This is a genomic window from Pseudoduganella sp. (assembly GCF_041914865.1).
GTDB lineage: Bacteria > Pseudomonadota > Gammaproteobacteria > Burkholderiales > Burkholderiaceae_D > Rugamonas.
The window spans coordinates 23,959-79,173 of sequence record NZ_JAYSCO010000021.1; the positions used below are offsets into that span (position 1 = coordinate 23,959).

The following is a 55,215-nucleotide window of genomic DNA, read 5'->3' on the forward strand; positions in this document are numbered from 1 at the left end:
GCGTTATTTTTTTATATTTTGCCCCAAATTTTTTCCCCACCGGGGGAAGTTAAAAAAATTTTAAAAACCCAACCTCTAGCCCCACTTTTATCCCTGACCCCGACGTGGACAAAAATTACTCGATGTCAAACACGGCCATCGATTCGACGTGGGAGGTGTGCGGGAACATGTTCATCACGCCGGCTTGCGACATGCGGTAGCCGGCGCGGTGCACCAGGACGCCGGCGTCGCGCGCCAGGGTCGATGGGGAGCAGGAAACGTAGACAATCCGCTTCGGCAGCATCTCTGGATGCGATTCCTTCAGCTCGGCCAGCGCTAGCGACAGGGCCATGGCGCCGTCGCGCGGCGGGTCGATCAGCATGCGGTCGAACTTGCCGAGGGCGATCAGGTCGTCCTTGGTGATCTCGAACAGGTTGCGGCACTGGAAGGTGGTGTGGCCGTCCACGCCATTCACCTTGGCATTGCTCAGGGCGCGCTCGGTCAGCGCGGTCGAGCCTTCGATACCGACCACCTCGCGCGCCTGGGTCGCCAGCGGCAGGGTGAAGTTGCCGAGGCCGCAGAACAGGTCGGCCACGCGGTCTTCCTTCTGCACTTCCAGCAGGCGCAGGGCCTTGTGCACCAGCACGCGGTTGATGTGGTGGTTCACCTGGGTGAAGTCGGTCGGCTTGAACGGCATCTTGATGCCGAATTCCGGCAGCGTGTAGTACAGCTCTTTGTCGGCCGGGTAGAACGGGTACGCGGTGTCCGGGCCCTTGGGCTGCAGCCACCACTGGATCTTGTACTGGTCGGCGAAGGCTTTCAGCTTGTCTTCGTCGCCCTCGCCCAGCGGCACCATATTGCGCATCACCAGCACGGTATTGTCTTCACCCACCGCCAGCTCGATCTGCGGCACTTTGTCGAAGATGGTCAGCGAGTGGATCAGGGCGCGCAGCGGCATCATCATGGCCGACACGTGAGGCGGCAGGATCTGGCAGCTCTGGATGTCGGCCACGAATACCGACTTCTTCTCGTGGAAGCCGACCAGCACCGTGCCCTTCTTGGCTACGAAGCGCGACGACAGGCGCGCGCGGTAGCGGTAGCCCCAGGTCGGACCGTACATCGGGCGCATCATGGTGTCGGATTTGACCTTGGACAGGTGCCACAGGTTATCTTCCAGCACGCGCTGCTTGATCGCGACCTGGGCCGACGCTTCCAGGTGCTGCATGGAGCAGCCGCCGCAAATCTCGAAGTGCTCGCACTTCGGCTTGACGCGCATGGCCGATTCCTTGTGCAGCGCCGTCATGCGGCCCTGCTCCCAGTTCTTCTTCTTGCGCAGCAGCTCGAAGCTGACTTTTTCGCCCGGCAGCGCGCCTTCGATGAAGACTACCTTGCCCGGCGAGCCGTCTTCGTTCTCGATGTGGCCAACGCCACGGGCATCCATGTCCAGGGATTTGATTTCGACGATAGTGTCTTGCATAGCGATAAAGATTGCAGCCGGCGCGTTGCGCGCCCAAAGCCCGCTATGATAGCAGAGAAGCTGCTTCTTAAAGCAGCGAATCGCGGACCACGCCGCGCGCCGCCATGGCGCGCTTCAGCTTCACCAGCGCTTCCTGCTGGATCTGGCGCACCCGCTCGCGCGTCACGCCCATTTCCTCGGCCAGGGTTTCCAGCGTGGCCGGGTCGTCGTTGTCCAGGCCGAAGCGGCGCATGATGACGATGCGCTGCTTGTCCGGCAGCTTGGTCAGCCAGTCGCGCACCAGCACCGTCATTTCATGGTGCTCGGCGCGGGCGTCGGGCGAATCCTCGGCGTCGCCCGGCAGCATGTCCATCAGCGAGGACTGCGGGTCGTTGTCCAGCGGCGCGTCGAGCGAGGTGGCGTGCTCGGACAGCGCCAGGATGTCCTGCACCTCCTCCACCGGGCGCCCGACCAGGTCGGCGATATCCTCCGCCGTGGCGTCCTTGCCGTTGTGGTGCTGGGCCTCCAGGTGGTACTTGCCGCGCAGGATCTGGTTCAGTTCGCGCACCATGTGCACCGGCAGGCGCACGGTGCGCGCCTGGTTCATGATGGCGCGCTCGATGCTCTGGCGGATCCACCAGGTGGCATAGGTGGAAAAGCGGAAGCCGCGCTCCGGCTCGAATTTGTCGATGGCGCGCATCAGGCCGATATTGCCCTCCTCGATCATGTCGAGCAGGACCACGCCGCGGTTGATGTAGTGCTTGGCGATCGAGACCACGAGGCGCAGGTTATGCTCGATCATGGTCTGGCGCGCCGAGAAGTCGCCCTGCTTGGCCAGGGTGGCGTAATGCACCTCCTGCTGCGCCGTCAGCAGCGGGCGCGTGCCTATCTGGTTCAGGTAGTGCTGGGTGGTGTCGGTGGAGAGCTCCGCCGCCAGCACTTTTTTCAGCTCGTCGACCGTTTCCAGCACGGCGCTGCTGCCTTCGACCGCAACCTCGCCGTCCGACTCCATGGAATCGATCACACCTTCGTCGATCGGCTCGTCCGGGAAGTCCTCCGGAATCGAATCGTCTTCCAGTTGGTCATTCGGCGAGCGTGTCATGGGTGGTATCTAGCGGTTAGGCAGGAATTTTGATGGATCCACCGGCTTGCCCTGCTGCCTGATTTCAAAGTGCAGCTTGACGGCGTCGGTATCGGAATCCCCCATTTCAGCAATTGCCTGGCCCCGGCGCACATCCTGCCCCTCCTTGACCAGGATGGCGCGGTTGTGGGCATAGGCCGACAACAGGCTGTTACTGTGCTTCACAATGACGAGATTACCATATCCGCGGATGCCGCTACCGGCATACATCACTTTTCCTGCACTGGCAGCCAACACTTGTTGTCCGGCGCGCCCGGCGATATCAATGCCCTTGTTCTTGCCCTCGTCGAACTGCGCCACCACGCGGCCGTCGGACGGCCAGATCCAGGTCACTTCGCGGTCCTCGGCGCTCATGGCCGGGGCCGGGGCCGGCGCCGGGGCGGCACTGGCCACCACGGCCGGCTTCTCGGCCTTTTCACCCTCCGGTTTCTGCATTTCCGCCACGGCGCTCTCGGAATACGGGCGCTTTTCGCCCTTCGGCGTGGATTTGCGCGGCGGCGGCGGCAGCTTTTCGATCGCCGGCGGGGTCGGCACGGCGACGGTCTGCACGCCTTCCGGCGGCGACAGGCGCAGCACCTGGTCGACTTTGATGTCGTCCGGGTTGGCCAGGTTGTTCCAGGCCGCCAGTTCGCGGTAATTCAGGCCGCGGTCGAAGGCGATGCGGATCAGGGTGTCGCCCTTGCGGACGGTGTAATAGCCTTCCTTGTCTTTGGGCTCCTCCACCGGGGCCGCTTTCGGCGGCGCCACCGGCAGCGGCACCGAGCGGTCCTCCACCGGAACGTTGTTCGGTGGTGTGGAGCAGGCGGTCAGCACGGCCAGCGCGGCGGCCGTCAGGAAAAGGGAGTAATTCTTCGTCATTCTGTATGTCTGTGTGTTAAACGGTACCAGGGCGCAGCGGCACAAAGTGGCAGTCTTCCAGCGTCTGGCGCACCCATTCGCTCTTGCTCACGCGGGTTACCAGTTCGAGATGCTGGGTGCGGGCCCCGACCGGGGCGACCAGGCGGCCGCCGATATTCAGTTGTTCCAGCAGTGCCTGCGGCACTTCCAGGCCGGCCGCCGCAAGGATGATGCCATCGAACGGCGCCGCCTGCGGCAAGCCTAGCATACCATCTCCGTAGTGCAAACGCAGGTTCGGCACCCGCATCGGGCGCAGGTTGGCCTTGGCCAGTTCGTGCAGCGGCTTGATACGCTCGATCGAGTACACCTCTTTCGCCACGCAGGACAGCACCGCCGCCTGGTAGCCGCAGCCGGTGCCGATTTCCAGCACGCGCTGCAAATCCTGGCCGGCGCGCATCACCTCGATCATGCGCGCCACGATATAGGGCTGGGAGATGGTCTGGTGGTGGCCGATCGGCAGCGAGGCGTCGATGTAGGCCTGCGGCGCCAGTCCTTCGTCCATGAACATATGGCGCGGCACGGTGTCCAGCGCGCCCAGCACCACCGGGTCGCTCACGCCCTGCCTGGCCACGCGCTGCACCATGGCGCGCCGCACGCCGTCCGACACCAGGGCATGCTGGCGCGGCGCGGCGGCCGGCGCCAGCTGCACCTGCGCGCGTTCCTGGGCATAGGAATGGGCGCGCGAAGGCGATGCCACCGGCTGCGGCGGCCGCCAGCCGCCCGGGCTGGCGGCTGCGGTGCGGGCCGCGTTCTGGGTCGCGGTTTGTGGCGTAGCCACCGTGTTGTAGACCGGCTTCTTCGTCGGGCTCTTGTCGGTGATGGATGACAGGGGCAGCGGGAAAGTGCGGGTCTTGTCGCTCATGCGAGGGCCTTTGCCAGGGTGTCGAGTTGTTGGCGGTGGGTCAGGTCGATCTGCAAAGGCGTCAGCGACACGCGCCCGTTGGCCAGCGCGTGGAAGTCGGTACCCTCCCCGGCATCCTTGCAGGCGCCGGGCGGGCCGATCCAGTAGATTTCGCGCCCGCGCGGGTCGAGCGCCTTGACCACCGGTTCGGCCTGGTGGCGGCGGCCCAGGCGGGTCGGCGTCAGGGGCCCCAGCTGCTCATACGGCAGGTTGGGGATGTTCACATTCAGCAGGTAGGGCCGGTCCAGCAGGTCCATATAGCGCTGCACCAGGTCGCGCGCCACGCGCGCCGCGTCGTCGATGTGCGACCAGCCATACGAACCTTGCGAGAAGGCAATGGCGGGGATACCAAACAGATAACCTTCGGTCGCGGCCGCCACCGTGCCGGAATACAGGGTGTCGTCACCCATATTCGGCCCGTTGTTAATGCCGGACACCACCAGGTCCGGCAGCTGGTCCAGCAGCCCGGTCAGGGCCACGTGCACGCAGTCGGTCGGGGTTCCATTGACAAAAAAGAAACCATTCGCCGCCTTATGCACCGAGAGCGGGCGGTCCAGCGTCAAGGAATTGGAGGCGCCGGACCGGTTGCTGTCGGGCGCCACAACCACGATATCGGCGATTGGCTGCAGGGCTTCCGCCAGCGCATTGATGCCAGGCGCCAGGTAGCCGTCGTCGTTACTGATAAGGATTCTCATACAGGGAATTTTACCTGAAGCAACGACGAAAAAATGGGGACGTACCCCATTTTCCGCGCAGCGGAAAAATGGGGTACGTCCCCATTTTTCTTCCTACATCACCACCGGCACCGGCCAGTAGCCGGCGCGCTCCTGCTCCAGCGGCAGGGCGTGGTGGTTGTGGACGGCCGTGGCCGGCGTGCCCGCCGGGCGCTGCCAGGGGCACAGGCCGTCGCGGAACCATTGCAGGAATGCTTCGTAGCGTTCCTGCAACGCCATGGCCGGCAGCGGTTCGCCAAACGCCAGGCTGGCGCAGTGCGGCAGCTGGACCGCGTCGAAATAATGCGCCAGGTCGAGCTGCGGCAGGCCGTAGGCGTCCGCCAGCGCCCCTTCGAACAGCACCTGGTAGCCGTCGGCGCCGTGCCGCCATACGCCACTGTGCGCCGGGTCGGCCGCGTCGATGCGCGAAGGCAGCGGATAGAGCAGCAATGGTCGCTGCTCGTCCTCATGGCAGCTGCGGTAGCCCGTGGCGCGCCCGACCAGGTCCAGCAGGCCGTCCAGGTTTTGCCGGTTGGGGGCAAACACCAGCACCAGCCGTGTCGGCAGCAGCGTGGTGCAGATGGCAGCGCTGTCGGCGCGCCCGCTGCGCGCGTCGACCAGCACATGGCCGAAGTGGCGCGCCAGGCGCGCGGCAAAGGTGCGGAACAGCGCGGGACAGGCATCGAACAGGCCTTGCCAGTCCAGCAGCGCCGCGCGTTCCGCATGGCTGCCATCGCACCGCCCAGCACGCAGCAGCCAGAGAGGCCGGTCATCGCTCGCCCGCACCAGGAACTGCTCCCAGCGCACCGCGTCCAGCACCGCTTCCGCCAGCGCCGTGTCGCTGGCATAGCGGCCAGCGCGCTCCTGCAGCTCGTCGCGGCAAGCTTCAAAAAGATCCAGTACGCCAGGGGCCTCCGGCGCGGCGGGAAAGTAATAGTGCAGGCCCGGCGCTTCCAGGTCCCAGTCCACCAGCAGCACCGGCGATGCCGGGCGCCGGGCCAGCAGGTGCCCCAGGTTGGCCAGCGCCAGCGTGCGGCCAACGCCGCCCTTATAGGAGTAGAAAGTCGTGACTTCGCCGGCTGATGGCAGCAACGGCAGGTGCAGGCGTAAGTGTTCCATGGCGGTCCTTCGGGCGTTGGTTTAGCGTGGAAAATGTGGCGGCGCCGGCGGGCGCCACTCTGCCGGCACCGGCGGCAGCACGAACTGCCGGCAGTCGTGGTCGGGCGGCATGCTCGCCTTCAGGCAGTGGTAGTGCATCGTGATGCGGTCCACAATGCGCCGGATATCGGGCAGGAATTCGGGGTTGGTTTTCAGGTCCCCGCTCGCCAGCGTGTAACGCGAAAAGTCGACATACATGCCAGGCTCGCTGATCTGGCGCGGCAGGCTCAGCGGGTGGCGGGTCATGATGACCGGGATGATCAGGTGCGAGGGCAGCTCGTACCACTGGCTGCGCTCGGCTTCGATCATCTGCATGGCGGCGAATTCGCGCCGGGTATATGGGTGGGCTTCGTACTTGGGCGTGTAGATCACGACCATGGTCGCGCTCTGGCACATGGCCAGGGCGATGCGGCGGTCGATGTCGTCGCCGCCACCCAGTTGCTCGCTATCGACAAACAGCTCGGTCTCATTGTCGAAATGGGGCTCGAGATAGCATTTCAGGGCATCGACAAAGTCGTCCTTGAAATGGCTCATAAATGCGTGCTGGCCATGCGCGTAACTGAAAAAACAGCCGTAACGGATACTCATGGCAATCGCCTCCCCTGCCAGCCCAATGTAGCGCCGACCGGCGCGCTAAACTTTGTCCCAGCGCAAAGTGATCTCGGGCATAATCGCACGACCGTTCCAATAATATGGAGACCGCATGAAAGCTATCGTTTGCAAGGACTGGGGCTTGCCCGACACGCTGGCCCTGGAAGAAGTGCCCGACCCGCAACCGGGTCCGGGCCAGGTGGTGCTGCAGGTGAAGGCGGCCGCCGTCAATTTCCCCGATGTGCTGATCATCCAGGGCAAGTACCAGTACAAGCCGCCCCTGCCCTTCACCCCGGGCAATGAGGTGTCCGGCGTCGTGCTGGCGGTGGGCGACGGCGTACAGGGCTTCAAGCCGGGCGATAAAGTGATTGCTTTCTCCGCCCACGGCGGCTTTGCCGAACAGCTCCTGGCGCCCGCCGCCGCGCTGATGCCGATGCCGCCGGGGATGGATTTCGATACCGCCGCCGCCATCACCCTCACCTACGGCACGTCATACCATGCGGTGGTCGACCGCGCCCAGCTCAAGGCCGGCGAAACCATGCTGGTGCTGGGCGCGGCCGGCGGCGTCGGCCTGGCGGCGATCGAGATCGGCAAAGCGCTCGGCGCGCGCGTGATTGCCGCCGCGTCCAGCGACGCCAAGCTGGCCATCTGCCAGGAGCACGGCGCCGACGTCCTGATCAATTACAGCACCAGCGACTTGCGCGAGGCGATCAAGGCGGCAACCGATGGCAAGGGGCCGGACGTGGTGTACGACCCGGTTGGCGGTGAATATGCGGAACCGGCTTTCCGCTCGATTGGCTGGCGCGGGCGCTACCTGGTGGTTGGTTTTGCCAACGGCGAGATCCCCAAGCTGCCGCTTAACCTCACGCTGCTGAAAGGCGCCTCGCTGGTGGGGGTGTTCTGGGGCGAGTTCGTCAAGCGCGAACCGAAGGCCAACCTGGTCGGCATGATGCAGCTGCTGGGCTGGCTGGGCGAAGGCAAGATCCGCCCGCATATCTCGGCGCGCTATGCGCTGGCCGATACGCCGCGCGCGCTGGAAGCCATGGCCGCGCGCCAGGTGACGGGCAAAGTCATCATCCAGCCCTGAGCACGCGCGCCGCGGCGGCGCGCAGCAGGATGCTCGAGTACAGCTTGTGAAAGCCCAGCAGCGCATGGAAGGCGCCGCCCTGCCGCCTGCGCACCACGGCGGAACCGAAGTACAGGCGCGTGCCTGGCCCGGCCTCCTCCGCCATGAGCCAGGAGCGCGTGCTGCCGGCGAAGTCGCACATCAGCAGCTGGCCCGGCGCGCGCGCCTCGACCGACCAGGCCGAAAACTGCTCGCGCCGGCCGTCGGCCAGTTCGCGCACTTCGGCATCGCGCGACGGCCGCGAAACCAGCAGCGACAGCAGCGCGCGCTCGAGTTTGAACACGGCTGTCGTATAAAAAGCTTCCACAAAGTCCGCATGGCTCACGCGGCGCGGCACCTCGATCGCGAAGCAATCGGTATAGTCGCCCTGGGCGCGGTAGTGCTGCAGCAGCGAGTGCGCGGGCAATTGCTCCACCATCCGGATCTCTCCTGTGTGCATGCTCATTCGGCGAGCATAACACCCCGGCTGTCTATGCGCAGGCGCTCGGGGCTGGTGCCGAGCACGATCTTCAGGTTTTCACGCGCGCTGTTGCGCAGGTTGGCGGCAACGTTCTCCGGCTGCGCCTTCTGCTGCTGCGACTTGAACGCCAGCGCCATGAAGGCGCCCACCATGGCGCTCTTCTCGTACAGGTTGCGGATGGTTTCCGGACTTTCCTTCTCCTTCAGCCGCAGCGTGCCGCCCGCCTGGCGCAATTGCCCGATCACGGCCTTGAAGTCGTCGTCCGGCACGTCGCGGTTGGCATACACCATGTAATTGCCGACGATGAAGGCGGCCATTGCCACGTCCAGGTCGTTGCGCGGCGAACCCATTTTGGCTTCGATGGCTTGATAGATATCCATGCTTTGCACGAACATCTGCACCATCGATGCCTGGCTCGCCGGCGGGAACACCCTGGCCAGCTCCTGCGCGTTGCGCTTGACGGCCGGGGGCGCGCTGGCGTGCTCGCGCTTGCGCGCGCCGCCGGCGGCGTTGATCATCGCATTGTTGTTCATTGCCGATATATGCGAGAAGTTGATCAGCGGCGCCGCAGTGTAAGGGTAGTCCAGCCCCAGGCCGACCAGGCCTTGCGCCTGCGCCGCCGGCGCGGCCAGCAGGCAGGCCGCCGCGCCGGCGGCAATCAGCGCTCGCATCCTCATGCCGACATCACGTGGCTGGGCAGCAGGTCGGACATGTTCTCCGCCACCCCGCGCGCGTTGAAGCAGCGGAAGCGGAATTCGCCACCATCCACCAGTTCCACCACCACGATGCCGGTCAGGATGCCGAACACGCGCCGCACCGCGCGCACCTCCGCCAGCGGGATATGCACCGGCTGCAGGTTGTCGTGCACCGCCTTGTTCATCAGGTTCGGCACCCAGTCCAGCGCGTGCGCCGACACGGTGACGGTGCCGCCCACCCACAGCCCGCCCATCAGGCTCCCGATCGCCCCCACCTGTTGCACCGCCGCGCCGCCGAGGCGGCGGCTGACGATGGCGTCGGTGATGAAGGCGTTGCACAGCTTCTTGATATAGATCGTCATTGGAACCTCATGCCGTTCTTGTCGATGTTCAGCCTGGCCGGGTCGGTTTTCAGCACCAGCTGCAGGTTTTCCCTGGCCGCATTGCGCAGGTTGTCGTAGACCGCCGAGGGCTGCGGCTTCTGCTCGTGCGCCATGTACGCCACCGCCATGAATACGCCCACCATGGCGCTCTGTTCGAACACGTCGCGCAGCTTTTCCTGGTCGGCGTTGTCGCCCATCTTCTGCATGCCTTGCTGCGCGCGCAGCTGGCTGGCCACGGCGGCGTACTCTTCGTCGCTCACATTGCGCTCTTTCAGGACCATATAGTTCCCGACCAGGAAGGCGGCCAGGCCGCCGGCCATGTCGCGCGGCGCCCATCCCATCTTCTTCTCCAGCTTGAGGTAAGTCGCCATGCTCTCGACGTAGTACTGCTCCACCTGGGCGCGCTGCGCCGGCGGGAAATGCATGGAAAGCTTGCGGGCATTCTCTTTCACTGCAGGCTTGGCCTTCGCCAGCACTGGCTTGGCTTTCTTCGCCTCGGTCACGCTCGGCACCGGCACGCGCAAGTCGGGCTGTGGCCAGACCACGACGTTGTCGTAGCTCATGCCGTAACCGCAGCATTGCGCGCTTGCCGGGCGCGCCGCCCCCAGCGCCAGCAGCAGCGCCGGCAGGATCACTCGGTATTTCATCGCCACCTCCTGCAAGTATCAAAAGGTTGGCGCAGAATATACAAAAAATGGCAACACTCCAAGCGAATCCAATCGTGTGCAAGTCACTCGGGCTTGCGGCCGGTCAGGAATGCGGCCAGCCTGGCGCGGTATTGCACCGGATCGAAGGCGTACAGGTCCTCATGCGCCGCGCCTTCCACCAGCCACAGCTCCTTCGGGCCGGGGGCAGCTTCGAACAGGCGCACCGTCTCGTGCGGCGGGGTATGCTGGTCGCGGGTGCCGCCGGCCACCAGCACCGGCACGCGCAGCTTGCGCACCGCATCCAGCGGACGCAACTGGTTGCGCCCGATGCCGGTCCGCAGCGGGATCTGCAGGTAAAGCAAAGGCGCGGCCAGGCGCCCGGCGGCGCCAAAGCGCATGCCGAGCCGGTTCGCCACCGCGTCCTCGATGGTTGGATAGACCGATTCCAGCACCACGGCATCGGCAGCCACCGGCCCGTCGCCCAGCAGCGCCGCCGCCCCGCCCAGCGACTGGCCGATCGCCAGCACCATGCGGCAACCCTGGCTGCGCAGGTAGGCCACGCCATTGCTGGCGTCGCGCGCTTCGCGGTGGCCGAAGGTGATCATTTCGCCCGGCGTTTCACCGTGGCCTTGCAGGTCGATGGCGAGCGCGGTGAAACCGGCTTCGCGCAGGAAACCGGCGCGCGCCGCCATGGCGCGGCGGTCGGCGCGGATGCCGTGCATGAGCAGTGCGCACTGGGTTGCGCCGGGGGTGCGCAGCAGCGAACCATGGGTGCCATTGGCTATGACGGGCTCGAAGCCTGGCGGCATCGCGACCGGAGCGTTAACCGGCCTTGCCAGCGACCAGCCCAGCGCCGCCACGCCGGCCAGCCCCACCAACAGCGCGGCGGCCGCTGCGCCGCCCAGCCGCAGGCCGGGCCGCATCAGGCAGCGCGGCGCTCGACCAGCGTGCGCACCGGGTCCGGCAGCCACTGGCGCAGCGCGGCGCCGATCGCCGCTTCGCGGCGCTGCCAGAACACGCCGGCGGCAATGATGGCCATGCCGATGGCTGTCAGCGCCACCGGGAACAGCAGGCTGTCGCGGAACACGGAATACGACAAGTGGCCCATGTAGCCGGCCAGGCCAAAACCGCCAAACACCGCGAACACGCGGCGCGACAGCGCGGCCCCGACGCCGATCATCAGCACATTGACCAGGCAGTACACCAGCTTGCCGAACTCACTGCCGGAACCCATGGACGACAAGGCGCCCCAGAATGTGACCACGCCCCAGATGTACAGCCAGAACGCGTAATCCTTGCTGCTGCGGTTGCGCAGGTCGATCCACAGCGCCAGCAGCGTCATGGCCGCGCCGAACACTGCCGAGATGATCTTGCCTTCGCGCGAGAAGAAGCCCGAACCGCCGAGCAGCATATCGGTCAGGTCCATGCTCATGTACCACAGCGTGACGGCCACCGGCATCACCGTAAACGGCATGCGGTAGCGCCACAGCACCACGGCCCCCGCCGCCAGCGTGGCCAGCTCCATCAGGATCCAGCGCCAGTCGATGTAGTAGTGGTAATCGCGATAGCCGCCCGGCCCGTCCTGCGCCCACAGCCCCAGCACATGCTGCAGGCCGTACACCGCCAGCGGCACCAGCACCACGGCGAAAGCTGCCAGCACGCCGGCCGGCAGCAGCAGGCCGCGCGCGCGCAGCCATTCGACGCCGCCGATGGCGGCCACAATGTAGCAAATGGAAATGAACAGCAGGCCGGCGCCGCCGAAGGTCTCCCACCCCAGCGTCATGAACAGCGACATGGCGCCGATAGCGATCAGCCCGCCCAGGTAATACAGGATATGGGCCGGCTTGAAGCCCGGCGTGTGCTGCTCGCGCTCCTGCAGGAACTGCCACAGGCGCCCTGCCTGGCCTTCATCCAGCAAGCCCTGGCTTGCCGCCTCGTCCAGCATTGCGCGTGTCAGCTTCATGCTTATAGTCCTTTGAAGAATTCGATGACATCCGCCGCCTCGCGCGTGCGCTTGAAGGGCGGCAGGCTTTGCCAGATGCGGCGGCCGTAGGGTTTGGAGATCACGCGCGGGTCGCACAGCATCAGCACCCCGCGGTCGCTCTCGTCGCGGATCAGGCGCCCGGCGCCCTGCTTCAGGTTGATGATCGCTTCCGGCAAAGTATGGCCCATGAAACCGTTCAGGCCTTTGCGCTCCATCACCTCGATGCGCGCCGCCAGCACCGGGTCGTCCGGCGGCGCGAACGGCAGCTTGTCGATGATCACCAGCGACAGCGCGTCGCCGCGCACGTCCACGCCCTCCCAGAAGCTCTGCGAGCCAATCAGCACGCCGTTGCCGGCCTTGCGGAACTGGTCCAGCAGTTCGGTGCGGCCACGGTCGCCCTGCACGAACAGCGGGAACTTCAGGCCGCGCTTGTCGAATTCGTCGCGCAGGCGGTCGGCGGCGCGCTTGACGGCGCGCAGTGTGGTGCACAGCAGGAAGGTGCGGCCGCCGGCCGCTTCGATGATCGGCAGCGCCGCGTCCAGCACGGCATCGGTATAGCCCATCGAATTCGGGTCCGGCAAGCCTTGCGGCACATACAGGATGCCCTGCTGCTCGTAGTTGAAGGGGCTGGGCCAGTTGCGCGCGACCTCGTTCTCCAGCCCCATCTGCTCGGCAAAGTGGCTGAAGTCGTTCTTCACCGCCAGCGTGGCGGAGGTGAAAATCCAGCTGCGCGGCACGCCTTCGCGCTGGCCGTTGAAGATCGGCGCAATCGACAGCGGCGTCTTATGCAGCTGCAGCGAACTCTGGAAAGCCTCCACCCAGTACACCGCTTCCTCGCCCGGCGCGATCTTGGCTTTCGGGTCGAACTTCCACGCTTCCAGCTTGGCCGACAGCTCGTTGCCGCGCACGCGGCATTGTTCGATGGTCTCGGCGCGCTCGGCGTTCTTCTCCAGCACGGCGATCATGTCGACCAGCTCGTCCTTCAGCGTCTGCAGCGCGGGGAAGAAATCGCTGGACGGGGCGATCTGCGGCAGCGACATGCGCACGATGTCCTGCGCGAAGGTCAGGCGCAGGTCGCGCGCCGCCTTCTCCACCGGCGTCACGACCTTGGCCCACTCGGCGCCGTCGCGCGCATGGGCCAGGCCTTCGGCCAGCACGTCGCGGCACAGCTCCAGGATATGCGAGGTGGAGACCGTGTCGCCGAAGAACAGTGTGGCGGTATCGGGCAGCTGGTGCGCCTCGTCGAAGATCACGGTATTGGCGGACGGCAGCAGCTCGGCCACGCCGGTGTCCTTCAGCGCCACGTCGGCGAAGAACAGGTGGTGGTTGACCACCACCACGTCGGCCTGCTGCGCTTCGCGCCGCGCTTTCATCACGAAGCAGTCCTGGTAGTACTGGCACTCCTGCCCCATGCAGTTCTCGCGGGTCGAGGTCACCAGGTTCCAGATCAGCGCATTTTCCGGCACGCGCGCCAGCTCCGCCTTGTCGCCGGTGCTGGTCATCTTCAGGAAGCGCTGGATTTCGCGCAGGTTGCCGACGTCCTCGCGCGAGGTCATGCGGCCGTTCTGCAGCGTACGTTCCAGGTGGTAGTGGCACAGGTAGTTGGAGCGGCCCTTGAGCAGCGCCACCGAGACCGGCGCCTGCAGCGCGGCGCGGATGGTCGGGATATCGCGCAGGAACAGCTGGTCCTGCAGGTTCTTGGTGCCGGTGGAGACGATGGTCTTGCCGCCCCACAGCAAGGCCGGCACCAGGTAGGCAAAGGTCTTGCCGGTGCCGGTGCCCGCTTCCGCGATCAGGGTTTGCTGCCTGGCGATGGCGTCGGCAATCGCCTTCGCCATTTCGGTCTGCGATTTGCGCGGGCGAAAACCGCCCACCGCCGGGCCCAGCGGGCCGCCGGGACCGAACAAGCGCTCAATATCGGCGTCGTGCACGCCCGCAGGGAAAACGGGCTCACTCGGCGCGCCGGGAGCGGGCGACGGCTGTTGGGGATCAGTCAAGTTCGTAGTGGAATCAATGGCCCTGCTCAGGCCGGTACATCGGGCACCAATTGCATTTTCAGCAGGGTGATATAGTCTTTCAGCTGCAGCTTGCGCTTCTTGAGGCGGCGCAACTGGAGTTGATCGTGGTGACCATCCAGGGTCAACATTTCGATCACAGCGTCCAGGTCGCGGTGCTCGACGTCGAGCTCGATGATGCGGCGCTGGATTTCTTCTTTGTTGATCATAAGGCGAAAGTCGTCTGCACGATTGCGTTGAGCGTTTACTTACAGTTTCGTTTGGACAACAATCTATACTTGCAACAAAACTGCATACAGGTGCATAGTTTAACTCAGGTGGACATTGGAAAGAAGCTGTCAAGACCCTATGAGCACGTATAAGATCGAGGCCGGAACCGCGCAGCACATCGGCAGCCGGCCCCAACAAAATGACCGTGTCGCGCTGTTTACGGCGCCGAAAGCGCCCGGCTATGTGCTGGCGGTGCTGGCGGACGGCATGAGCGGCGGGGCGGCAGGTGCCGAGCAGGTGCTGCACACCGCCAAACAACTGTTTGACGAATACCGCGCTTCGGAGACGGTCAGCATGGCGCGGGTGGAAGAACTGCTGCGCGAAATCGCCCACGATGTGCACCAGATCCTGGTGATGGACCCGCGCACCGGCAGCAGCGAACCGCAGTCGTCGATGGTGCTGATGCTGCTGACGCCGCAGCGCCAGGCCGCGTGGGCCGTGGTGGGCGACTCGCGATTGTATCGTTTTGACAACAAGGAATGCATCGGCCGCAGCAGCGATGCCGAATACGTGGCGCACCTGATGGAGCAGGATAAACTGCCCGAGGATGCGGCGCGCAAGCACCGCCAGGCCAAGCTGCTGAACAATGTGCTCGGCAACAAGCAGAAGGAGCCGTTCATCAGCTTTGGCACGCAGGAGAACCTGAAAGCGGGCGACGCTTTCCTGCTCTGCTCGGACGGGCTGTGGTCGTATTTCGCGGACGTGGAACTGGCCACCGTGATCGCCAAGAAGTCGCCGCGCGAAGCGGCTGAACTGCTGATCAACAAGGCGCGCGAACGGGCCCAGGGCAAGGGCGACAACTGCTCCATGGCCATCCTGAAACTGGTGGCCCCGCCCAAGGAAGAAGTGAACTACACGGTGCAGAAGCTGCGCAAGGCAGTTTAATTCTTTTGCTGCGCCTCGGCGGCGCGGCGCTTCTTCTCTTCCTTCTCGGCCTGCTTGGCCTTGATTTCCGCCTGCCGCTTCTCGGAAGCGGCCTTCTTGCGTTCATAGGCTTCCGCCTTGGCAGCGCGCTGCGGCGCTTCCGCCGCCACCCTGGCGGCGCGCGCGCGTTCGCGCGCCTCGTGCGCGGCCTGGCGCTGCTCCAGCGACTCGGCTGCCGGCTGCGGGCGCGGCTTGCTGTCCGGGTCGGGCTTGGCCGGCTTCGGGTTGGCCGCGTTGTAGGCCGCTTCCGCCGCATCCTTCTGCGCCCGGTCTTCCAGGTCGCGGTCGCGCATTTCCACCGCCTGGCGGCGCTTGAACTGGTTGGCCTCCACCTCCACCGAACGCAGCTCGGCCAGGCGCAGGCGGCGCTGCTCCTTGGCCTTGTCCACGCAGGCGTTGACGAAGAACTTTTCGTTGCAGCGCTGCTCGCTGGCGGCGAATTCCGCTTCGACCGCCGCGCGGTCCTGCTTCACCTGCGCCAGGCGCGCGTCGGCCTGTTCCACCGAGTGGGTCTGCGGGATGCGCGGGGCGCCGATCGTCGCCGGGCGGCCGATATCCTGCGCCAGCGTCACACTGGGCAGCATGAGCGCCAGCCAGATCCAGTTCTTCAAATTTCTCTCCTTGTCAGGACAGCTTGTCGGCGGCGCCGCGCTGTTCCTTTTCCATATACTCGCGCGATTGCATCTCGACGATGCGCGACACGGTACGGTGGAATTCATTGGCCAGCATACCGGTCGTATACAGCTCCTCCGGCTCCACCTCGGCCGACATGATCAGCTTGACCTTCTGGTCGTAGAACACGTCGATCAGCCAGGTGAAGCGGCGCGCTTCGGACGACTGGCCGGCCGACATCATCGGAATACCGGACAATATCACGGTATGGAAGCGGCTGGCGATTTCCAGGTAGTCGTTCTGCGAGCGCGGGCCGCCGCACAAGGTGGCGAAGTCGAACCAGACGATGGTGCCGGCGCGGCGCAGCGCTTTCAGCTCGCGCCCTTCGACGTGGATGCGCGGGTCCTCATCGGCCGTTTCGGCGATGCGGGCGAAGGCTTCGCGCAGCTGGTGGTCGGTCTGCGCGTTGAGCGGCGTGTAGTAGGCGTCCACCTGCTCCAGCGCGCGGCCGCGGTAGTCGATGCCGGCGTCCACATTCAGCACGTCCATCTTTTCCTTCAACAGGGCGATGGTGGGCAGGATGCGGTCGCGGTGCAGGCCGTCCGGATACAGGGTGGACGGCTCGTAATTCGAGGTCATGATGAAGGACACGCCGTTGTCGTACAGCGCCTTCATCAGGTTGTACAGGATCATGGCGTCGGCCACGTCGGAGACGTGGAATTCATCGAAGCAGATCAGGCGGTACTTCTTGGCGATGCGTTTGGCGACTTCCTCCAGCGGGTCTTCGACGCCGCGCAGCTCGTCGAGCTGCATGTGGACGTCGCGCATGAATTCGTGGAAGTGCAGGCGCGTTTTGCGCACCAGGGGCACCACCGAGTAGAACGAATCCATCAGGAAGGATTTGCCGCGCCCTACCCCGCCCCACATGTACACGCCGCGCGGCGGTGCTGGACGGTTGATCAGGCGTTTGAAGCTGTTCGAGCGCTGGGATTTGTACTCGACCCATTCGTCGTAGCACTGCTGCAGGCGGTCGACGGCGCGCTGTTGGGCGGCGTCGGCTTTGAAGTCGCGCTGCGAAAGCGCGTGCTGGTAAAACTCTTGGACGTTCATTTATTTTGGAACCCGGTAAACCAGGGGTCAGACCCAAGGGTCCGACCCTGTCGACGCGGCTTGCAGTGGAGGGGTCTGGCCCTTGGGCCAGACCCGCCCTACCGGGGTTAGAAGTTCAGCGTACGCTTATCGACAGCCAGCGCTGCTTCCTTGGTCGCTTCCGACAGCGATGGGTGGGCGTGGCAGATGCGCGCGATGTCTTCGGCCGAAGCCTTGAACTCCATCGCCACCACCGCTTCGGAGATCAGCTCGGAAGCCATCGGGCCGACGATATGCACGCCCAGGATCTCGTCGGTGGTCGCATCGGCCAGGAACTTGACCATGCCGCTGGTGTCGCCCAGCGCACGCGCGCGGCCGTTGGCCAGGAACGGGAAGGTGCCGGCCTTGTAAGCCACGCCTTCGGCCTTCAGCTGCTGCTCGTTCTTGCCGACGAAGGCGATTTCCGGATGGGTGTAGATGACCCAAGGGATGGTGTTGAAGTTGGTGTGGCCATGCTGGCCGGCGATACGCTCGGCCACGGCAACGCCCTCTTCTTCCGCCTTGTGCGCCAGCATCGGGCCGCGCACCACGTCGCCGATCGCCCATACGTTTGGCAGGTTGGTCTTGCAGTCGCCGTCCACGGTGATCATGCCGCGCTCGTCGACCGCCAGGCCCACTTTGTCGGCGCCCAGGCCGATGGTGTTGGCCACGCGGCCGATCGACACGATCAGCTTGTCGAACACGGTCTTGTGCGCTTCGCCCTTGGCGTCGGTGTATTCAACGGTGACGTTGTCCTTGCCCGCTTCGACCTTGGAGATCTTGCAGCCCAGGTTGATCGACAGGCCTTGCTTGGTCAGCAGCTTGTGCGCTTCCTTGGCGATCTGCTCGTCGACAGCGCCCAGGAAGGTCGGCAGGCCTTCCAGCACGGTCACTTCCGAACCCAGGCGGCGCCATACCGAGCCCAGTTCCAGGCCGATCACGCCGGCGCCGATCACGCCCAGCTTGGCCGGTACGGTTTCGATGTTCAGGGCGCCGGTGTTCGACAGGATCAGTTTCTCGTCGAATGGCGCGCCTGGCAGTGCGCGTGGGTTGGAGCCGGTGGCAACGATGATCTGCTTGCCGGTGATGGTGTCGGTGGTCGGGCCCGAAATGGCGATCGGGTAGCCTTCAGCACCAGCGGCGCCGGCGAATGCGCCGCGGCCGTGGAAGAAGGTGACCTTGTTCTTCTTGAACAGGAAAAGGATGCCGTCGTTGTTCTGCTTGACGACGGTGTTCTTGCGCTTCAGCATCTGCGCCACGTCGAAGGACAGGCCTTCCACGTTGATGCCGTGCTCTTTGAAGCCGTGCGATGCATGTTCGAAGTGCTCGGACGATTGCAGCAGCGCTTTCGAAGGGATGCAGCCGACGTTGGTGCAGGTGCCGCCCGGGGCAGGCTTGCCGGCGTCGTTGCTCCATTCGTCGATACAGGCCACGGAGAAGCCCAGTTGTGCTGCGCGGATGGCGGCGATGTAACCGCCAGGGCCGGCGCCGATAACTACTACGTCAAATTGTTTGTTGCTCATGTCTTAGATCCCAGTCATTTCGTCCTCGGGGACGAATATCCACAAGAGAATGTAAATCAGCAGGCCGAAGCCGAAGGTGGCCGAAAAGAGTGCGAAGACCAGGCGCCAGATCCAGGATTCGACGCCGGTGCGGGCGCCGATGCCGCCGCACACGCCGCCCAGCCAGCGGTCGTTGCGGGCGCGGCGCAGGCTGCCGAAATCGGAGGCGAAGTCGCCGCCCGCCTGCGGACTGCCCTGCAGCAGCTTTTCCTTGGCGCGGGCGAATTCTTCATCGCTCAGGGCACCTGCCTGGTGCAGTTCGTGCAGACGCTTCAGTTCTTCGGAGACGCTCATTTAACCTCTCTTCAACTTTTCAACCCGGTAAACCGGGGTCCGACCCAAGGGTCAGACCCTGCTCACGCGGCGTTCGCGGTCCCTGGGTCAGACCCTCGGGTCTGACCCAGCCTTACCGGGGTGATTACAGGTCCAGCAGCAGGCGCGCTGGGTCTTCCAGCGCTTCCTTCATCGCTACCAGGCCCAGGACAGCTTCGCGGCCGTCGATGATGCGGTGGTCGTAGGACATCGCCAGGTAGTTCATTGGGCGAATCACGATCTGACCGTCAACGACAACAGCGCGGTCCTTGGTGGCGTGCACGCCCAGGATTGCCGATTGTGGTGGGTTGATGATCGGGGTCGACAGCATGGAGCCGAAGGTGCCGCCGTTCGAGATGGAGAAGGTGCCGCCGGTCAGGTCTTCCAGGGTCAGCTTGCCTTCCTTGGCTTTGGCGCCGAACTCGCCGATCTTCTTCTCGATCTCGGCGATGGTCATCTGGTCGGCGTTGCGCAGGATCGGCACCACCAGGCCGCGTGGCGAGCCCACAGCGATACCGATGTCGAAGTAGCCGTGGTAGACGATGTCGTTGCCGTCCACCGATGCGTTCAGGATCGGGTACTTCTTCAGCGCGTGCACAGCGGCTTTGACGAAGAAGGACATGAAGCCCAGCTTCACGCCGTGCTCTTTCTCGAACTTGTCCTTGTACTTGTTGCGCAGGTCCATGACCGGCTTCATGTCCACTTCGTTGAAGGTGGTCAGGATGGCATTGGTGGACTGGGACTCAACCAGGCGCTCGGCGATACGTGCGCGCAGGCGGCTCATTGGCACGCGCTCTTCCGGACGGTCGCCCAGGTTGGCGGCGGCAGGCGCGGCCACCTTCGGCAGCGATGCCTTAGGCGCGGCGGCAGCCAGCGGCGCTGGTGCAGCTGGCTTCGGTGCGGCAACAGCGGCCAGGGCGTCGCCCTTGGTCACGCGGCCGTCCTTGCCGGTGCCGGCCACGTCGGAAGCGGCGATGCCGGCTTCGGACAGGATCTTGGCGGCGGCAGGCATGGCCACGCCGGACTTGTCGGCGGCAGCGGCAGCGGCAGGAGCGGCGGCAGCTGGTGCAGCGGCAGCAGCAGGAGCCGAAGGAGCGGCACCGGCGGCAGCGTCGGTGTCGATGATGGCGATGACTTCGCCGGCGACAACGGTGGCGCCGTTGTCTTTGATGATTTGCACAACCACGCCAGCGCCTGGAGCCGGCAGTTCCAGCACGACCTTGTCGGTCTCGATGTCGATCATGTTTTCGTCGCGCGCGACAGCTTCGCCGACTTTCTTGTGCCAGGTCAGCAGGGTCGCTTCAGCGACGGATTCCGACAGTTGAGGAACTTTAACTTCGATTTGTGCCATTTGTTATTTACTCCGTATCTTGTGTTTTGTATGCCGCCCGCTTGTGGCGGACGGCTCACCCGCTAAAAGCGATTACTTGGTCAGGATGAAGCCCTTCAGCTTCGAGAACGCGGTTTCCAGCAGTTCTTTCTGCTGCGCGTAATGCTTGTCGTAGTAACCCACGGCAGGCGATGCGGAAGCAGGACGGCCGGCGTATGCCAGCTTCTGGCCCGATTCCATGGCCTCGAAGATGTTGTGCTGGATCTGGAACCAAGGGCCCTGGTTCTGTGGTTCGTCCTGGGTCCACACCACTTCGGCCAGGTTCGGGAACTTCTTCAGTTCAGCAGCGAAGGCCTTGTGCGGGAATGGATACAGCTGCTCGATACGGATGATCGCGGTATCGGTCACGCCGCGGGTCTTGCGGGTGTTGGCGATGTCGTAGTACACCTTGCCCGAGCAGACGATCGCGCGCTTGACCTTCTTGGCGTCGATGGACTCGTCCACTTCGCCGATCACGGTCTGGAACGCACCCTTGGCCAGTTGCTCCAGCGGGGAACCTGCATCCTTGTTACGCAGCAGCGACTTCGGCGTCAGGATCACCAGCGGCTTGCGGAACTGGCGCACCATCTGGCGGCGCAGCACGTGGAAGATCTGCGATGCGGTGGTCGGCTGCACCACTTGCATATTGTTGTCAGCGCACAGCTGCAGGAAACGCTCTGGGCGGCACGACGAGTGCTCAGGGCCCTGGCCTTCGTAGCCGTGCGGCAGCATCATGACCAGGCCGGAAGCGCGGCCCCACTTCACTTCGCCGGAGCTGATGAACTGGTCGATCACCACCTGGGCGCCGTTGACGAAGTCGCCGAACTGCGCTTCCCAGATGGTCAGGGTGTTCGGTTCGGCGGTCGAGTAGCCGTATTCGAAGCCCAGTACCGCCTCTTCGGACAGCACGGAGTCGATCACGGTAAACGGCGCCTGGCCTTCGGAGATGTTCTGCAGCGGGATGTAGGTGCCTGCGTCCCAACGCTCACGGTTCTGGTCGTGCAGCACAGCGTGACGGTGCACGAAGGTGCCACGGCCGGCATCCTGGCCGGTCAGGCGCACAGCGTAGCCGGAGGAAACCAGGGACGCGAAGGCCAGGTGTTCGCCCATGCCCCAGTCCAGGTTCATTTCGCCCTTGCCCATGGCAGCGCGGTCGCCCAGCACTTTTTCCACCAGCGAGTGCACTTTGAAGTCGGCTGGCACGGTGGTGATGGCGGCGGCCAGGCGCTTCAGTTCGGTCATCGGCACGGCGGTATCGGCCGCGTCGGTCCACTTGCGGTTCAGGAACGGCAGCCAGTCGACGGCGTACTTGTTCTTGAAGTTGGAGATCACCGGGTCGATGGTGTGCTTGCCCTGGTCCATCGCCGCGCGGTACTCGGCCACCATGGCGTCGCCGCCGTCGGCCGGGATCACGCCCTGCGCCACCAACTTGTCCGCGTACATCTTGCGGGTGCCTGGGTGCTTGGCGATCTTCTTGTACATCAGCGGCTGGGTCAGCGCAGGGGTGTCCTGCTCGTTGTGGCCCAGTTTGCGGTAGCAGATGATGTCGACAACGATGTCTTTCTTGAACTGCTGGCGGTAATCCATCGCGATCTGGGAAGCCAGTACCACGGCTTCCGGATCGTCGGCGTTCACGTGCAGTACCGGCGCTTCGATCATCTTCACGACGTCGGAGCAGTAGGTGGTGGAGCGTGCATCGCGCGGATCGGACGTGGTGAAGCCGATCTGGTTGTTGATCACGATGTGCACGGTGCCGCCGGTGCCGTAGCCGCGGGTCTGCGCCAGGTTCAGGGTTTCCATCACAACGCCCTGGCCGGCGAATGCCGCATCGCCGTGCACCAGGATCGGCAGCACTTGCTGGCCTTCCTTGTCGCCGCGGCGGTCCATACGGGCCTTCACGGAACCTTCAACCACCGGGTTGACGATTTCCAGGTGGGACGGGTTGAACGCCAGCGACAGGTGGACCGGGCCGCCTGCGGTGGAGATGTCGGACGAAAAGCCCTGGTGGTATTTCACGTCGCCGGCCGGCAGGTCGTCGGCGTGCTTGCCTTCGAATTCTTCGAACAGGTCCTTAGGCGCCTTGCCCAGGGTGTTCACCAGCACGTTCAGGCGGCCGCGGTGGGCCATGCCGATCACGATTTCCTGCACGCCTTTTTCACCGGCGCGCTGGATGATTTCATCGATCGAAGCGATGAAGGTCTCGCCGCCTTCCAGCGAGAAGCGCTTCTGGCCGACGTATTTGGTGTGGAGGTAGCGCTCCAGGCCTTCAGCAGCGGTCAGGCGCTCCAGGATGTGCTTTTTCTTCTCAGCGGTGAAGTTCGGGGTCGAACGGATCGACTCCAGGCGCTCCTGCAGCCAGCGCTTTTCGGCCGGGTCGGAGATGTACATGTACTCCGCGCCGATGGAGCGGGTGTAGGTGTCCTTCAGCAGGTTGGTCAGGTCGCGCAGGGTCGCGGTCTCTGGGCCGAAGTAGGTGTTGCTGATGTTGAAGACGGTGTCCTGGTCGGCATCGGTGAAGCCGTAGAACGACGGTTCCAGTTCAGGAATGCTTGGACGCTCCTGGCGCTGCAGCGGGTCCAGGTTGGCCCAGCGAGCGCCCAGGTAACGGTAGGCAGCGATCAGCTGGGTAGCGGCCACGCGCTTGCGGCCCATTTCGGCGTCGGACGAAGCGACGATGGTGCGGATGGGGCCAGCTTTCGCGCGTTCGGCGAAGGAGGCGATGACGGACGAGTGGATGACGTCTGGTTTAGCGCTGCCGTCGACTGCCGGTACGTTCTGCATGGCGTCGAAGTACTGGCGCCAGTTGTCTGGCACGGAGCCAGGATTTTCAAGGTACGCTTCGTACAGTTCTTCTACGTACGGCGCATTCCCACCAAACAGGTAGGACGTGGACGTCTTTTGTTGCATCATTTCTTTGCTCACCTTTCTTCGCGCTTCGCGAGGAATTAGCGGGTTTAATCAACCTTCCGCGACACGGCCTGACCGGTTAGCGGATTGCACATCAAGTTGTGGGGGAAGGGCTCTGTTGTTTCCAGCATTTCCAAAAACGGTCGCTTAGCATAGCACGTGTCATTGAACTGCAACAACTAAAACTCGGCTCCGCGCCTGGTAAACCAGTCCGCCAGATGGTCCAGCAAAGCCCGCAACGCCGGCGGCATGTGCTGGCGCGATGTATAAATGGCATGGATTCCCAGCGCCTGCGGTTGCCAATCCGGCAAGACCTCCAGCAACCTGCCCGCCGCCACTTCCGGCAGCACCACGAAGCGCGGCTGCATCGCAATTCCCACGCCCCGCCCGGCCGCCGCCAGCAAGGCCATCGACTCATTCGACGCCAGGCTGCCGCCCACCGGCACCGCCACCACGCCATCGGCCGCATGCGCCAGTTCCCATACGCTCTTGCCGAAGTAGCTATACGCCAGGCAGTTGTGCCGCGCCAGGTCCTGCGGCGCAGCGGGCGCGCCGTGCTGCGCCAGGTAGTCCGGCGCCGCGCACAGCATCGAGCGGCACTCCCCCAGCTTGCGCGCAATCTGGTTCGGCTCCAACGCATTGGTGATGCGGATGGCCAGGTCAATCCGCTGCTCGACCAGGTTGACCGTCCGGTTATCCACCTGCAGGTCAACGGTCACCTGCGGATAACGGCGCAGGAAGCCCGCCAACGCCTCCGCCAGCGCCGTCTGCGCCAGGAACTGCGCGCATGCCACCCGCAGCAGGCCGCGCGGCTCGCCCGCTCCCGCATCCCCCGCCGCCGGGATCGCGCCGGCAAGTGCCAGCAACTCCCGGCAACGTGCCAGCGTCACCTCCCCCGCCGCCGTCAGCCCCAGGCGGCGCGTGGTACGGTGCAGCAGGCGCGCCCCGGCCCACTCCTCCATCTCCGCCAGGTAGCGCGTCACCATGGCGCGCGACATATCCAACGCCTCCGCCGCAGCGGCCAGGCTGCCGCGCTCCGAGATGGTGACAAAGACGCTGGCCGACGTAATCCGATCCATATGAACGATTTAAGCAATAAACCGTTTCAATATACCCTATTTTTCGATCAAGTCAGGCGCCCTACACTGGCAGGCATCAACCAACACAAAGGACCCGCAACATGATCAAGCAGACTCTGGCCTCCGCCGCCCTCGCCACCCTGGCCGCCACCGCCACCGCCAACGCCGCCCCGCTCACCCTGGAAGTCTTCAACCCCGGCGAAGCCGCCATCTTCCCGGTCGCCTCGGTGCTGGTGAAAGGCGAGAAAGACGCCGTGCTGGTCGACGCCCAGTTCTCCCGCGCCGAAGCCGAAAAGCTGGTGGCGCAGATCAAAGCGAGCGGCAAACGCCTGACCACCATTTACGTCAGCCACGGCGACCCCGACTTCTATTTCGGCCTGGACGTACTGAAAGCCACCTTCCCGCAAGCCCGCATCGTGGCCCGCAGCACCACCATCGCCGCCATGGAAAAGAAAGGGAAAGCCAAGGTCGCCTACTGGGGCCCCATCCTCGGCGCCAACGCCCCGAGCGGCGTCGTGATGCCAGAACTGCTGCAGGGCGACATCGAACTGGAAGGCCAGAAGCTGCAGATCCAGGGCCAGGGCGACCGCACCTACGTCTGGATTCCCTCGATCAAAGCTGTGGTGGGCGGCGTGGTGCTGTTCAAAGGCCTGCACGTCTGGATGGCCGACACCCAGACGCCCGAATCGCGCGCCCAATGGCTGTCCGTGCTGGACGACATGGCCAAGCTGAAGCCGACCACCGTCGTCCCCGGCCACTTCGCACCCGGCATCAGCTACACCCCGGACGCCATCAGCTACACCGCCGACTACGTGCGCCGCTTCGAAGCCGCCACCCCGGCCGCCGCCGACAGCGCCGCCCTGGTCGCCGCCATGAAGTCCGCCTACCCGACCGCCGGCCTGGAAAGCGCCCTGCAACTGAGCGCCAAAGTCGCCAAAGGCGAGATGAAGTGGTAACACCCGAACCCGTGTCAACCGTGGACTCAGACCCTTTGGTTGACACGGGCTCGGCGCTAGTAATACTGCCGATCCGCCGCCCTCGCCGAGATATCCAGCATTTCCTTCGAATGGCCGTAGAGCATGAGCTGCCCGGTCTTGTTGCGCGTGAAGAGCAAGACCGGCCATGTGCCGCGAGTGCCTGCATTCAGTTTCGGCAGTTCCAGTTTTTCGAAAGCCGAATAGGCAGCAGCCGATTTGAATTCGGCCATACTCAATGCGCGGATGTCATGCAGTGCCATGTACCAGATCTCCACCGTGTAACCGTCCTGCTCATACTTTCCGCCCAACCCGACCGGCTTTGCAGATTCATTCAGCATCATGCGTTTTGCGATGACGCCCGGGCTGGCGATACGAGCATCCCCCGCGAATATCGATTTCACCAAGTAAGACTTTAAAGAGAGGCCCTTCTTGCTCGATTCAATCGAATTAGCGAACAAGCCAGGTGCCTGCTCGATCAACTGATCGCTTCGACCCGTCTGTTCCTTGCTGAACATCGCATCCCAGTCTGCCTGGAAGCGCCTCTGCCAGTCGGCGAACTCCTTCACCGAAGGCTCCGCATTAAATCCAGCCTGCGTATAGATAGAAGGGTCTACGCCAGGCTGCCCATCACCGGCATGGGCCAATCCCATAACCAGAAGGCCTGCCAGCGCGACGGACATGACTCTCCGAAAGCTCATTGCATTTCCTTTTTAACAAAAAGGCAAGAGCCTAACATTCTAATTGCGCCTCATCGCACACGATTGGAAACGCGGAAGCCTGATCCGAACGTTAAAAGGAATAGCCTTGTTTATAGCTATCCCAGTTCACGTCCTTACGCATGCCCCACCATGAAAAGGCCTCCACTAAAAATTTGCTCGAGTAGCCTCGGGCTAAGCTGCAACCATGCAGCTCCAACCACAACAAGTGCGGACAAAGCGACCATTGGCCATACGCGCGAATACCCGTTTACTGCTATCGCCCATAGCCTGTCGAGCATGTAAGCCAAGTAAAAGGCCATGAAACGTAAGGCCTTCCTCAATTCGATCCCGACTTCGAAACCGTTGAGATCAGCGAAGCACCGCAACTGGTCTTATGCCCCTCAAAGGCCACGGCAATGCCATCCACCTTGATGTTCGGGTGCCCTTCCACGATTATGCAGACGCTATGGCCGGGAATCGGACAAACGCAGGCATCGCCAACGCGCGCAACGGCAATGCCCAGCACCTTGCTGCGCGCGTTTGCACTAATGACCTTCCCGCCATGGCTGGTCGGATCACCCAGCCGGATCACGCCCTTCATCAGAAGGAATAACCCTGCATGTAGTCATCCCACTTCACGTCCTTGCGCATGCCCCACCACGGCAAGTACGTGCTGCCCTCGCCGCGCGCTCGGAACCAGTTCTTGTCCGGGTTGCACAACCGCGGTTTGGCGGGCGGCGTGACCACCACCACCGTGGCACGCTCTGGCTCCGTAGTGCCAGCCACCAATACCGGCAGACCCTTCTGGTGCGTCCACGCGATCGCCAGGGCAAGGTTGGTCACCGCGCTGCCGGCTCGCATATCGCCCAAAAGCTTCGGCGTGTTGAAGGTCTGCTTCATGAAATCCAGCTCGGGCGCCGTGATGGTCAGCGCCTGGCCCAGCGTGCCCAGGCGCGCACCGCTCGCTTCACTGCCGTGACCCGCGTCGTGAATGACGTAGCCCAGCTTCGCTGGCTCGGTGTTTGCCTGCTCGGCAGCCATTCGGATCGCGGTTTGCCATGCTTGCGCGGAGCGGTTCTGGCCATCGCGTGGTTCAAACGCTTTGGTCTCTTGCACTGCGGGACGGCCAATCCAGGCCAGCGGTTCGCGCTCCGTGTTAAATGTCGGGCCGGCAAGAACCAACAGCGTGCTGTTCTCGGACATCTGCTTATACTTCGGGAAGTCCGGGCTGTCCCAGCTATATACCCATACGCTCTTATTTGGATGCTTCTCCAGATAGTCCATGGCTTTGTCCAGCGACGTGAAACCCGCGCTAGCACCGCCGACAGTGGTATTTACCTCGGCGGGGATGTTAGCGGTCGAGAGCTTCTTAGAGAAGAACTCGAATTCTTCACCTATCATTTCAACCACCTTCGCAGTTCCTTGCTCCTTCGAGAGCTGGGGAACATCCGGCATGGCGAACTCCACATGGATGCCGTGCAGTTCGCGCCAATGCTTGGTCTTTTCCGGCTGGACGGTGTAAAAGTAGGCACTACTCTTGACGTAGCTGTTGCCGATCGGTTTTAAAGTGAAAATCAAGTAATTCTCCAAGAATCCTTTAAGAGAATTTTTTCCATTCATATTGAATGCCACACCGGCGATAGGCTGAATAGTAGTGAACATCTTCGGATCCTCTTTCACCAATTCATCATCCTTGTTCGGCTTCGCCAAGCCAAGCGTCCACAGAAGCTGCCACTCGGTCGGATAGTCCCGACGTGCAAGCGGGTTCAGCCACTGCACCCCAACTACCTGCGCCTTAAAAGGTCCGGACTGTACTTGATTGATTCCCGCCATAGCGGAGGTGGTTTGAGTCCGCTCGAGCAGCTGGCTGCAACCTGTCGTCAAGGCAAGCACAGTCATGCCTACGATTGCGGGAATGCCCAGTAAGCGTGTCATAAGTTCTCCATTTGACATTTGATTCGTAACGACAGGATCCAGTTGGCGAAGCCATAGAACGGTGAGCATAGTAGCCATCAAACCAAAGAAAATGGTTACACCGAACCTGCGTTGCCAACTCACCGTCAAGAAGTTAAGGATAGTAGTCATTTTTCGTGATGCGGCTTGTGCCTTTTCCAAGTGCGTTTATCGACGATTGTTGAGGGCATGGATGCGTCTGAATCTTCATTGGCCCAGTCGGCAAGGTTCTGCGCGCCCATGCGTCCGAGAGTGAAGTACTTACTGAGATAGCGATGCGGGTGATCCTCTTGCAATCCAACTGCATATCTCCAATCCGCCTCAATACGGAAATCCTTCCATTCCGCATCCGTAAATCGACAAACTCCTACCGCAACATCATAAGCAATCGCCCGCTCCGCATGCATCGGGTTGGTGACAATCGTGGAATGGTCCGTCGCCGGGATATCGATTCCCTCTTTCAGAAAATTACTTATCCGCTCATTGCGCCACTTCGTATACTCCTCAGTCGGCACGCCATCCATCGACTCGCCAACAACCTCACCAGTTTTCTTGTCATCCCTGTTGCTACGTCGCGCTTGCATACGCAACCGCCCACGATCCTCGTAGCGTTGCTGCTTCTCGCTGTTCTCATCACCCATCGCGCAATCCTTCTGGCCGTCCTTCCCAACCTGGTCCTGATGCCGGTCATAGGGGTCATCAGCAGATTTCGTTGGCTTCGTGCTGTTCCGGGTATTGCCCATCGGGTCATAACTTTCATCGAATTTTTCCGTCGATTGGCCAAATCGCATAGATGCCGGCAAGAACGGCACCGGGAGCTTGGGCGCGTCGATCGGTACCTCCCAGCCCATGCCATCGCTGGGCGGGTCGGCGTTGATGGGCGATTTAACCAATGCGAGCGCGGGCGTCATCACAATGGCGCTGACAACAGCGAGCACTTTGGTCAGCGGGTTCCCTGCCGATTCCCAGCCTTGCTTGACCGAGTATCTGACTGCCGGCGATGGAGGATACCAGAAGCCCTGCTTGTGTTCTTTACCCAGCTTGCCGTCCTTGATCTCGGACTTGGCGGCGTTCCAGCGATCAGTCCAGAAGTTGTAGGTGGAGGCCTTTCCTTTCCCTGGTTCCTGCCCTACGGCATACTGGGATGCGAATACGCGCTGGCTGAAAACATCGCCAGCCGCATCAATCTTCTTGACTTCATCTGCGCTCACTCCGCGCCATCCAATACCCTGGATCGGCGCAGCGGAGATCACCTGATCGTGGGGATTGCAATAAAGGGTTACACGGCCATGGGTACGCTGGCCTTTATAGCCATGCAGCGCCCTGTCTTCCGCCGCCTTAAAACTATCAGCAGTTGGCTGGCCGCCCGACATTGCGCGGTCTACCTCGGCATCGGGCTGTGCTTTCGCCGCGCGAGCTCGCAGCATATCGAGGTAGTTCTTCATTGTCTCAATACGCGCCGCCCCCGTTTGGCGACCAACGCTACCGTCGGAACTCTCCGCGCCACGCTGCGCCCAGTTCTCCATGAAGTTGTCCTCCATTAGGCTCAGGGGCGGATTGCACAGGATGTAGTTGTCGGCCTGTACCCCGAGCTTATCCGCAAGGAAGGCTCCGCCAACGCCGACGACATTGCCTTGACTGTGGCAGATCACTGTGATCGGGCAATCTTCCTGCTTGTCGCGGATCGACTTGATGAGCTTTGCAAGGCGCAGCGCTGCGTGAACGTAGTAGGCACGCGGCGGGCATTCGTAAACATCACGACCAATGGCTGGATTCAGGTGCTGCGCGGTGATCCATAAGAACAGGCGGTCATCAACACCGTTATTCCAGAGGTCAGCCACCGCCGAGCATCCGTTGGCAAACGGCCCACCACCCCAATAATCGTGCTCATTCAACCATACACGCTCGCCCCATTCCTTCAGTTCCTCTTTGCTGCACTTGTACCCCCAGCGAAATCGGATGACTGGCGAGTAATTTGCTTTCGGCTCAATGAAATTTTCGGAATCGCGTCGCGGATCTACAAACCCTCCCGCTGTTAGCTCCGAAGTGTACTGCGCTTGGGTCAACAATCCTTCGTGGATTTCAATGAATTTCTTCCCACCGCTGCCATCAGCAGCACGCAAGCTGCGGCGCTTAAGGCGTGTATTCAGGCCATCGCACAGACCTGCTTCGGCACTTTCGTACCATTCGCCATCGGAATTCACTCCATGTACAAAAATGATCACGCCAGGCAAGGGCAACTTGCTGGTGAACTTCGCTTCGCTCTTATCAGGTAAGAGCATACAGTTGCCACCGCCCAGAACGCGGTCGCAATCAAGATTACTTGGACTTGTATCAGACATATTCAGCTAGTTAGAAATTAGTTCTCTGCATCGAAGAAGCGCACCTTCATGCCTTCAAAAGCATCGTGGTCGATCTTGGCCGCGCGGCCATCGGCATCGGTAATACCCTTGAGGATGCTGCCGTCGCTGCGGGTGATCTCGTAGCGCATTCCCGGGATGCCCTTCTTGGTCAGTGGATTGATCAACTGCGGCACGCGCCCCACGTCGCCCTTGTCGAACTTGGGAAGTTCGGCGCTTTCCGTGGCTGGGCTGGTCCAGTGGTGCGTGGCCGCGTGGATCGTGGCGGTGTCGTTGCAGCCCATGGTGATCTTGCCGCCGCCCAGTTTGATGAACGTGCCGTCGCTGGTCACCAGCATGATTTCTTCGCTGGCGATCACCTGCACTTTGCCGCCGCTGGCACTGAGCTTGATGTTTTTGGCGGCGTCCACCTGCACATCGTTGTGCTGTGCCTGCGCCAGCCATTTGCCCTGGTGCGCAATCAGTTTGAAGTCTTCCGATTGGGAGAACATGGAGATGCCCTTGCCTGCGTTGACCACCGTGCGTTCGCCGCTGGCCAGTTGCATGTTCTTGAGCGCGACCTGGTCGATGTTTTCGCCTGCATGAGTGACAGCCGCCTTTGGCGTGTTGAACACCAGGCCGGCCGGGGCTGTCATGGCGATCACTGGCTGGCGGCCGCCGGCGCCGCCTGGCTCGGTATTGCTGCCCTGCTCCCATTGCTGCAGGTCGGTGTGCAGTTTTGCTTGCGGCTCGTTGTCCGCTGCTTGCCCCTGATGTTCGGCGGCGTATTTGCCGAGTGCTTTGAACAGGCCGAGGCATTCCTCCATCATGGATAAGGTCTCGCTGCGGTCAAGCTGCTTGCCGCTGGCGTTCAGTCGTTCAAAGGCGGTGACCAGCATGCCTTTGGCGGCGCGCAGCGCGCCAGCGGCATCGGTGGCCAGCTCGAAGCCTTCGCCGCGCGGGCTGGATTTGCCTTCGCTGCGCGGCGTACCCAGCCAGCCCTGGTTCAGCTGCGTGGCGGCGTGCTCGGACAGGATCTGCGTGCTGATTTGTGCATTGGTGTCGTCAAAGCGCAGCTGGTTGTGGCGCTGGGCTTTCAGCTCCTTGCTGCGCATGCCGTACAGGGCTGCGTTGGCGGGCAGGCTGCCAAAGCCGTTGAAGCGCGGTGTGTCGTGGGTGCCGTCGTACAGGCCGCCCAACGCGATCGGCTTGTCGGGATGGCCCTGGATGAAGCCGACCAGGATTTCGCTACCGACTCGTGGCCAGAATGCGGTGCCGAAACCGGCGTCGGCCCACGGCTGCAGCACGCGGATGCGGGCCGAGTCGCGCGGCGTTCCGCTGGCTCCTGCGCCTTTCTCATGTTCTTCCGGCCGCGCGAACAGGAAACGTACGGCAATCCGGCCCATTTCGTCGACGTCAATCTCACTGCCTTCAGCGCCGACGACGATGGCGCTCAGCATGCCCACCTGCGGCACGCTGGCCGGGTCGTAATAAGGCACCACCGGAATGGAGCGCCGCACGCAGTCGAACTGGTTGTAGTACACCGGCGCTTCGGTCGACTGCTGCGCGTCGGCGCCGCGCATGGCTTGCGGCCAGCCGCGGAACAGGGAGCGGGCCAGCTTGGCATCCAGCCGCAAGCCGTTGCGCGCGTACAGTTCCAGGCGGGTCAGGATGAAGGCGCGCTCGGATTCGGGATGGCTGTCGATTTCCGCGTGCTGGCTCAGGCTGAACACCGTGCCGCTGCGGAACTGGCGCACCACGCCTTCGCCGCTGAACCCCTTGGAGAGGTACTCGTGCGCCAGCATGCGGCTGCGCGCCTGCTGCTCATAGTGGCCGGAACCAGCACCAAAGCGCGCAGCGTCATACTGGTAGTCGGTCAGCGTTTCGGACAGGCGGTTGCCGGCGTCGCCCTGCTCCAGCATATCCGGCGCCTGCGCCTCTGCGGTGTTGACGCTCTTGTAGTCGAAGCTGCTGCGCCGCGCTTCCCCTGGCGCCTGCTCGCGCCAGGCCTGCCAGGCTACGACCGTATCGCGCTGCTCGGTGGCGTCGGCACGGTGGAAGCGCACGGTGCCGGCCGGATTATCGGGATAAGCTTCCGTGCTGTCGATCAGGCACAGGCGGTGCAACGGGCGGCCGTCGTCCAGCTGGTGGTCGAAGTACCAGGCTATGCCCTCCTGACGCCATAGCCTGGTCAGGAAGGCGGCGTCGCTCTCGCCGGCCTGCAATGTAAAGGAGCGCGGCGGGTAGGACTTGCTCGCTCCCGACAGCGAGAATTGGAAGGCGGCGCCCAGCACCTGGTTTTGCTGGATATGTTCCGACAAGATCTGGCTGCTGATGTCGAGTACCGATGCGTCGCGAAAAACCCGCCATGTGCTACGCTGCGCCAGCAAGCTGAGCGCATCGCGCAGGACCAGCTCGTATACAGTCAACGCGCCATCCGACAGCACGCACTCGGCGCGGCTGACAATGCCGCAAACCGGCCGCGCTTCGCCGCTATCGTCGCCAATGGCAAATGCCAGCGGCAGGCCCTGCAGCTTTTTCAAGGGCAACTGGTCGTCATTGCTCAGGCATTGCAAGCGATATTGAAAGCCGCCGCAAACTGCTTCCTGCCCTGCCACCTGGAGTGGAACCAGCCGCTTGACCGCGTCCGGCGCGGAAGATGGGGTGTGGAGCTGGAGGATGCGTCGGTTCTGGATGAGTCCCGAAATAAGCCCGGCAAGTTGGTCGCTAGCCATTTAATTGTCACACGGCAACAGTTGCAAAATCGGCATTCTAGCGAAAATGGCTTTTCCTTGTCGTTCGATTAATTTCAATCGAATCGGGGGGCGGGCGACGTTTGCCCCACCTTGCTGACGGTGTAGACTTTTATGTCTAGATCATTTATTCTAGTTCCATCGATGTTTACCCTGGATTGACCATGAGCCTGCCAAAACCAACGCCGAGCGAACTGGAGATGCTGCGCCTGCTGTTTGCACTGGGCCCGGCGACGGCGCGCCAGGTGCATGAGGCGGCGCTCGAGTCGCGCCCGGATATGCAGTACGCAACTGTCCTGCGCTTGTTGCAGGTCATGCATACCAAGGGCTTGCTGAACCGCGATGAAAGCCAGCGCGCGCACATCTATTCCCCCGCCGAGCAGCAGGATTCGATCCAGACTTCCCTGCTGAAAGACCTGATCCATAAAGCGTTTGCCGGCTCCGGCAAGGCCCTGGTGTTGGCAGCCCTTAAAGGGGGCACAGTCAGCGCTAAAGAACGCGCCGAAATCCGCGCCCTGCTGGATGACGAGAAATAGTTCCTGATGCACACACTTGAACAATTGCGCGCCGGACAGCTTGCCGGCGTGACGCGGCTGCAATTGCGGGCCGGACTTACCGAATTCCCGCGCGAAATTTTCGACCTGGCAGATTCGCTGGAAATCCTCGACCTGTCGGGCAACGCCCTCTCAAGGCTGCCGGACGATTTGCCGCGCCTGAAGCACCTGCGCATCATCTTTTGCTCCGACAACCAGTTCACCGAGTTGCCGGAGGTGCTGGGCAAATGTGCGGCGCTCACCATGATCGGTTTCCGGGCGAACCAGATCACGTCCGTGCCCGCCGCCGCTTTGCCTGGCGGACTGCGCTGGCTTGTACTAACTGATAATCGATTGGAGCAGTTGCCTGAGGAATTAGGCCAATGCGCTGACCTGCAAAAGTTAATGCTATCCGGGAATCGATTACGGGCATTACCGGAGGAGCTGGCGAACTGCGGCAAACTCGAGCTGCTTCGAATCGCCGCGAATAATCTCCCCCAATTGCCGCAATGGCTGCTGGCAATGCCGCGCCTTTCCTGGCTGGCATTTGCCGGCAATCCTTTCAGCGCAGCGCACACTGCCGCGCCACCGCCCGTTACGAATATTTCGTGGCACGAATTAAGCCTGCAGGAAAAATTAGGGGAAGGGGCTTCCGGCATTATTCACCGCGCCTCTCTGAACGGGGCGCCAGTCGCCGTGAAAGTTTTTAAGGGTGCAATGACCAGCGATGGTTTACCCGAGCACGAAATGGCGGCATGCATTGGCGCCGGCAAGCATCCGAATTTGATTCCCGTTTTGGGTATTATTCCCGATCATCCGGAAGAACTGCCCGCACTGGTAATGCAGCTGGTTGATTCGAGCCTGCGGAATCTCGCCGGCCCGCCAAGCTTACAAAGCTGCACGCGCGATATTTATGCCGAGGATACCTGTTTCAGCGCCGATGTCGTATTCAATATCGCATTGGGCATTGCCTCCGCCGCTGAACGCTTGCATGCACAAGGCATTATGCATGGCGACCTTTATGCCCATAATATTCTTTACTGCGGCAAAGGAAATGCCGTGCTCGGGGATTTCGGCGCCGCTTCCTTATTCGAGCCCGGAACTCCCTTATCTTCGGGATTGCAGCAGCTTGAAGTCAGGGCATTTGGCTGCCTGCTCGAAGAATTGCTGGAGCGTTGCGATGCCAATCTTTCCCAGCTGGAGCAATTGAAACGGGATTGCCTGTCCCCATCGCCGCTGGCACGCCCCGCCTTTGCTGAGGTGGTGGCACGCCTCTCTTCATCCGCAACTTGACCCATTTGGCGAAGGGCTGAGTACCTGGATGCCGCTCAGCGCACAATTTATGCCAGAGATCAGCCTGATTGTGCCAATAATTGGCACATCACGGCTTTTTCCGGAATACCTGTCCCAGGCTATGTGCCTCAAGGAGGGCGACGCCCCACTCGGCAAGCTTTTCCGGCGAGGCCCGCTCCAACCGTTTGCGCGTGGTCTCGGGGAGCGGTCCAAAGCGGCCTTCCAACTGCCGCTTCAATAGTTCTGACATTGCAGCTTTGCGGCCTTGCTGAATTCCCTGCTGGATTCCCTGCTGGATTCCCCGCTCAATTCCCTTGCGAAGCCCACTTTTTTCCCCGTCTTCGTAAAATATTTTTTCAATCGGACACATCCAAGTCATTTCGCCCCCCTCCTATTTCTTAATACTCTTCGCCATAGCGCACGCTCCATATCGGCCGGCAAAGGCATCATCCAATTAATAACCCTGAATACGTCGCGTGCCATCCGCCGAGACCAGCTTTTCGCAGCGATGGCACGTGTAATCCTTAATTACTCCTTCCTGCGCGCCGCGTAATTACCGTGCGTCTTTTTTGCCAGGATATATGCCGCACAAATCAAACCGAAGGGATTCTTGTGCCGAATCAGCTCCTCAATACAGATTGGCAGCCGTTCAATTGCAGCCTGCAGAAGGTTGAATTCAAGTTCCTTTACTCGGCATTGGTTTAGCGAATGCGAGCCATTGGGTGTTATCAATAAACTGCAAATCGGCAACCCTGTCAGGGCATAAATCCTCGTGAAATACGTGAACATTCTGCGCCGTAGGGACCGCCCTACCTTTTCCTGTACTTCGACATGCAAAAGCGCCGTTTGTTCCGCGTCGCGCAGACTAATTTCCACCAAAAGGTCAGCAATTAAAAATGAGGGCTTATCGCTGAGAGCAACCTGCTCCAATTCCTGCTCCCGGAAACGCCAGCCGCGCGGCCAATCGATCCGTACATAAAGCGGAGGGAAGAAAAAGCGGATGAAATGGCGGAAATAGCGCCGGGCGGCGCTTTTCCAGGGGCTGTCGTAATTGTCGCGCTGGGCGGTGGGCATGTGGCCCAGTCTAGGCAAGCGAATGGCCCCGCGAGACCGATTAGCGCAAATGATGGACGAAAAAAAAAGCGAGCCGAAGCTCGCTTTTTAGATGGCCGGGGCCGGCAAGGATTACTTGCGGTCCTTCAGCGGAGGCACATCGCGTACTGGCGAGCCGATGAACAGCTGGCGTGGGCGGCCGATCTTCTGCTCTGGGTCGGCGATCATTTCGTTCCACTGGGCGATCCAGCCGATGGTACGGGCCATGGCGAAGATACCGGTGAACAGGGACACTGGGATGCCCAGGGCCGACTGCACGATGCCGGAGTAGAAGTCCACGTTCGGGTACAGCTTGCGGGAAACGAAGTATTCGTCGTTCAGTGCAATCTTTTCCAGTTCCATGGCCAGCTTGAACAGTGGGTCGTCCTGCAGGCCCAGTTCGTTCAGCACTTCGTGGCAGGTTTCGCGCATCAGCTTCGCACGTGGGTCGAAGTTCTTGTACACGCGGTGACCGAAGCCCATCAGTTTCACGCCGGAGTTCTTGTCCTTCACTTTCTCAATGAAAGCTGGGATGTTGTCGACCGAGCCGATTTCTTTCAGCATGGTCAGTGCAGCTTCGTTCGCGCCGCCGTGGGCAGGGCCCCACAGGCAGGCGATACCGGCCGCGATACAGGCGAACGGGTTAGCACCGGAGGAGCCAGCCAGACGCACGGTCGAGGTGGAAGCGTTCTGCTCGTGGTCCGCGTGCAGGATCAGGATGCGGTCCAGGGCGCGCACCAGCACGTCGTTGACCTTGTACTCTTCGCATGGGTTGCCGAACATCATGCGCATGAAGTTGGCGGAGTACGACAGGTCGTTGCGTGGGTACACGAACGGCTGGCCGATCGAGTACTTGTATGCCATGGCGACCAGGGTTGGCAGCTTGGCGATCAGGCGGATCGCGGAGATTTCACGCTGCTTGGCATCGTTGATGTCCAGCGAGTCGTGGTAGAACGATGCCAGCGCGCCGACGGTGCCAACCAGGACGGACATCGGGTGTGCGTCGCGGCGGAAGCCGCGGAAGAAGAATTGCATCTGCTCGTGCACCATGGTGTGCTTGGTCACGGTGTCGACGAACTTCTTCTTCTCCGCTGCGTTCGGCAGTTCGCCGTTCAGCAGCAGGTAGCAGGTTTCCAGGAAGTCGGCGTTCACGGCCAGCTGCTCGATCGGGTAGCCGCGGTACTGCAGCTCGCCCTTGTCACCGTCGATGTAGGTGATCGAGGAGTTGCACGACGCGGTCGACATGAAGCCTGGGTCGTAGGTGAACTTGCCGGTGGCGCCGTACAGCTTGCGGATGTCGATGACGTCCGGGCCCACGGTGCCCTTGTAGATCGGCATTTCAACCGATGGGCTGCCGTCCGAGAACGACAGGGTGGCTTTGGTATCAGAGATGTTCATGGACTCTTCCTTTAGGAGAGATGCAGCAATAAAAAAACCAATTACTCAGGCTTGGCGCAGGCGTGCCAGTAACGCATGTACATGCGGCAGGTCTATTTCGCCTTCCGGCTCCTTACGGGCCAAAACCAGATCCATCAGTGCATTGTCCGACAAATCGAGGAGCCGCGTGAACGCGTCCACTTCCTCGTCGGTCAATCCTGTCTCGTGCGCGTCGAGGAAACGAGTCAGGATAAGGTCGTTTTCCAGCAGGCCCCGGCGTGCGCGCCAGCGAAGGCGCGCGCGGTTCGCCGGGTCGGCCTGGTGCGCACGTTTTTCCAGTTCCGCCATGGCTGATCAGATGGCGCGGCGGACCATCAGTTCCTTGATCTTGCCAATCGCCTTGTTAGGGTTCAGGCCTTTCGGGCACACGTCGACGCAGTTCATGATCGAGTGGCAGCGGAACAGACGGTATGGGTCTTCCAGGCTATCCAGGCGCTGGCCGGTGGCTTCGTCGCGCGAGTCGGCGATGAAGCGGTAGGCTTGCAGCAGGCCGGCCGGGCCGACGAACTTGTCCGGGTTCCACCAGAACGACGGGCAGGAGGTCGAGCAGCAGGCGCACAGGATGCACTCGTACAGGCCGTCCAGCTCTTCGCGTTCCGCAGGCGACTGCAGGCGCTCTTTCTCTGGCGGGATCGAGTCGTTGATCAGGAACGGCTTGATCGAGTGGTACTGCTTGAAGAACTGGGTCATGTCGACGATCAGGTCGCGCACCACCGGCAGGCCTGGCAGCGGACGCAGCACGATCGGCTCGGTCAGCTCGTTCAGGTTGGTGGTGCAGGCCAGGCCGTTCTTGCCGTTGATGTTCATCGCGTCGGAACCGCACACGCCTTCGCGGCAGGAGCGGCGCAGCGACAGCGAGTCGTCAACGTCGGACTTGATGCGCTGCAGTGCGTCCAGCAGCATCTTGTCGGTGTCTTTCAGCTCGACCGTCAGGTCTTGCATGTATGGCTTGGCGTCCTTGTCCGGATCGTAACGGTAAATCTTGAATTTGAGAGTGCGTGCCATGTTGTGAGGCCCTTGCTTAGAAAGTGCGTGGTTTCGGTTTGAAGGTGTCAACCGTCAGCGGTTTGGTGACGACAGCCTTGTATTCCAGGCGGTTGCCTTCCGAGAACCACAGCGTGTGCTTCATCCAGTTTTCGTCGTCGCGTTGCGGGTGGTCGTCCTGGGCGTGCGCGCCGCGGGATTCCTTACGCGCGTTGGCCGAGACGATGGTGGCTTTCGCGGTTTCGATCAGGTTGTCCAGTTCCAGCGCTTCCACGCGGGCGGTGTTGAACACCTTGGACTTGTCCTTGTACGACACGTGCTTGCGGCGCTCGTCCAGCTTCAGGATCTCTTCCACGCCCTTGGCCAGCATTTCGTCGGTGCGGAACACGCCGCAGTACTTCTGCATGGTGGCGCGGATGTCGTTGGCGACGTCCTGCACGCGCTCGGAACCGGTGGAGTTTTCCAGGTGGTTCAGGCGGCCCATGGCGAAGTCGGAAGCGTCTTTCGGCAGCGGCTTGTTTTCCTTCTGCTTCAGGTTCTGCGACACGATGTGGTTGCCGGCTGCGCGGCCGAACACCACCAGGTCCAGCAGGGAGTTGGTGCCCAGGCGGTTAGCGCCGTGCACCGATACGCAGGCGCATTCGCCGATCGCGTACAGGCCGTTCACCACCTTCTGGCTGCCGTCGCCGGCAGGCACGACCACCTGGCCGTGGATGTTGGTCGGGATACCGCCCATCTGGTAGTGGATGGTCGGCACGACCGGGATTGGTTCCTTGGTGGCGTCGACGTTGGCGAACTTGTGGCCGATTTCCAGGATCGACGGCAGGCGCTTCTTGATGGTCTCGGAGCCGATGTGGCGCAGGTCCAGCAGCACGTGGTCCTTGTTCGGACCGCAGCCGCGGCCTTCCTTGATTTCCTGGTCCATCGAGCGCGATACGAAGTCGCGTGGCGCCAGGTCTTTCAGGGTCGGAGCGTAGCGCTCCATGAAGCGTTCGCCGTTCGAGTTGATCAGGATGCCGCCTTCGCCGCGCACGCCTTCGGTGATCAGCACGCCCGCGCCGGACACGCCGGTCGGGTGGAACTGCCAGAATTCCATATCCTGCAGCGGCAGGCCGGCACGCGCCGCCATACCCATGCCGTCACCGGTGTTGATGAAGGCGTTGGTGGACGCTGCGAAGATACGGCCGGCGCCGCCGGTTGCGAAGACGGTGGTCTTGGCTTCCAGGATCATGCATTCGCCGGTTTCCATTTCCAGGGCAACCACGCCTACCACGTCGCCGTCGGCGTCGCGCACCAGGTCCAGGGCCATCCACTCAACGAAGAAGTGGGTGCGGGCTTTCACGTTGCGCTGGTACAGGGTGTGCAGCAGCGCGTGGCCGGTACGGTCGGCTGCGGCGCAAGCGCGCTGCACAGCCTTTTCGCCGAAGTTGGCGGTGTGGCCGCCGAACGGACGCTGGTAGATGGTGCCGTCCGGGTTGCGGTCGAACGGCATGCCGAAGTGTTCCAGCTCGTATACGACCTTCGGTGCTTCGCGGCACATGAATTCAATCGCATCCTGGTCACCCAGGTAGTCGCCACCCTTGACGGTGTCGAACATATGCCAGTACCAGTTGTCTTCCGACATATTGCCCAGCGAGGCGCCGATGCCGCCCTGCGCCGCCACGGTGTGGGAGCGGGTTGGGAACACCTTGGACAGCACAGCCACGTTCAGGCCGGCTTCCGCCAGTTGCAGGGAGGCGCGCATGCCGGAACCGCCGGCGCCAACGATGACCGCGTCAAAGCGGCGGGTAGGGATTGCAGATTTGATAGCTGCCACGATTACACACTCCACAGAATTTGCAGCGACCAGGCGGCGCAAGCGATCAGCCAGCCAATGGTTGCGATTTGCAGGAACAGACGCAGGCCGACCGGCTTGATGTAGTCCATCCAGATGTCACGCACGCCAACCCAGGCGTGGTAGAACAGGGCCAGCAGGGTCACGGCGCTGAACAGCTTGAACCACTGCTGCGCGAACAGGCCTGCCCAGCCTTCGTACGACGGGGTCGACGAGGTGAAGACCAGGAAGAACAGGACGGCGGTGTACACCACCATCAGCACGGCGGTCACACGCTGGACCAGCCAATCCTTGACGCCGTAGTGGGCGCCGACAACGAGGCGTTTTGGGCCGATGTTATTGTTAGCCATTTAGAACACTCCAAACAATTTCAGTGCGACCAGCGCGGTCACGACAACGGTGATCACCAGCACGGTGGCGGCCGACTTGCGCGCGGAATCCTTGTCCAGGCCCACGTGGGTGTCCATGATCAGGTGGCGTACGCCGGCGCAGAAGTGCTGGGTGTAGCCCCAGCACAGGGCCAGCATGACCAGCTTGGCGATCGGGTGGGAGGCGATGACCATGAAGTTGGCGAAGGTGTACTCGGAGCGCAGCGATTCCTGCAGCAGGTACAGCACGAATGGCAGCAGCAGGAACATCAGTGCGCCGCTGATGCGGTGCAAGATGGACACGATGCCGGCCAGTGGCAGCCGGTAGTTCATCAGGTCCGTAACGTGGATGTTACGGAATTCTGGCCGCTCTTTTTTTGCGTTATCCCGCACGGCTTCAGTCATATACAACCTCCCTATGCTTTATTACTAATGATTTGCCAAAGTTGGCGAAACCGCGATTTTCGCCGATTTTTGCTGTTCAGACCAATATCTATTGTTAGATATCACCAAAAATTCTATTGAAATCTGCTGCAACGCACCTAATTAAGATCATTTTGATAATGATGACGCTCAGTCAAGTACAGCCCCCGGCGCAATTCAACGGGTTTATCGCCGTAGGTGAACGACACCCGCTCGGCGCACAGCAGCGGCGTGCCGGGCGCCACGCGCAGCAATTCGGCATCGCCCGGCTCCGCGCAGACGGCGCGGATTTTCTCCTGCGCGCGGATCATGCGGGTGCCAAATTCGGATTCAAACAGGCCGTACATCGGGCCCTTGTACTCGTTCAGGCGTTCAGCGGTCAGGCCCTTGAAGATCAGGCCCGGCAGCCACAGCTCTTCCACAATGGTAGGCACGCCGTCGAAATTCTGCACGCGCTTGATGTACACCACCGCGTCGCCCGACTTCAGGTCCAGCAGGCGCGCCACTTCGGCCGGCGCGCGCAGGCGTTTGACCTCGATGAAGGTCGACTCTGGATAATGCGGCACGCCCTCGTCCGGCATTAAGCGCAAAAAGCGGAAATGCGCGCGCGCCTCGTGGTGGGTGGAGACGAAAGTCCCCTTCCCTTGCCGGCGCATCACCAGGTTCTCCGCCGCCAGCTCGTCGATCGCCTTGCGCACGGTACCCTGGCTGACCTTGAAACGGTTGGCCAGTTCGACTTCGCTCGGGATCATTTCGCCCGGTTTCCATTCGCCGGACTGCAGGCTCTGGGTGATCAGGCCTTTGATTTGCTGGTATAGGGGGGAGAAGGTAGGCGATGGAGTAGCCACGCCGGTGGCGTCAGAAGTGGTCTGGTTGGGCGTGACGGGATTCATAGCCCGCAATTTCACCACATCCGCCCCTTGGCGTCCAGAAAAATCCTACAAGTTATATGTCTTATATAAGACATAAGATAGGATTGACATGCAGCCAACGGAAGCCTAAACTCGCCGTCGAAGCTGGTCTGTCCCGACGCGAATTGTCGTATCATTACGAGCTTACACCGTTTTCTATCCACTTGGAGATTCACCATGGCTAAAACCCCAATGCGTGTTGCCGTTACCGGCGCCGCCGGCCAGATCGGCTATTCCCTGCTGTTCCGTATCGCCAACGGCGACATGCTGGGCAAAGACCAGCCGGTCATCCTGCAACTGCTGGAAATCCCTGACGAGAAGGCCCAGAAAGCGCTGAAAGGCGTGATGATGGAGATCGACGACTGCGCATTCCCGCTGCTGGCTGGCATGACCGCCCACTCCGACCCGATGACCGCCTTCAAGGACGCCGACGTGGCCCTGCTGGTTGGCGCGCGTCCACGCGGCCCAGGCATGGAGCGTAAGGACCTGCTGGAAGCCAACGCACAGATCTTCACCGTGCAGGGCAAGGCGCTGGACGCCGTCGCTTCCCGCAACGTGAAAGTGCTGGTGGTGGGCAACCCGGCCAACACCAACGCCTACATCGCCATGAAGTCCGCTCCTTCCCTGCCAGCGAAGAACTTCACCGCCATGCTGCGCCTGGACCACAACCGCGCCCTGTCGCAGATCGCCGCCAAGACCGGCAAGGCAGTCAAGGACATCGAAAAGCTGTGCGTATGGGGCAACCACTCCCCAACCATGTACGCTGACTACCGCTTCGCCACCATCGATGGCCAGTCCGTAAAAGACATGATCAACGACCACGAGTGGAACGCCAACACCTTCCTGCCAACCGTGGGCAAGCGCGGCGCAGCGATCATCGAAGCGCGCGGCCTGTCGTCCGCAGCTTCCGCAGCCAACGCTGCGATCGACCACGTGCGTGACTGGGTGCTGGGCACCAACGGCAAGTGGACCACCATGGGCATCCCATCCGACGGTTCCTACGGCATCCCTGAAGGCACCATGTTCGGCTACCCAGTAACCTGCGAAAACGGCGAATACAAAATCGTCCAGGGCCTGGAAATCGACGCTTTCTCGCAAGAGCGCATCAACATCACGCTGAAGGAACTGACCGAAGAGCGTGAAGGCGTGAAGCACCTGCTGCCATAATCGTCCTTTAAACAGTGGAACCGGTTAAACCACCGATCCGCCGTACCCGCCGCGCTGCCGATGGCAGCGCGGCTGTTGTTTCTTCTACCGCAACAATGCATCCATCCGAGGTTTTATTCCAGGGCACACGCCAGCCGCTCCTTCTCCCTTGCTGCGACCACTACGCCGGCAATGAGAAGCTGATGCGCAAATCCATGGCCCTGCAACAAGAGCTTGGACCGCTGTTCGACATCACCTTCGATTGCGAGGACGGCGCCGCCGCCGGCAACGAGGAATCGCACGCCAAGCTGGTCGCCCTGCTGCTGCTGGACGAGGCCAACCAGTTCAACCGCATCGGTGCCCGCGTGCACGATGTGAACAGCCCGTTCTTTGAGCGCGACGTGGAGATCATCTGCACCGAGGCAGGCCACAAGCTGGCCTACATCGTGGTACCCAAGCCGGAGAGCGTGCAGGAGGTCGAGCGCGCCATCGCGCTGGTCAACCAGCACGCCGCCAAGTCCGGCCGCACCACGCCGGTCCCGGTGCACGTGCTGATCGAGACCCACGGCGCCCTGCGCGACGTGCACGCCATCGCCGCCCTGCCCCAGGTGGAATGCCTGTCCTTCGGCATCATGGACTTCGTCTCGGCCCACTACGGCGCCGTGCCGGGCAGCGCCATGCGCACGCCGGGCCAGTTCACCCACCCGCTGGTGGTGCGCGCCAAGCTGGAAATCGCCGCCGCCTGCCATGCGCACGGCAAGGTGCCGTCGCATAACGTGACGACCGAAATCAAGGATTCCGCCGTGGTAGCCACCGACGCCCAGCGCGCGGCCGCGGAATTCGGCTACACCCGCATGTGGAGCATCCACCCGAACCAGATCAAGCCTGTCATCAAGGCGTTTACGCCGCGGGTTTCCGAGGTCAACGAGGCCGCCGCCATCCTGCATGAGGCGGAGAAGGTACAGTGGGGCCCTATCAGCCAGCACGGGCGCTTGCACGACCGCGCCAGCTATCGCTATTATTGGACGGTTTTGCAGCGTGCCAAGCTCGCAGGCCTGCCGCTGCCAGACACCGTTGCCGCCCTGCTCGGGGCGGGCGAAGCCAAAGGAGCCCAATGATGTCGCTTAACAAACTGTTCACCGCCTGCGCCCTGGCCTGCATCGCAGCCATCGCCGCACCGCTTGCCTCCGCCGCAGAAACCGCCGCCACCGCGCCCGCCAAGGCCGCCGCCAAAGCCCCTGCCAAGAAGCCCGTCTCGAAGAAAGCCAAAGCCGCCGGCGCCGCCGCGGCAGGTGCTGGTGCAGCCGCCGCTGCCGGCGCCGAGGGCGAGCCGAACGTGGCCGAGCACAAGGCCACCGACTACGCCTGCGAACTGGGCAACAAGATCACCATTTACAGCCATGCCGACGATAGCAACAGCATCGCGCTGCGCTGGAAGAACCGCCTGCACCGCCTGACCCGCGAAGCCACCACCACCGGTGCGCAACGCTTCGAGAACAAGCTGGCAGGCCTGATCTGGATCGGCATTCCCGCCAAAGGCATGCTGCTGGATTCCAAGGTGAACCGCCAACTGGCAAACGAATGCAAAACATCTGAACAAGCGCTCGGACTTTAATTACAAGGAGAGGACATGTCCCGCAACACACTGAATACGCTTAAGGATTTCCCTATCGGGGGCAAGAAGGGTAAGTTCTACTCCCTGCCAGCCCTGGAGAAGGAACTGGGCGCCAAAATTTCCCGCCTGCCGGTATCGATCCGCGTCGTACTGGAATCCGTACTGCGTAACTGCGACGGCAAGAAAGTGACCGAAGAGCACGTCAAGCAGCTGGCTAACTGGGGCGCCACCGCAGCCCGTACCGACGAAATCCCGTTCGTCGTAGCCCGTGTTGTGCTGCAGGACTTCACCGGCGTGCCGCTGCTGGCCGACCTGGCCGCCATGCGCAACGTCGCCTCCAAAATGGGCGTGAACCCGAAGAAGATCGAACCTCTGGTCCCAGTGGACCTGGTGGTCGACCACTCGGTCACCATCGACCACTTCCGCGAGCCTAAGGCCCTGGACCTGAACATGAAGCTGGAATTCTCGCGCAACAACGAGCGCTACCAGTTCATGAAGTGGGGCATGCAAGCCTTCGACACCTTCGGCGTGGTGCCACCAGGCTTCGGCATCGTGCACCAGGTGAACCTGGAATACCTGGCGCGCGGCGTGCACAACGCCAACGGCGTGTACTACCCTGACTCGCTGGTGGGCACCGACTCCCACACCACCATGATCAACGGTATCGGCGTAGTGGGCTGGGGCGTGGGCGGCATCGAGGCGGAAGCCGGCATGCTGGGCCAGCCAGTGTACTTCCTGACCCCGGACGTGATCGGCGTCAACCTGACCGGCGTGCTGCGCGAAGGCTGCACCGCGACCGACCTGGTGCTGACCATCACCGAAATGCTGCGTAAAGAGAAAGTCGTGGGCAAGTTCGTCGAATTCTTCGGCGAAGGCACCGAGTCCCTGTCCGTGACCGACCGCGCCACCATCGCCAACATGGCCCCGGAATACGGCGCGACCATGGGCTTCTTCCCAGTGGACGACGCCACCGTCGAATACTTCGAAGGCACCGGCCGCACCAAGGACGAAATCGCCGCCTTCCAGTCCTACTTCAAGGCGCAAGGCATGTACGGCGTGCCGAAGAAAGGCGACATCGACTACACCCGCGAACTGCACCTGGACCTGTCCACCGTTGCACCGTCGCTGGCCGGTCCTAAGCGTCCGCAAGACCGTATCGAAATCGGCAACGTCAAGTCCACCTTCACCGACCTGTTCTCCAAGCCAACCACCGAGAACGGCTTCAACAAGAAGTCTGAAGACCTGACCAAGACCTACACCACCAGCAACGGCGTGAACGTGAAGAACGGCGACGTGCTGATCGCCGCCATCACCTCCTGCACCAACACCTCGAACCCGAGCGTGCTGCTGGCTGCCGGCCTGCTGGCCAAGAAGGCAGTGGAAGCCGGCCTGACCGTCGCTCCGCACATCAAGACCTCGCTGGCCCCTGGCTCGCGCGTGGTCACCGAGTACCTGACCGCCGCCGGCCTGCTGCCATACCTGGAAAAGCTGGGCTTCGGCGTCACCGCGTACGGCTGCACCACCTGCATCGGCAACGCCGGCGACCTGACCCCGGAACTGAACGCCACCATCACCGGCAACGACATCGTTGCTGCTGCGGTGCTGTCCGGCAACCGTAACTTTGAAGCGCGTATCCACCCGAACATCCGCTCCAACTTCCTGGCCTCGCCACCGCTGGTCGTCGCTTACGCGATCGCCGGCAACGTGACCCGCGACCTGATGACCGAACCGGTCGGCCAGGGCAAGGATGGCAAGGACGTGTACCTGGGCGACATCTGGCCGACCTCGAAAGAGATCAACGCCCTGATGAAGTTCGCGATGAACTCCAAGGTCTTCAAGTCCAACTACGCCGACGTCAAGGGCAACCCAGGCAAGCTGTGGGAAGCCGTATCCTCGACCGAAGGCCAAGTGTACAACTGGCCTGACTCGACCTACATCGCAGAGCCTCCATTCTTCGACGGCTTCGAGATGACCCCGAAAGCCGCGGAAGCCGGCATCAAGGGCGCGCGCGCACTGGGCGTGTTCGGCGACTCCATCACCACCGACCACATCTCGCCAGCAGGCTCGATCAAGGAAGACGGCCCAGCCGGCAAGTGGCTGAAGGACAACGGCGTGCTGAAGGCGGACTTCAACTCCTACGGCTCGCGCCGCGGCAACCACGAGATCATGATGCGCGGCACCTTCGCCAACGTGCGTATCAAGAACAAGATGATCCCGCCGAAGGCCGACGGTTCCGCAGTGGAAGGTGGCATCACCATCCACCAGCCATCGGGCCAACAGCTGTCGATCTACGACGCAGCGATGAAGTACATCGCCGAAGGCACCCCGACCATGATCTTCGGCGGCGAAGAATACGGCACCGGCTCCTCCCGCGACTGGGCAGCCAAGGGCACCCAGCTGCTGGGCGTGAAAGCCGTGATCTGCCGCTCCTTCGAGCGTATCCACCGCTCCAACCTGGTGGGCATGGGCGTGCTGCCGCTGCAATTCATCGGCAACGACTCCGTCGAATCGCTGGGCATCACCGGCAAGGAAGTGTACGACCTGAAGGGCCTGGAAGGCGAGATCAAGCCGCAACAGCAAGCCACCCTGGTGATCCACCGCGCCGACGGCTCGAAGAAGGAAGTGCAGGTCCTGCTGCGTATCGACACCCCGATCGAAGTCGACTACTACAAGCACGGCGGCATCCTGCCATTCGTCCTGCGCCAGCTGCTGGCCGCGTAAAAAAAATGGGGACGTACCCCATTTTTTGAGCAACAAAAACGCCACCCTCGGGTGGCGTTTTTTATTGCTCGAAAAATGGGGTACGTCCCCATTTTCTTATTGCACCGCCAATCCTTTCCGAATCCACTACAATAGGCGTAACAAGTTTCCTTTTTGACTAAGAAAAGCGCTATGCGTCGCCCATCCAAAGATTCAACCCATAAATTATCTGCCGACAGCCAGCGCCTTATCTCCCTCGCCCAAGCCCTGGGCCAGGCCGCCAGCCGCATTGAAGAGCGTAACTGGGAACGGGCGCTGGATGTCCAGCTGCACAAACTGCTGCGTACCGGACACCAGGATACGGTCGATGCCGCCCTGAACTCCCTGTTCAGCGTGGACCTGCCTGCCTACGACATCCTGATGGATAGCGTGGAGGCGGTGAGCGAATCCGACACCATCGTGGTCGAAGTCGACGGCGAGTCGCGCGAGTACGATATCCTGCTGGTGGCCGCCCCGGTGCTGGCCTGGACCCGTTTCTCGATCGCCTCGGGCCAGATCCCGGCCGACATCCTGAACACCCTGTCGGCACACTTCTCCGCCCACCTGCTGGCCGATGGCACGCATATGGCGATGTCGTCCACCCTGTACTCGATCGACCAGCTGCCGCGCACCCACGCCGAAGCCTATTCGAAGGTGCACAAGCTGGCGCAGGCCGCGCTGAAAGGCCAGGCCATCAAGTCCGAAGCCAAACAGGCTGAAACGGCGCCCTTCCTGGCCGATACGCGCTACCTGATGGTGGCCGTGGTGGCGCCGCACAACGGCCCGCTGTTCCGCTGGCAGATGCCGGCCCACCACGGCGCGCAGGCCGAGGCGCGGCGCGACGCGCTGGCCGCCTGGACCACGCAGGCCACGCCGACCGTGGCACGCCTGCTGCCGGGCTGCGGCATCGAGCTGCTGCTGCCGGAAGCCTATTACACCGCCTGCCGCGAAGCCGACAAGCTGATCCGTCCGGTCTCGATCCGCGCCGCGGTGCACTACCTGACCCATTCGCTGGCCTGCGACGGTTCCGACCTGCGCGCCGTGATCGCCGGCTTCGGCGACGAATCCGCGCCGGATGGCCAGGTAGACGAATACCGCATCGCCTTCACCCGCCGTTCCGACAGCGACGTGATGTACGGCGTGGTGTGGCCGCTGTACGGCCAGGAGGACGAAGACGGCACGCCGGCCGAAGGCCTGTCCGGCAGCATGGCAGAACTGCTCAAGCCACGCACCCCGGTCGAGGAAATCGTCGAGCACCTGAACGCCGCCGGCGTCACGCAGGTGAAAAAGCTGGGTGAAAAATATGTCGCCGAATACTGCGACGACTGCGGCGCCCCGCTGTTCGCAGACCCGTCCGGCGAACTGGTGCACGCCGAAATGCCGGAAGACGCCGCCACCGGCACCGAGCACTTCCACTAAAACAAAAAGCCCGCGGTCAACGCGGGCTTTTTTCCTGGGGCTGGGCCACCGGCTGTGGTGGCGCACATGCCTGGCATTGCGCAGCAGTCGTGGCCGGCGTGGCCGGCGGCGCGGCTGGTACGCGCGTGAGTGCCATAATCAAGCCGGAAAAGCCGATAAACAGCCCAATCACGGTCGCCAGCATCCAGCGTGTAACATCGGCCCGCATCGCCTCGACGTCCGCTCTGGTTGCCAATGTCGGCAAGATGGCCTCGACGCGCGCTTTGAACTCAAGGAAATCTTTTTCGATATCCATGCATCCAGCATACGCCGGGCGCCGCTCACTTCCAAGTGCTGTATGGCTGCTTAATCAGGCGTGAGTTAAGGTAGCGCAAATCGTGGGTGACTTCCTCGCCCGCCCAGTCCGGCTTCGCGAAAACCGTGTCTTCCGCCGGCAGCTCGATCTCGGCGACGACCAGGCCGGCATTCTCGCCGAGGAACTCGTCCACCTCCCACACAAAGCCGCCGTACGGGATGCGGCGGCGGTACTTCTCGATCAGCGGCCGCTCGCACAAGCCGTCCAGCAGCTCGGCGGCTTCGGCGACGGGAATCTCATACTCCCACTCGCCGCGCGCCGCGCCGACATTCTTGCTCTTGATCGTCAAAACCGCCCGTTCGCCCTCGATGCGCACGCGCACCGTGCGCTCGGCATACGAGGACAGGTAGCCCTGGCGCAGCAGCACCGGCTCGCCTTGCGCGCGCCAGCCCTCCCCCGCCACCCGGAACTTGCGTTCGATCTCGACGCCCATCTGGATTACTCGTCCAGCGACAGCAGGATAGGCTGCAGGATCGCCGCGCCCAGCGCCGCGCTGCGCGCGCCGTTCCAGCCGACGGTCGGCACCGGCAGGTCGGCATTGTCCTTGAACGGCATTTCCAGGGTCAGCGACAGCACCTGGAAGTGGTGGCCGATGTACTTGGAAGCCAGGGTCAGCATGTCTTCCTTGTACTTGGAAGGCGCATAGCCGACCGCATCCTGGAAGTCCGGCGACGCATTCTTGTAGCGGTCGATGAAGTTCTTCTGCCGCGCCATCTGCTCCGGCGTGAAGTTCTCCAGCATCTCGTTGCCGGCCACGAAGTTGTAAGGCAGCGCCTCGTCGCCATGGATGTCGAAGAACATGTCGACGCCGACTTCGTGGATCTTCTCTTTCACGCACAGCACTTCCGGCGAGCGCTCCAGGGTCGGGGTCATCCACTCGCGGTTCAGGTTGGCGCCTGCCGCGTTGGTGCGCAGGTTGCCGCGGATCGAACCGTCCGGGTTCATGTTCGGCACAATGTAGAAGCAGCAGCGCTGCAGCAGCTTGCGCGAAATCGGGTTGGCGTCGTCCAGCAGGGAATCGATCAGGCCTTCGATGAACCATTCAGCCATCGATTCGCCCGGGTGCTGGCGCGCGATGAACCAGATTTTCTTCTCGGCTTCCGGCTCGCCGATCACGACCAGGTTCATGTCGCGCCCTTCGACCGAGGAGCCGATGTCGAGCACGCGCGCGATCGGGTTCTCGGCCACTTCGCCCAGCAGGCGCAGGTGGCGCTCCCACGAATACGGCTCGAAATAGGCGTAATACACGCTGTCGTTGTGCGGCGTGTGCTTGATGGTCATCACCTGGCCATCGAAGGAAGTCGGGACGCGGAACCAGTTCTCGCCATCGTAGCTGGCGACAGCGTTGTAGTCTTCGAAGCCTTTGGCGTAGGTAGCCTCGCCTGCATTCAGGAACTTCATCGTCACCGCTTCGCCACGCGCGCCCTGCAGGCGGAAATGGAACCACTGGTGGATGTCGGCGGCGTTGTCCTTGCGGAGATTCAGTTCGATGTTCGCGGCATTGTCGGCGCGGACTACTTCGATGGCGCCAGAGTCGAAATTCTGGCTGATTTTGATGGTCATTGCGGTCCCGTTCAGAAGCTTGGGTTGATCGGAACCGCTATTGTACACATCCAGGCCAGGAAACCAGGGTCCGGTCCCTGGCCCGTACCCTGGTTTCCCGGTTTCAGTCGATATTGCGCCCGCGCGCCTTCAACGCCGCCCGCACACCGGCCCCATACGCCGCATCCGCCTTATCGAAATGCCCCAGCTGGCGCCGGATGATCTCCTCGCTGACCTGGCTCAGCGGCCCGGCGATATTGTCGAACAGGTTAAGCTTCTCCTGCGCCGGCAGAAGGCGGAACAGGTTGCCCGCCTGGGTGTAATCGTCCTCCTTGCCGCGCCCATCGTAGCGCCCCGCCCCGCCGTTCAGCGCCAGCGCCGGCTCGCCATGCCCCATGCCTTGCGGATTGCTGCCAGCCGCCTCGGTCGGCGCATAGTTCTGCTCCGCGCCGCCGTAGCCGGCCGCCATCGCACCATCGCGCTGCTGGTGGTGGAACGGGCAGCGCGGCGCGTTGACCGGAAGTTGCTGGTGGTTGGTACCCACCCGGTACAGCTGCGCATCGTGGTAAGCGAACAAACGTGCCTGCAGCATCTTGTCCGGCGAATAGCCCATGCCCGGCACCACATTTGCCGGCGACAGCGCCGCCTGCTCCACTTCCGCGTGGTAGTTGACCGGGTTGCGGTTCAGCTCCAGCACGCCGACCGGGATCAGCGGGAAATCGGCATGCGGCCAGACCTTGGTCAGGTCGAACGGATTCCAGCCCGTGCGCTGCTCCCACGCCGCCAGCTGCTGCTCGGTGGCCACCTGCAGCTTCACCTCCCACTGCGGGAAATCGCCGCGTGCAATCGCGTTGAACAGGTCGCGCTGCGCATGGTCCGGGTCCTCGCCCGCCAGGCGCACGGCGTCGGCCGCGCTCAGGTTGCGGATGCCTTGCTTGGTCTTGAGGTGCCACTTTACGTAGACGCGTTCACCCGCCGCGTTAATCAGGCTGAAGGTATGGCTGCCGAAACCGTCCATGTGGCGGTAGCCATCGGGCGTGCCACGGTCGCTGAACAGCATGGTGACCTGGTGCAGCGACTCCGGCGTCTTGCTCCAGAAGTCGAACATCATGGTGGGCGACTTCAGGTTGGTATGCGGATCGCGCTTCTGGGTGTGGATGAAGTCAGGGAACTTGATGCCGTCCTTGATGAAGAACATGGGCGTGTTGTTGCCCACCAGGTCCCAGTTGCCCTCCTCGGTATAGAAACGCACCGCAAAGCCGCGCGGATCGCGTTCGGTATCGGCGCTGCCTCGCTCGCCGCCGACCGTGGAGAAGCGTACAAACGTCTCGGTTTTCTTGCCAATGGCCGAAAACAGCTTGGCCTTCGTGTACTTGCTGATGTCGTGGGTGACGGTGAAGGTACCGTACGCGCCGGAGCCCTTGGCATGCACCACACGTTCAGGAATGCGCTCGCGGTTGAAGTGCTGCAGCTTTTCAATCAGGTGGAAGTCCTGCAGCAGGACGGGGCCACGCGGGCCGGCAGTCAGGGAGTTCTGGTTATCGACGACGGGAATCCCGGAGGCGGTGGTGATAGGGTCTAGGCTCATTACTTGGCTCCTTCATGTGATCGGTGAAATCATTCTAAAGAGACACGAGCAATTAATAAATTTGATTAATCCTATGAAATCGATAGCTAAAATTGCTCATGAATGGCGATCCCCTCGAACGTATCCGCCCCCGCCGCCCAAGGCCGGGCCTGGAACGCCCGCTGCGCGTCCGCATAGCCAGCCTGCCAGCGCTGGCTGATGCCGGCGCTCGAGAAGTCGATATCCTTGGTGTGGTCCTCGCAACTCAGGCGCGGCGCCTTGAGCAGCACCACATGCATCGCCGTGCCGCAGCCCCACAGCGCCAGCTCGCGCACCTCCGGCGATTGCCGCACATCGTCCGGCAGCTTCAGCGCCAGCTCGCGGATCACGCGCCGCAAGCGGTGCAGCTTGCGCTGCTGCTCAATATGGCTGGCGCGGCTGGCGTACTGGATTTCCTTGTGCTTCTCCAGCACGTCCAGCACGCTTTGCGGCTCGCTGCCGTCCGGGTTCCACACCTGCACGGAAAAGATCACCGAATCGCGGCGCGGCTCGTCGTCCAGCACCGCCTCGATCGGCGTGTTGGAGTAAATGCCGCCATCCCAATACGGCTCGCTGCCGATGCGCACCGCCGGGAACGCGGGCGGAATTGCGCCCGATGCGATCACATGCGCCAGTTCCAGCGCCTCCTTGCGCGTGTCAAAGTAGCGCATCACGCCGTTACGCGCATTGACCGCGCCGACCGTCAGGCGCGTATGGCGTTCGTTCAGGTAGGCCAGGTCCACCAGCCCTTCCAGCGTATTGCGCAGCGCATTGGTGCGGTAAAACGCCGCATGCTCGACTCCGAGAGGCGCGGCAGGATTCCACCACGCCAGCGGATTCGGATCGAAGAAAGCCGGAATGCCCTGCGTTAGCGTGAGCGCATTGGCGAAGGCTGGCGGCAGGCTGCCGAAAACATCGTGCCGCTCCATCGTCTCCCAGAACGCGCGCAGGCGCGGCAAGCGCTGCGCAGGCGGATTGCCGGCGATGATGGCGCCATTCAGCGCGCCGATCGAGGTGCCGATCACCCAGTCCGGCTCCACGCCCGCTTCGTGCATGGCCTGGTAGACGCCCAGCTGGTAAGCGCCCAGCGCGCCGCCCCCTTGCAGCACCAGCACCACCTGTCCCGGCAGGCCCTTCTTCACAGGCGCACCGACAGGCCGACGGTGAGCGCGCGGTCCGGCGTGCGGCGGTTCAGGCCGAGCATGACGCCGACATCCACATGCAGGTCGGGCGTCAGCGAGTAGCCGCCGCCGAAATCAAAACTGGCCGTGCTGCCGCCATCGCGCCCGCGCGCAATGCGCGGCGCCGCCAGTTCAACAAAGGTATAGGCGCGTTCGCCAAAATTCTTCGCCAGGGTAATGCCGAACTGCCCTGTCGATACATGGCGGCCCTGCTCGTCCCGGTCCTGGTAATAGCCCGGCATGATGCCGAAGTTCATGTCATGCGGCAGGTCCCACTCCAGCGGCACCCGCAGCGACGACCGCGTGCCGTTGCCCTTGAAGGCGGGCGATCCAGTGGCGAAGTCCGCCTGCAGGACCAGCCCGATGGCCGGCGACCCGCTTGCGCCATCCGCCTCGCGCAGGCGCCACTTCGCGCTCAGCGCCGCGTCGCCCCAGCCACGCACCTTGGCCGGCCCGCTGCGATCCACCAGGCGGCCATCCGATTCCAGGCGCAACTCCACATCATCGGATACCCCGAGCCGCAGCATCCACGGCGTGCTGCGCGCCTCCTTCGACTGCAGCCAGCCGGTCTCCAGCTGTACCCGCCCCTTGCCAACCACCGCAGGCGCATCCACGAAATCGGGACGGTCGGTGGCAATCCAGTCATCCGGCTCCGCAGCGGCGCAGCACAAGGGCAGCGCCAATGCGCACAACAGGCGTTTCGGCATGGGACTCTCCTGCATTTCTGGCATAGGATAGAAATATGCCACTAATACCGGAGATCAACAATGAAGCTTAACCACATCGATCTGCCCGTCACAGACCTGGAAGGCGCCGCCGGCTACTTCCAGCGCGGCTTCGGCTTTGAGCGCATGCCCGCCCCGGCCGGCGGGATGGCCATCCTGCGCGGCGAAGACGACTTCGCGCTGATCCTGCAGCAAGTGGAAACGGCCGAATACCCGAAAGCCTTCCACATCGGCTTCCTGCAACCCTCCGACGCAGCCGTGCATGCCGCCTACCAGCGCCTGGCCGACGCCGGCCTCCCCCTGCCCGCCGCGCCCGCCGTCAGTTACGGCTGCCTCGGCTTCTGGTGCCAAGCCCCCGGCGGCATCCTGGTTGAAGTCAGCCACCGCCCGGGATAAAAAATTCCGGAACTTTCCATCAGCTTTCCTGTCCAAGCTCAAAATACCTCCGCTAGTGTTGCGTCAAAGTGGCGCAATCACCAACGGAGGCTGCTATGGCTCACGACGAAAAGGTTGCAAAGCTGGAGGTCAATGTGGAAAACCAGGGCATCACCATTGCAGAACTGCGCGGATTCAATGAGCGCATCCTTAGCGAATTACACAAATGCAACATCGAGAACCGCATGCATTCGGACCAACAGGTCAAAGCGCTACGCGAACATACCGACGAACAAGTTGAGGGGCTGCGCAAGCATACCGAAGAACAGTCTGAAAAGCTGAGCAAGCACACCGACGCTCAGGTGCAAAAGTTACAGGAGCAGATCCTTAACCAGCGCGAGCACTTCGAGGCGCAAGTCGAACAGCAGGGCAAGCATTTTGCAGCGGAAATCGAAAAGCAACGCGAGCACTTTGACGCGCAAAACAACGATCAGCGCAAGTATTTCGCAGCGGAAATCGAAAAGCAACGCGAGCACTTTGACGCGCAAAACATCGATCGGCACAAGCAATTTGCAGCGGAGATCGAAAAGCAACGCGAGCACTTTGAC

General features: G+C 62.4%; 54 protein-coding genes. 12 read left to right on the top strand and 42 right to left on the bottom strand.

The genetic code is table 11. From position 1 onward, the window contains the following. Positions 1-115 precede the first annotated feature (115 nt). The 7 genes from rlmD to ACE3TQ_RS12165 all read right to left on the bottom strand — a co-directional run bounded on the left by rlmD (position 116) and on the right by ACE3TQ_RS12165 (position 6,833). The gene (rlmD, locus tag ACE3TQ_RS12135; RefSeq protein WP_374582459.1) at positions 116-1,456 is read right to left on the bottom strand and encodes a 23S rRNA (uracil(1939)-C(5))-methyltransferase RlmD; all 1,341 of its coding nucleotides are present in this window, start codon (positions 1,454-1,456) and stop codon (positions 116-118) included. A gap of 67 nt (positions 1,457-1,523) precedes the next feature. Further along, entirely contained in the window at positions 1,524-2,537 is a 1,014-nt protein-coding gene (rpoS, locus tag ACE3TQ_RS12140; RefSeq protein WP_374582461.1) for an RNA polymerase sigma factor RpoS, read from the bottom strand. Between the two features lie 9 nt (positions 2,538-2,546). Beyond that, entirely contained in the window at positions 2,547-3,434 is an 888-nt protein-coding gene (locus ACE3TQ_RS12145) for a peptidoglycan DD-metalloendopeptidase family protein (RefSeq protein ID WP_374582462.1), read from the bottom strand. Between the two features lie 16 nt (positions 3,435-3,450). Continuing rightward, the gene (locus ACE3TQ_RS12150) at positions 3,451-4,335 is read right to left on the bottom strand and encodes a protein-L-isoaspartate(D-aspartate) O-methyltransferase (RefSeq protein ID WP_374582463.1); all 885 of its coding nucleotides are present in this window, start codon (positions 4,333-4,335) and stop codon (positions 3,451-3,453) included. Then, positions 4,332-5,069 (bottom strand): 5'/3'-nucleotidase SurE, encoded by a 738-nt coding sequence (surE, locus tag ACE3TQ_RS12155; RefSeq protein ID WP_374582464.1) that lies wholly within the window; start codon positions 5,067-5,069, stop codon positions 4,332-4,334. The genes ACE3TQ_RS12150 and surE overlap by 4 nt, the downstream gene beginning before the upstream one ends. A 93-nt stretch (positions 5,070-5,162) precedes the next feature. Continuing rightward, a complete protein-coding gene (locus tag ACE3TQ_RS12160) occupies positions 5,163-6,206 on the bottom strand; it encodes a KGGVGR-motif variant AAA ATPase (protein ID WP_374582465.1) in 1,044 nt (347 codons plus the stop codon). Positions 6,207-6,227: 21 nt separating this feature from the next. Beyond that, positions 6,228-6,833, bottom strand: coding sequence for a toll/interleukin-1 receptor domain-containing protein (locus tag ACE3TQ_RS12165; protein ID WP_374582466.1), 606 nt, complete (start codon positions 6,831-6,833; stop codon positions 6,228-6,230). A gap of 115 nt (positions 6,834-6,948) precedes the next feature. Between ACE3TQ_RS12165 and ACE3TQ_RS12170 the strand changes: the two genes are divergently transcribed. After that, a complete protein-coding gene (locus ACE3TQ_RS12170) occupies positions 6,949-7,923 on the top strand; it encodes an NADPH:quinone oxidoreductase family protein (protein WP_374582467.1) in 975 nt (324 codons plus the stop codon). On the opposite strand, the gene ACE3TQ_RS12175 is transcribed toward ACE3TQ_RS12170, so the two are convergent. The 8 genes from ACE3TQ_RS12175 to ACE3TQ_RS12210 all read right to left on the bottom strand — a co-directional run bounded on the left by ACE3TQ_RS12175 (position 7,910) and on the right by ACE3TQ_RS12210 (position 14,355). Then, complete coding sequence (locus tag ACE3TQ_RS12175) at positions 7,910-8,380, bottom strand: hypothetical protein (RefSeq protein ID WP_374582468.1); 471 nt, start codon at positions 8,378-8,380, stop codon at positions 7,910-7,912. The two genes, ACE3TQ_RS12170 and ACE3TQ_RS12175, sit on opposite strands and share 14 nt — an antisense overlap. A 23-nt stretch (positions 8,381-8,403) precedes the next feature. After that, entirely contained in the window at positions 8,404-9,099 is a 696-nt protein-coding gene (locus tag ACE3TQ_RS12180; protein ID WP_374582470.1) for a DUF6683 family protein, read from the bottom strand. After that, a complete protein-coding gene (locus tag ACE3TQ_RS12185; protein ID WP_374582471.1) occupies positions 9,096-9,479 on the bottom strand; it encodes a hypothetical protein in 384 nt (127 codons plus the stop codon). Before ACE3TQ_RS12185 ends, ACE3TQ_RS12180 begins: the two co-directional genes overlap by 4 nt. After that, entirely contained in the window at positions 9,476-10,147 is a 672-nt protein-coding gene (locus tag ACE3TQ_RS12190; protein ID WP_374582472.1) for a DUF6683 family protein, read from the bottom strand. The genes ACE3TQ_RS12185 and ACE3TQ_RS12190 overlap by 4 nt, the downstream gene beginning before the upstream one ends. 83 nt (positions 10,148-10,230) lie before the next feature. Next, a complete protein-coding gene (locus tag ACE3TQ_RS12195; protein ID WP_374582473.1) occupies positions 10,231-11,070 on the bottom strand; it encodes an alpha/beta hydrolase in 840 nt (279 codons plus the stop codon). Beyond that, positions 11,070-12,110, bottom strand: coding sequence for a DUF2157 domain-containing protein (locus ACE3TQ_RS12200; protein ID WP_374582474.1), 1,041 nt, complete (start codon positions 12,108-12,110; stop codon positions 11,070-11,072). Before ACE3TQ_RS12200 ends, ACE3TQ_RS12195 begins: the two co-directional genes overlap by 1 nt. Positions 12,111-12,112: 2 nt before the next feature. Continuing rightward, on the bottom strand, positions 12,113-14,128 hold the full coding sequence (locus tag ACE3TQ_RS12205; protein WP_374582475.1) for an ATP-dependent DNA helicase: 2,016 nt from the start codon (positions 14,126-14,128) through the stop codon (positions 12,113-12,115). 26 nt (positions 14,129-14,154) lie between these two features. After that, the gene (locus ACE3TQ_RS12210) at positions 14,155-14,355 is read right to left on the bottom strand and encodes a YdcH family protein (protein WP_161027760.1); all 201 of its coding nucleotides are present in this window, start codon (positions 14,353-14,355) and stop codon (positions 14,155-14,157) included. 139 nt (positions 14,356-14,494) lie between these two features. Here ACE3TQ_RS12210 and ACE3TQ_RS12215 point away from each other — a divergent pair, with 139 nt between their 5' ends. Then, positions 14,495-15,301 (top strand): PP2C family serine/threonine-protein phosphatase, encoded by an 807-nt coding sequence (locus ACE3TQ_RS12215; protein WP_374582476.1) that lies wholly within the window; start codon positions 14,495-14,497, stop codon positions 15,299-15,301. Here ACE3TQ_RS12215 and ACE3TQ_RS12220 read toward each other — a convergent pair. The 7 genes from ACE3TQ_RS12220 to ACE3TQ_RS12250 form a co-directional block, all read right to left on the bottom strand. After that, positions 15,298-15,951: a hypothetical protein gene (locus ACE3TQ_RS12220; protein ID WP_374582477.1), complete on the bottom strand. Its 654-nt coding sequence runs from the start codon at positions 15,949-15,951 to the stop codon at positions 15,298-15,300. The two genes, ACE3TQ_RS12215 and ACE3TQ_RS12220, sit on opposite strands and share 4 nt — an antisense overlap. A 13-nt stretch (positions 15,952-15,964) precedes the next feature. Continuing rightward, entirely contained in the window at positions 15,965-17,062 is a 1,098-nt protein-coding gene (zapE, locus tag ACE3TQ_RS12225) for a cell division protein ZapE (protein ID WP_374582478.1), read from the bottom strand. 107 nt (positions 17,063-17,169) lie between these two features. Next, complete coding sequence (lpdA, locus tag ACE3TQ_RS12230; protein ID WP_374582479.1) at positions 17,170-18,603, bottom strand: dihydrolipoyl dehydrogenase; 1,434 nt, start codon at positions 18,601-18,603, stop codon at positions 17,170-17,172. 3 nt (positions 18,604-18,606) lie between these two features. After that, complete coding sequence (locus ACE3TQ_RS12235) at positions 18,607-18,936, bottom strand: PspC domain-containing protein (protein ID WP_374582480.1); 330 nt, start codon at positions 18,934-18,936, stop codon at positions 18,607-18,609. 124 nt (positions 18,937-19,060) lie between these two features. After that, a complete protein-coding gene (gene odhB / locus ACE3TQ_RS12240) occupies positions 19,061-20,305 on the bottom strand; it encodes a 2-oxoglutarate dehydrogenase complex dihydrolipoyllysine-residue succinyltransferase (RefSeq protein ID WP_374582481.1) in 1,245 nt (414 codons plus the stop codon). A gap of 72 nt (positions 20,306-20,377) precedes the next feature. Beyond that, complete coding sequence (locus tag ACE3TQ_RS12245) at positions 20,378-23,233, bottom strand: 2-oxoglutarate dehydrogenase E1 component (RefSeq protein WP_374582482.1); 2,856 nt, start codon at positions 23,231-23,233, stop codon at positions 20,378-20,380. A gap of 176 nt (positions 23,234-23,409) precedes the next feature. Beyond that, on the bottom strand, positions 23,410-24,309 hold the full coding sequence (locus tag ACE3TQ_RS12250; RefSeq protein ID WP_374582483.1) for a LysR family transcriptional regulator: 900 nt from the start codon (positions 24,307-24,309) through the stop codon (positions 23,410-23,412). A 101-nt stretch (positions 24,310-24,410) separates the two neighbouring features. Here ACE3TQ_RS12250 and ACE3TQ_RS12255 point away from each other — a divergent pair, with 101 nt between their 5' ends. Beyond that, on the top strand, positions 24,411-25,265 hold the full coding sequence (locus tag ACE3TQ_RS12255; protein WP_374582485.1) for an MBL fold metallo-hydrolase: 855 nt from the start codon (positions 24,411-24,413) through the stop codon (positions 25,263-25,265). A gap of 56 nt (positions 25,266-25,321) precedes the next feature. Here ACE3TQ_RS12255 and ACE3TQ_RS12260 read toward each other — a convergent pair whose 3' ends face one another. The 5 genes from ACE3TQ_RS12260 to ACE3TQ_RS12280 form a co-directional block, all read right to left on the bottom strand. Beyond that, positions 25,322-25,966 (bottom strand): hypothetical protein, encoded by a 645-nt coding sequence (locus ACE3TQ_RS12260; protein ID WP_374582486.1) that lies wholly within the window; start codon positions 25,964-25,966, stop codon positions 25,322-25,324. Positions 25,967-26,321: 355 nt separating this feature from the next. After that, the gene (locus ACE3TQ_RS12265; RefSeq protein WP_374582487.1) at positions 26,322-26,585 is read right to left on the bottom strand and encodes a PAAR domain-containing protein; all 264 of its coding nucleotides are present in this window, start codon (positions 26,583-26,585) and stop codon (positions 26,322-26,324) included. Continuing rightward, complete coding sequence (locus ACE3TQ_RS12270; RefSeq protein ID WP_374582488.1) at positions 26,585-27,919, bottom strand: hypothetical protein; 1,335 nt, start codon at positions 27,917-27,919, stop codon at positions 26,585-26,587. Before ACE3TQ_RS12270 ends, ACE3TQ_RS12265 begins: the two co-directional genes overlap by 1 nt. A 146-nt stretch (positions 27,920-28,065) precedes the next feature. Further along, a complete protein-coding gene (locus ACE3TQ_RS12275; protein ID WP_374582489.1) occupies positions 28,066-30,219 on the bottom strand; it encodes a hypothetical protein in 2,154 nt (717 codons plus the stop codon). A gap of 77 nt (positions 30,220-30,296) precedes the next feature. Next, positions 30,297-33,011 (bottom strand): type VI secretion system Vgr family protein, encoded by a 2,715-nt coding sequence (locus tag ACE3TQ_RS12280; protein ID WP_374582491.1) that lies wholly within the window; start codon positions 33,009-33,011, stop codon positions 30,297-30,299. Positions 33,012-33,193: 182 nt separating this feature from the next. On the opposite strand from ACE3TQ_RS12280, the gene ACE3TQ_RS12285 reads away from it, so the two are divergent. Together ACE3TQ_RS12285 and ACE3TQ_RS12290 are read left to right on the top strand one after the other, a co-directional pair. Further along, entirely contained in the window at positions 33,194-33,565 is a 372-nt protein-coding gene (locus ACE3TQ_RS12285; protein ID WP_374582492.1) for a BlaI/MecI/CopY family transcriptional regulator, read from the top strand. A 3-nt stretch (positions 33,566-33,568) separates the two neighbouring features. Then, positions 33,569-34,855 carry a leucine-rich repeat-containing protein kinase family protein gene (locus ACE3TQ_RS12290; protein WP_374582515.1) on the top strand — a complete coding sequence of 429 codons (1,287 nt, stop codon included), beginning with the start codon at positions 33,569-33,571 and terminating at the stop codon, positions 34,853-34,855. 88 nt (positions 34,856-34,943) lie between these two features. Here the strand turns inward: ACE3TQ_RS12290 and ACE3TQ_RS12295 are convergent, their stop codons facing one another. The 9 genes from ACE3TQ_RS12295 to ACE3TQ_RS12335 form a co-directional block, all read right to left on the bottom strand. Continuing rightward, entirely contained in the window at positions 34,944-35,234 is a 291-nt protein-coding gene (locus ACE3TQ_RS12295; protein WP_374582493.1) for a DUF4351 domain-containing protein, read from the bottom strand. A 149-nt stretch (positions 35,235-35,383) separates the two neighbouring features. Further along, positions 35,384-35,929 (bottom strand): hypothetical protein, encoded by a 546-nt coding sequence (locus ACE3TQ_RS12300; protein WP_374582494.1) that lies wholly within the window; start codon positions 35,927-35,929, stop codon positions 35,384-35,386. A 111-nt stretch (positions 35,930-36,040) separates the two neighbouring features. Next, positions 36,041-37,345 carry a citrate synthase gene (gene gltA / locus ACE3TQ_RS12305; protein ID WP_374582495.1) on the bottom strand — a complete coding sequence of 435 codons (1,305 nt, stop codon included), beginning with the start codon at positions 37,343-37,345 and terminating at the stop codon, positions 36,041-36,043. 45 nt (positions 37,346-37,390) lie between these two features. Further along, the gene (locus ACE3TQ_RS12310) at positions 37,391-37,672 is read right to left on the bottom strand and encodes a succinate dehydrogenase assembly factor 2 (protein WP_161027777.1); all 282 of its coding nucleotides are present in this window, start codon (positions 37,670-37,672) and stop codon (positions 37,391-37,393) included. A gap of 6 nt (positions 37,673-37,678) precedes the next feature. Next, positions 37,679-38,389: a succinate dehydrogenase iron-sulfur subunit gene (locus ACE3TQ_RS12315; RefSeq protein WP_374582496.1), complete on the bottom strand. Its 711-nt coding sequence runs from the start codon at positions 38,387-38,389 to the stop codon at positions 37,679-37,681. Positions 38,390-38,405: 16 nt separating this feature from the next. Continuing rightward, positions 38,406-40,184, bottom strand: a complete 1,779-nt coding sequence (sdhA, locus tag ACE3TQ_RS12320) for a succinate dehydrogenase flavoprotein subunit (protein WP_374582497.1) — start codon at positions 40,182-40,184, stop codon at positions 38,406-38,408. 2 nt (positions 40,185-40,186) lie between these two features. Next, on the bottom strand, positions 40,187-40,552 hold the full coding sequence (gene sdhD, locus ACE3TQ_RS12325; protein ID WP_161027780.1) for a succinate dehydrogenase, hydrophobic membrane anchor protein: 366 nt from the start codon (positions 40,550-40,552) through the stop codon (positions 40,187-40,189). Then, positions 40,553-40,975, bottom strand: coding sequence for a succinate dehydrogenase, cytochrome b556 subunit (gene sdhC / locus ACE3TQ_RS12330; RefSeq protein ID WP_374582499.1), 423 nt, complete (start codon positions 40,973-40,975; stop codon positions 40,553-40,555). Between the two features lie 137 nt (positions 40,976-41,112). Further along, a complete protein-coding gene (locus ACE3TQ_RS12335; RefSeq protein WP_374582501.1) occupies positions 41,113-41,886 on the bottom strand; it encodes a GntR family transcriptional regulator in 774 nt (257 codons plus the stop codon). Between the two features lie 195 nt (positions 41,887-42,081). Here ACE3TQ_RS12335 and ACE3TQ_RS12340 point away from each other — a divergent pair, with 195 nt between their 5' ends. From ACE3TQ_RS12340 to ACE3TQ_RS12360, 5 genes are all read left to right on the top strand, one after another. Then, on the top strand, positions 42,082-43,071 hold the full coding sequence (locus ACE3TQ_RS12340; protein WP_374582502.1) for a malate dehydrogenase: 990 nt from the start codon (positions 42,082-42,084) through the stop codon (positions 43,069-43,071). Between the two features lie 95 nt (positions 43,072-43,166). Next, positions 43,167-44,168 carry a CoA ester lyase gene (locus ACE3TQ_RS12345; protein ID WP_374582503.1) on the top strand — a complete coding sequence of 334 codons (1,002 nt, stop codon included), beginning with the start codon at positions 43,167-43,169 and terminating at the stop codon, positions 44,166-44,168. Beyond that, complete coding sequence (locus ACE3TQ_RS12350) at positions 44,165-44,665, top strand: hypothetical protein (RefSeq protein WP_374582504.1); 501 nt, start codon at positions 44,165-44,167, stop codon at positions 44,663-44,665. The genes ACE3TQ_RS12345 and ACE3TQ_RS12350 overlap by 4 nt, the downstream gene beginning before the upstream one ends. A gap of 15 nt (positions 44,666-44,680) precedes the next feature. Continuing rightward, entirely contained in the window at positions 44,681-47,386 is a 2,706-nt protein-coding gene (gene acnA, locus ACE3TQ_RS12355) for an aconitate hydratase AcnA (protein WP_374582505.1), read from the top strand. 171 nt (positions 47,387-47,557) lie between these two features. Further along, positions 47,558-48,823, top strand: a complete 1,266-nt coding sequence (locus ACE3TQ_RS12360; RefSeq protein WP_374582506.1) for a DUF2863 family protein — start codon at positions 47,558-47,560, stop codon at positions 48,821-48,823. A gap of 16 nt (positions 48,824-48,839) precedes the next feature. Here ACE3TQ_RS12360 and ACE3TQ_RS12365 read toward each other — a convergent pair whose 3' ends face one another. The 6 genes from ACE3TQ_RS12365 to ACE3TQ_RS12390 all read right to left on the bottom strand — a co-directional run bounded on the left by ACE3TQ_RS12365 (position 48,840) and on the right by ACE3TQ_RS12390 (position 54,214). Further along, on the bottom strand, positions 48,840-49,118 hold the full coding sequence (locus tag ACE3TQ_RS12365; protein ID WP_374582507.1) for a hypothetical protein: 279 nt from the start codon (positions 49,116-49,118) through the stop codon (positions 48,840-48,842). Positions 49,119-49,143: 25 nt separating this feature from the next. Beyond that, positions 49,144-49,611, bottom strand: coding sequence for a CYTH domain-containing protein (locus ACE3TQ_RS12370; protein ID WP_374582508.1), 468 nt, complete (start codon positions 49,609-49,611; stop codon positions 49,144-49,146). A 5-nt stretch (positions 49,612-49,616) separates the two neighbouring features. Next, positions 49,617-50,741 carry a M14-type cytosolic carboxypeptidase gene (locus ACE3TQ_RS12375; protein WP_374582509.1) on the bottom strand — a complete coding sequence of 375 codons (1,125 nt, stop codon included), beginning with the start codon at positions 50,739-50,741 and terminating at the stop codon, positions 49,617-49,619. 103 nt (positions 50,742-50,844) lie between these two features. After that, positions 50,845-52,308, bottom strand: coding sequence for a catalase (locus ACE3TQ_RS12380; protein ID WP_374582510.1), 1,464 nt, complete (start codon positions 52,306-52,308; stop codon positions 50,845-50,847). Between the two features lie 86 nt (positions 52,309-52,394). Beyond that, positions 52,395-53,468, bottom strand: a complete 1,074-nt coding sequence (locus ACE3TQ_RS12385; protein ID WP_374582511.1) for a patatin-like phospholipase family protein — start codon at positions 53,466-53,468, stop codon at positions 52,395-52,397. Further along, complete coding sequence (locus tag ACE3TQ_RS12390; protein ID WP_374582512.1) at positions 53,465-54,214, bottom strand: transporter; 750 nt, start codon at positions 54,212-54,214, stop codon at positions 53,465-53,467. Before ACE3TQ_RS12390 ends, ACE3TQ_RS12385 begins: the two co-directional genes overlap by 4 nt. A gap of 60 nt (positions 54,215-54,274) precedes the next feature. Here ACE3TQ_RS12390 and ACE3TQ_RS12395 point away from each other — a divergent pair, with 60 nt between their 5' ends. Together ACE3TQ_RS12395 and ACE3TQ_RS12400 are read left to right on the top strand one after the other, a co-directional pair. Continuing rightward, on the top strand, positions 54,275-54,628 hold the full coding sequence (locus ACE3TQ_RS12395) for a VOC family protein (RefSeq protein WP_374582513.1): 354 nt from the start codon (positions 54,275-54,277) through the stop codon (positions 54,626-54,628). A gap of 95 nt (positions 54,629-54,723) precedes the next feature. Beyond that, positions 54,724-55,215, top strand: a 492-nt coding sequence (locus ACE3TQ_RS12400; protein WP_374582514.1) for a hypothetical protein, incomplete at its 3' end; no start/stop codon positions are given.

What these genes read in the sequence shown, in the direction of transcription:
- ACE3TQ_RS12160 (WP_374582465.1), bottom strand. Translation starts at nt 6,206, where the DNA reads ATGGAACACTTACGCCTGCACCTGCCGTTGCTGCCATCAGCCGGCGAA.
- sdhD (WP_161027780.1), bottom strand. Translation starts at nt 40,552, where the DNA reads ATGGCTAACAATAACATCGGCCCAAAACGCCTCGTTGTCGGCGCCCAC.
- ACE3TQ_RS12185 (WP_374582471.1), bottom strand. Translation starts at nt 9,479, where the DNA reads ATGACGATCTATATCAAGAAGCTGTGCAACGCCTTCATCACCGACGCC.
- ACE3TQ_RS12380 (WP_374582510.1), bottom strand. Translation starts at nt 52,308, where the DNA reads ATGAGCCTAGACCCTATCACCACCGCCTCCGGGATTCCCGTCGTCGAT.
- ACE3TQ_RS12395 (WP_374582513.1), top strand. Translation starts at nt 54,275, where the DNA reads ATGAAGCTTAACCACATCGATCTGCCCGTCACAGACCTGGAAGGCGCC.
- ACE3TQ_RS12175 (WP_374582468.1), bottom strand. Translation starts at nt 8,380, where the DNA reads ATGGTGGAGCAATTGCCCGCGCACTCGCTGCTGCAGCACTACCGCGCC.
- ACE3TQ_RS12260 (WP_374582486.1), bottom strand. Translation starts at nt 25,966, where the DNA reads ATGTCCGTCGCGCTGGCAGGCCTTCTGGTTATGGGATTGGCCCATGCC.
- sdhC (WP_374582499.1), bottom strand. Translation starts at nt 40,975, where the DNA reads ATGACTGAAGCCGTGCGGGATAACGCAAAAAAAGAGCGGCCAGAATTC.
- surE (WP_374582464.1), bottom strand. Translation starts at nt 5,069, where the DNA reads ATGAGAATCCTTATCAGTAACGACGACGGCTACCTGGCGCCTGGCATC.
- ACE3TQ_RS12255 (WP_374582485.1), top strand. Translation starts at nt 24,411, where the DNA reads ATGATCAAGCAGACTCTGGCCTCCGCCGCCCTCGCCACCCTGGCCGCC.
- zapE (WP_374582478.1), bottom strand. Translation starts at nt 17,062, where the DNA reads ATGAACGTCCAAGAGTTTTACCAGCACGCGCTTTCGCAGCGCGACTTC.
- ACE3TQ_RS12235 (WP_374582480.1), bottom strand. Translation starts at nt 18,936, where the DNA reads ATGAGCGTCTCCGAAGAACTGAAGCGTCTGCACGAACTGCACCAGGCA.
- ACE3TQ_RS12250 (WP_374582483.1), bottom strand. Translation starts at nt 24,309, where the DNA reads ATGGATCGGATTACGTCGGCCAGCGTCTTTGTCACCATCTCGGAGCGC.
- ACE3TQ_RS12375 (WP_374582509.1), bottom strand. Translation starts at nt 50,741, where the DNA reads ATGACCATCAAAATCAGCCAGAATTTCGACTCTGGCGCCATCGAAGTA.
- ACE3TQ_RS12335 (WP_374582501.1), bottom strand. Translation starts at nt 41,886, where the DNA reads ATGAATCCCGTCACGCCCAACCAGACCACTTCTGACGCCACCGGCGTG.
- ACE3TQ_RS12360 (WP_374582506.1), top strand. Translation starts at nt 47,558, where the DNA reads ATGCGTCGCCCATCCAAAGATTCAACCCATAAATTATCTGCCGACAGC.
- ACE3TQ_RS12200 (WP_374582474.1), bottom strand. Translation starts at nt 12,110, where the DNA reads ATGAAGCTGACACGCGCAATGCTGGACGAGGCGGCAAGCCAGGGCTTG.
- lpdA (WP_374582479.1), bottom strand. Translation starts at nt 18,603, where the DNA reads ATGAGCAACAAACAATTTGACGTAGTAGTTATCGGCGCCGGCCCTGGC.
- ACE3TQ_RS12215 (WP_374582476.1), top strand. Translation starts at nt 14,495, where the DNA reads ATGAGCACGTATAAGATCGAGGCCGGAACCGCGCAGCACATCGGCAGC.
- ACE3TQ_RS12245 (WP_374582482.1), bottom strand. Translation starts at nt 23,233, where the DNA reads ATGATGCAACAAAAGACGTCCACGTCCTACCTGTTTGGTGGGAATGCG.
- acnA (WP_374582505.1), top strand. Translation starts at nt 44,681, where the DNA reads ATGTCCCGCAACACACTGAATACGCTTAAGGATTTCCCTATCGGGGGC.
- ACE3TQ_RS12170 (WP_374582467.1), top strand. Translation starts at nt 6,949, where the DNA reads ATGAAAGCTATCGTTTGCAAGGACTGGGGCTTGCCCGACACGCTGGCC.
- ACE3TQ_RS12150 (WP_374582463.1), bottom strand. Translation starts at nt 4,335, where the DNA reads ATGAGCGACAAGACCCGCACTTTCCCGCTGCCCCTGTCATCCATCACC.
- ACE3TQ_RS12295 (WP_374582493.1), bottom strand. Translation starts at nt 35,234, where the DNA reads ATGACTTGGATGTGTCCGATTGAAAAAATATTTTACGAAGACGGGGAA.
- ACE3TQ_RS12350 (WP_374582504.1), top strand. Translation starts at nt 44,165, where the DNA reads ATGATGTCGCTTAACAAACTGTTCACCGCCTGCGCCCTGGCCTGCATC.
- ACE3TQ_RS12345 (WP_374582503.1), top strand. Translation starts at nt 43,167, where the DNA reads ATGCATCCATCCGAGGTTTTATTCCAGGGCACACGCCAGCCGCTCCTT.
- ACE3TQ_RS12145 (WP_374582462.1), bottom strand. Translation starts at nt 3,434, where the DNA reads ATGACGAAGAATTACTCCCTTTTCCTGACGGCCGCCGCGCTGGCCGTG.
- ACE3TQ_RS12195 (WP_374582473.1), bottom strand. Translation starts at nt 11,070, where the DNA reads ATGCGGCCCGGCCTGCGGCTGGGCGGCGCAGCGGCCGCCGCGCTGTTG.
- ACE3TQ_RS12190 (WP_374582472.1), bottom strand. Translation starts at nt 10,147, where the DNA reads ATGAAATACCGAGTGATCCTGCCGGCGCTGCTGCTGGCGCTGGGGGCG.
- ACE3TQ_RS12300 (WP_374582494.1), bottom strand. Translation starts at nt 35,929, where the DNA reads ATGCCCACCGCCCAGCGCGACAATTACGACAGCCCCTGGAAAAGCGCC.
- ACE3TQ_RS12270 (WP_374582488.1), bottom strand. Translation starts at nt 27,919, where the DNA reads ATGACACGCTTACTGGGCATTCCCGCAATCGTAGGCATGACTGTGCTT.
- ACE3TQ_RS12365 (WP_374582507.1), bottom strand. Translation starts at nt 49,118, where the DNA reads ATGGATATCGAAAAAGATTTCCTTGAGTTCAAAGCGCGCGTCGAGGCC.
- odhB (WP_374582481.1), bottom strand. Translation starts at nt 20,305, where the DNA reads ATGGCACAAATCGAAGTTAAAGTTCCTCAACTGTCGGAATCCGTCGCT.
- ACE3TQ_RS12210 (WP_161027760.1), bottom strand. Translation starts at nt 14,355, where the DNA reads ATGATCAACAAAGAAGAAATCCAGCGCCGCATCATCGAGCTCGACGTC.
- ACE3TQ_RS12390 (WP_374582512.1), bottom strand. Translation starts at nt 54,214, where the DNA reads ATGCCGAAACGCCTGTTGTGCGCATTGGCGCTGCCCTTGTGCTGCGCC.
- ACE3TQ_RS12275 (WP_374582489.1), bottom strand. Translation starts at nt 30,219, where the DNA reads ATGCTCTTACCTGATAAGAGCGAAGCGAAGTTCACCAGCAAGTTGCCC.
- rlmD (WP_374582459.1), bottom strand. Translation starts at nt 1,456, where the DNA reads ATGCAAGACACTATCGTCGAAATCAAATCCCTGGACATGGATGCCCGT.
- ACE3TQ_RS12280 (WP_374582491.1), bottom strand. Translation starts at nt 33,011, where the DNA reads ATGGCTAGCGACCAACTTGCCGGGCTTATTTCGGGACTCATCCAGAAC.
- gltA (WP_374582495.1), bottom strand. Translation starts at nt 37,345, where the DNA reads ATGAACATCTCTGATACCAAAGCCACCCTGTCGTTCTCGGACGGCAGC.
- ACE3TQ_RS12315 (WP_374582496.1), bottom strand. Translation starts at nt 38,389, where the DNA reads ATGGCACGCACTCTCAAATTCAAGATTTACCGTTACGATCCGGACAAG.
- ACE3TQ_RS12285 (WP_374582492.1), top strand. Translation starts at nt 33,194, where the DNA reads ATGAGCCTGCCAAAACCAACGCCGAGCGAACTGGAGATGCTGCGCCTG.
- ACE3TQ_RS12370 (WP_374582508.1), bottom strand. Translation starts at nt 49,611, where the DNA reads ATGGGCGTCGAGATCGAACGCAAGTTCCGGGTGGCGGGGGAGGGCTGG.
- ACE3TQ_RS12310 (WP_161027777.1), bottom strand. Translation starts at nt 37,672, where the DNA reads ATGGCGGAACTGGAAAAACGTGCGCACCAGGCCGACCCGGCGAACCGC.
- ACE3TQ_RS12165 (WP_374582466.1), bottom strand. Translation starts at nt 6,833, where the DNA reads ATGAGTATCCGTTACGGCTGTTTTTTCAGTTACGCGCATGGCCAGCAC.
- ACE3TQ_RS12265 (WP_374582487.1), bottom strand. Translation starts at nt 26,585, where the DNA reads ATGAAGGGCGTGATCCGGCTGGGTGATCCGACCAGCCATGGCGGGAAG.
- rpoS (WP_374582461.1), bottom strand. Translation starts at nt 2,537, where the DNA reads ATGACACGCTCGCCGAATGACCAACTGGAAGACGATTCGATTCCGGAG.
- ACE3TQ_RS12340 (WP_374582502.1), top strand. Translation starts at nt 42,082, where the DNA reads ATGGCTAAAACCCCAATGCGTGTTGCCGTTACCGGCGCCGCCGGCCAG.
- ACE3TQ_RS12180 (WP_374582470.1), bottom strand. Translation starts at nt 9,099, where the DNA reads ATGAGGATGCGAGCGCTGATTGCCGCCGGCGCGGCGGCCTGCCTGCTG.